The sequence below is a fragment of the Stenotrophomonas humi genome (assembly GCF_001431415.1).
Taxonomy (GTDB): domain Bacteria; phylum Pseudomonadota; class Gammaproteobacteria; order Xanthomonadales; family Xanthomonadaceae; genus Stenotrophomonas; species Stenotrophomonas humi.
Genome location: NZ_LDJI01000024.1, coordinates 1 through 44,233, shown reverse-complemented (window position 1 = coordinate 44,233; position 44,233 = coordinate 1). Strand labels below are relative to the sequence as shown.

Below are 44,233 nucleotides of genomic sequence, written 5' to 3'. Positions count from 1 at the left end.
CTCCCGCTGGCGGGAGAGGGGTTGGGGTGAGGGTTTTTCTGCGGCATCAAAACCACCACGCAGCACCCACGCGTTATCCTGTGCGGCATGAACCAGAACTCATCCCTTTCCGCCATCGGCCTGGTCGGCTTTGATGGCGATGACACGCTCTGGAAGAGCGAGGACTACTACCGGCAGGCCGAGCAGGACTTTGAAGCCATCCTCGGCCATTACATCGACCTGCATGATGCGCAGACCGCACAGCACCTGCTCAAGGTCGAACGCCGCAACCTTGAGATCTTCGGCTACGGCGCCAAGGGCATGACCCTGTCGATGCTGGAAGCGGCCATCGAGCTGACCGGTGAAAAAATCTCCGCCCACGACCTGCACCAGATCATCGAGATCGGCCGCCGCACCCTGCAGCATCCGGTGGAGGTGATCGACGGCGTGCGCGAGGCAGTGGCCGCCATCGCCGCCGACTACCCGGTGGTGCTGATCACCAAGGGCGATCTGTTCCACCAGGAGCAGAAGATCGAACGCTCGGGCCTGCGTGATCTGTTCCCGCGTATCGAGATCGTTTCGGAGAAGGATCAGTCCACCTACGCGCGCGTGCTGGCCGAGTTCAAGCTGCCGGCGGAGCGTTTCGTGATGGTCGGCAACTCGCTGCGCTCGGACATCGAGCCGGTACTGGGCCTGGGCGGTTGGGGCGTGTACACGCCGTATGCCGTCACCTGGGCGCACGAAGCCGAGCACGGCGTGTCCGACGACGCCCCGCGCCTGCACCACGCCGATACCGCGCACCAGTGGCCGGATGCGGTGCGTGCCATTGCCGCACAGGCGGCGGGCAACTGAGGATGGCAGCGGCCACCCGGCATCGCATGGCGCAGTGGCCTGTCCACTGCGCGCTGCTGTTGGGTCTGCTGACAGCCGCGCCGTTTGCCGCACAGGCACAGCAGTCGCCGGCCACCGCACCCGCCGTTGCCGAGTACATGGCGGGCACAGGTGATGCCTGGGTTGACCGGCAACTGGCCGACATCAATGCCTATGCTGCGCGTTACCCAGAAGCCTTCATAGACGAATTGTCGCGGTATGCGGGGGCCCGGCCGGCCTACGTGGAAGCGCTGCTGCGCAACCACGGCTGGAAGCCCGGCGATGTCTACTTCGCCTGTTTCTGGGCGCAAGTGACCGGTACCTCCTGCCGCACGCTGGTACGTGCCCGCAGCGACATGCCCGACGCCGGCTGGAAAGCCGTACTGGACAGCCTGCAGCCGCCGCCGGACAACCTGCATTGGCGCGCGTTGCGCCATGCCATCGTTGCCAGCTACGACCATTGGGACCGGCCGATCACCCTGGATGCGCTGCTCAAGCGCCAGCTGGGGGATCGCGCCCAGCGGGATGCGGCCGCGCGCAGGACGGACAGGTAGGAGCGCCTTCCGGCGCGAAGCCGGTACCGAGACCGCGCCCGGGTTGTCTGCAATTGCAAACCCTTTGCCAGCGGCTGCATTGTCGGCTTCGCGGCCGAGGCTGCTCCTGCGGGTATTGGTCACGCCATCTTTGTTGCCTTGCAGTGGTCGGCGCTGCGCATTCCGGGCGAAAATGGCGGCTCCTTCGATCCAGCGCCAGCGTACTTCGTCATGACCGCCGACCGTTTCGTTTCTTCAGATCACATCCGCAGCCTGTTCTCGCAGGCGATGTCGCATATGTACCGCACCGAAGTGCCGCTGTACGGCACGCTGGTGGAGCTGGTCGGGGAGGTGAACGCCGCGGTGCTGGCCGCGCAGCCGGCGCTGGCCGAGCAGATGCAGCGCAGCGGGGAGCGCGATCGCCTGGACGTGGAGCGCCACGGCGCCATCCGTGTCGGCACCGCACAGGAGCTGGCGACGCTGGGCCGTCTGTTCGCGGTGATGGGCATGCAGCCGGTGGGCTATTACGACCTGTCCGTCGCGGGCGTGCCAGTCCACTCCACCGCGTTCCGCCCGGTGGAGGGTGAGGCGCTCAACCGCAACCCGTTCCGGGTGTTCACCTCGCTGCTGCGTCTTGAACTGATCGAAGACGAGGCCCTGCGTGCGCAGGCGGCGGAGATTCTTTCCCGTCGTGAGATCTTCACCCCCGGCGTGCTGCAGCTCATTGCACAGTGCGAGCGCGAGGGTGGCCTGAGTGAAGACGATGCATGGCGCTTTGTGGTCGAGGCGCTGGAAACCTTCCGGTGGCACAACGAAGCCACCGTGTCGCTGCAGACCTACCACGCGCTGCATGGCGCGCATCGCCTGGTGGCCGATGTGGTCAGCTTCCGTGGCCCGCACATCAACCACCTCACTCCGCGCACGTTGGACATCGATGCCGCACAGGCGCAGATGCAGGTGCGTGGGCTGGCCGCCAAGGCGGTGATCGAAGGTCCGCCGCGTCGTGAATGCCCGATCCTGCTGCGCCAGACCAGCTTCAAGGCGTTGGAGGAAATGGTGCATTTCCCGTCCGATGACGACAACGAAGCGGGGACTCACACCGCGCGGTTTGGCGAGATCGAACAACGCGGCCTGGCGCTGACGCCGAAGGGCCGCGCGCTGTACGACACGCTGCTGGCGCAGGCGCGCGACAGTGGCGGCGCTGGCAGCACCGGCGGCGACTATGTGCAACGCCTGCAGACGGCATTCGAGGATTTTCCGGACGAGCATGGCGTGCTGCGCCGCGAAGGCTTGGGCTACTACCGCTATGCGTTGACCGAGGCCGGCAAGGCGCTGCCGGCGGGCGAGCGTGATCTGCCGGCGGAAGTGCTGATCGAACGCGGCCTGGCAACGGCCGATCCGATCATCTACGAGGATTTCCTGCCGGTCAGCGCTGCGGGAATCTTCCAGTCCAACCTCGGTGGCGGTGAGCAGCGCGCCTACGCCGCACGTGCCAACCGCGATGCATTCGAGCAGGCGTTGGGGGCCAAGGTCAGTGACGAATTCGGCATCTACGCGCAGTTGCAGGACGATTCGCTGGCCAGCCTGCGCGCCTGATACCGGCAGTTTGTTGCCGAAGGGGGGCGGGGCGTTATGCTCCGCCCAACCCTAGGCAAGGAGTTGGCCGATGAAAGTACGCAGTTGCGTGATGGTGCTGGTGGCCGTCGTGGTCGTGACGGCCTGCTCCCAGAAGGTGAAGGACGACGGATACGCGCCCTCGCCAATGTCCCCGCCACGGGCCTCGCCACTGCCACCACCGCCACCGATGGCAAGAATGGCACCAGCACCCAGCCTCAATGCCATCGTCATGACCGGCTCGCTGGCTGTGCCTGGGGCCAATACCGAGGTCTACGAGCGGCCAGCGGACAACCCGGTCAAGCGCACCACCGAGCAGCCGGTCTCCACTTTCTCGGTGGATGTGGACACCGGTAGCTACAGCAATGTGCGGCGCATGCTGGAGAGCGGCGTGCGGCCACCGGCCGATGCGGTGCGTGCCGAGGAATTCATCAACTACTTCGACTACAACTACGCGGTGCCGGCCGACAAGGCCACGCCGTTCCGCGTGCACACCGAACTGGCCAATGCGCCGTGGGACAAGCGCAAGCAGGTGATGATGATCGGCATCAAGGGTTATGAGCAGGCCCAGGCCAGCCTGCCGCCGATGAACCTGGTGTTCCTGATTGATACCTCCGGCTCGATGTACTCGGACGACAAACTGCCGCTGCTCAAGCGCGCCTTCGCGCAGTTGGTGCCGCAGCTGCGCAAGCAGGATCGCGTAGCCATCGTGGCCTACGCGGGTTCAGCCGGACTGGTGCTCGAACCCACCAGTGGGGACCAGCGCGGCAAGATCCTGGCCGCGCTGGAACAGCTGCAGGCGGGGGGAAGCACCAACGGCGGTGCGGGCATCGAACTGGCCTATGCGATGGCCGCGCAATCCTTCATCGAAGGCGGTGCCAACCGCGTCATCCTGGCCACCGACGGTGATTTCAATGTCGGCATTGCCGATCGCGGAGCGCTGGAGACCCTGGTCGGCGACCGCCGCAAGAGCGGCATCGCGCTGACCACGCTGGGCTTTGGCACTGGCAACTACAACGATGCGATGGCCGAGCGCCTGGCCGATGTCGGCAATGGCAACCACGCCTATATCGACAGCCTGTCCGAGGCGCGCCGCGTGCTGGTGCGCGAGATGGGTAGCACCTTGTTCACCATCGCCAGCGACGTGAAGATCCAGGTCGAGTTCAACCCGGCGCGGGTGTCGGAGTACCGCCTGATCGGCTACGAAAACCGTGTGCTCAACAACGAGGATTTCGCCAACGACAAGGTGGATGCCGGCGACATCGGCCCCGGCCATGAAGTCACCGCGTTGTATGAGATCGTCCCGGTTGGCAGCGGTGCCGAGCAGCTGCCTGCATTGCGCTACGGCGACACGCCGGCTGCGGCGAAGGATCATGGCAACGAAGTGGCCGAAGTACGCCTGCGCTACAAGCTGCCGGGGCAGGACCAGAGCGCCTTGATCACCCGCCCGATCCTGGCCAGCAGCCTGCAGGCCACGCCGAGTGAATCGTTGCGCTTTGCATCGGCGGTGGCGGGCTTTGCCGACGCGCTGCGCGGTGGGCAGCGCATGCCGGGTTGGAGCTGGGAACAGATTCTGGCAACGGCGCGGGAGGCGCGTGGGGATGACCCGGAAGGCGAGCGCGCGCAGTTCATCCAGTTGGTGAGCACCGGGCAGGCATTGATTGAGCCCGATGCCACGGTGAGCGGCGCCAGGAACTGAGCACGCGGGCTGGCGGAGCTTGTCGCTGCCGGGTTCTGTTGTGTCTGCTGGCAGGCTGCGCGGGTTCACGAGGGCTTCCTCCACGATCCAATGCGGGCGTCATCGTGGATCACCGCGAGCATGGACGGCGATTCCTTTTGTTTGATGGAGCTGACGGCATGGAGACGAAGGTCCGCAAGGTGCTGGGGTTCACGCTGTTGATGGTGATCGGCGGCATGGTGTCCCTGCCGGCCGCCGCCGAACCCGGGCGGCTGCTCAGCGCCAGGCCAATGAACGATGCGCCGGCGGGGGCGAAGGCGTGGCGCATCCGTTATGAAACCACCGACGTTGACGGCGATCGCACGCAATCCAGTGGCGTGCTGGTGGTGCCGGATGGCGCCGCGCCGCCTGCCGGGCGCGAGGTGGTGGCCTGGGCGCATGGCACGGTCGGCATTGCTTCGTCCTGCACGCCGATCCGCACGCTGGATCAGATTCCCGGCCTGGTCTTCATGCTGGCGCGGGGTTGGGCGGTGGTGGCGACCGACTATCCCGGCCTCGGCACGCGCGGCCCGCACGCCTATCTGGTGGGTGATGCTGCGGCCGCAGCGGTGCTGGATTCAGTGCGAGCAGCGCGCAACTTTGCACAAGCACATGCCGGGCCGCGTTTTGTTGCCTGGGGCCACTCGCAGGGTGCCCATGCCGCGTTGTTCAGTGGGCGTCGCGCCCAGGCCTATGCGCCGGATCTGCAGATGCTGGGCATCGCCGCGGTATCACCGCCAACCGAGCTGGCCGAGAACATGAAGCAGGCTGATGTCACCGTGCGCGCATTGCTCACGGCCTTCACCGCCGAAAGCTGGTCAAAGGTGTATGGCGCCGATATCGCCACCATTGCCGACCGCACCACGCGTGGCGTGATTGAACGTGCCACCAGCGCCTGCGAAGGCGATCGCCTGTCGGCCGGCGCGCTGCTGCGGGTGCTGCGTTTACGCCTGCGGCTGGGCAACCTGGACCTGAGCGGGCACGCGCCCTGGGACGCGCTGATGGCGCGCAATTCGCTGAGTGCGCTGGACGCAGGCGCGCCGCCGCTGCTGATCGTCCAATCCGACGGTGACAAGTTGGTGACCTCGCCGGTGACGCGCGGCTTCTTCGAGCGTAGTTGCCAGCGCGGTGCGGTTGCGCGCTATGTGGCATTGGCCGACACCGGTCACGCCACCACGGCCATCGCGTCGGCCAATGATGCGATTGGATGGATCGCACAGCGCTTCTCCGGCCAGCCAGCCCAGAGTGATTGCCCGGCACGGGACTGATTGCCAACCGCTGCGGTTGCATGGGCCGCAACGCAGCGTTACAACGATCGCCGCGCGGGACGCACCCGCCTCCAGGGAGTGAAGCCATGTCGCTGGCGTTCTACGGTCATCCGTTTTCTTCGTACACGCAGAAAGTGCTGATAGCGCTGTATGAGAACGACATTCCCTTTGAGTTCCGCTGCCTTGGCCCGGAGACGCCGGAACACGCCGCCGAATGGCTGCGGCGGTGGCCGGTAGGCAAGTTCCCGCTGCTGCTGGATGGCGACACCGCGGTGGTGGAAACCAGCATCATCATCGAATACCTGCAGCAGACGCGGCCTGGCGCGGTACGCCTGCTGCCCGATGATGCGCGGCAGGCCCTGGACGCCCGTTTCCTTGACCGCTTCTTCGACCTGCACGTGATGAGCCCGGTGCAGCATGCGGTGGGCGGCGCCTTGAGTGGTGATGCGGACAAGGCACGGGATGCGTTGGCGCATGCTCGCGACAAGCTGGAGCTGGGCTACGCCTGGGCGGAAACCCAGCTGCCCGGGCGCAGCTGGGCCTGCGGTGATGCCTTCACCCTGGCCGATTGCGCGGCCGCGCCGTCGCTGTTTTACGCGGACTGGGTGCACCGCATCGGCGAAGCCTATCCGCTGCTGCGTGCGTACCGTGCGCGGCTGTTGAAGCGGCCATCATTCGCGCGTGCCGTGGAGGAGGCGCGCCCTTATCGACCGCTGTTTCCATTGGGTGCGCCTGACCGCGATTGAGGGGTGCCGCAGCGCGGATCCGGCACGCGCCCGCTGCCGGCGCGCTATTTCGTCAGATCAAGCAGTGGTGCAAAGCCACCATAGATCAGGCGCTTGCCATCAAAGGGCATCGGGTTGGTGGCCGGGTCCATGCGCGGGTCTTCCATCATCTTCTGCATGCCGACGTCGCGCGTGGCCTTGTCGGGCCACTCGATCCAGGAGAACACCACGGTTTCCTCATCGGTGGCCTGCACCGCGCGGAAGAAATCGGTGAGCTGGCCATGCGGCACGTCGTCGCCCCAGCATTCCACCACGCGCAGGGCGCCGAACTCGATGAATACCGCGTCGCCGGTACGCGCATGCGCGAGGAATTTCTCTTTGTTGGCCGTGGGTACGGCGGCAATGAAACCATCAACATAGGACATGGGAAACCTCCGCTGGGGTTGATGGCAGCCGTCACGGCTGCCTTCGAGGCCACGGCCATGGCGGCGCCGGGGCGGCCAATGTCGCCCTTGGGTCGTTGTGAAAGTGTCGAGAAGACGCGAAGGAACGAAGCTGTCTGTGCGGCAGTGCCGATTCATGGTGCGCCCGCGGATTACCATCGGCGCCACGCCCGATCACGCAAGGAGCACGCATGGAAGTATTGATTCCGAATCGGCAGGTCCTGTTGGCAGTAACCTGTCTGTTGAGCCTGGCTGCCTGTGGCGGCGCCGCACCGGCGCCCGCGGCCAGCACCGCACCGCAGGCAGCGCCGGAAACACCGGCCGCGTCTGCACCGGTGACAAGCCCCGGCAGCGTCGTACACACGTCGGTAGCGCCGGCGGCAGCAACACATGCCTGCATGATCGCCGGTGAATTCACGCTCATGGGCAAAACCATCCGCTCACGTGACTGCGTACAGACCACTGCCGCTTCCAGCGAGGCCGACCTGCAACGCATCTGTGGCGGCCTGGCGCAGACCTCGGCGCAGATGGGCGGCAAGGCCGGCGAAGTCACCTACATGGCGGCCTGCCCGGCGCCGTCACAGGGCAGCTGCAAGAAGCTGTTCGGTGGCAAGTTCGACGGCTACTACTACGAGCGCACGCCACAGGACCTGGCGGATCTGCCGGCCAGCTGCACGCAGGGTGGCGGCATCTGGGTGGCAGGCTGAGACCTGCCTCGTGTCGGCTCAGCTGGGCTGTCGTTTGGCCCAGCGGCCACCGTGCTGCAGTTCCACCTCGAACCGTGCCCACTGGCGCAGGTCGTCCGCGGTGGCATGGCCGATGTTGCCGATGCCGTTGCCGGCCACCACGGCATAGACCAGCCGCTGCGCGGTGGGTCCTTCCAGCGCTGGTGTCACGGACACACGGCGCACGCTCCAGGCACGGCCAAGGCGGCCGTTGCTGTAGTAGCGTCCCGGCGCGATCAGCGCCGGATGCAGCGCATCGCGTTCGGCATGCTGCTTGGCCAGCTCCAACAGCTCGGTCAGGTTGTCGTCGGTGATGTCCACGAACGAATTGAGCTGGCTGATGGCAGCGTGGAAATCCTCCTGGGTGAGATCGACGCTGCGCTGTGCCGACGCGACCGGCGCGGTTTGTTGCCGCCGTCTGTGCAGGTGCACCGGGTAGCGGCGCCAGGCAAAACAGGCGTTGAACAGCACCGCTGCGGTCAGGATGGCGGCGACGTTGATCGACACCGGCGTCAGCAGGTACTGGTAACCCAAGGCATGCACGTCAGCACCACCGATCACCGCTGCCAGCGCGGTGGCGCCGCCGGGCGGATGGATGCAGCGCAGGTAATGCATGGCGCCCACTGCCAGGCCCACCGCCAATGCACCGGTCCAGGCCTGGTCCGGCGCCAGTTTCTGGCAGCTCACGCCGATGAAGGCCGAGACCAGGTGCCCGGCCATCACCGACCACGGTTGCGACAGGGCACCATGTGGCACCGCGAACACCAGCACCGCCGAGGCACCCATCGAAGCCAGCAGGATCGCGCCACCTGGCGCGCCGCCGAAGCCATGCGGGAAGCACCAGTGGGTCAGCTGGTAGACCACGGTAATGCCGATCAACGCTCCCAGCGCCGATATCCACTTCTCGCCATGGTTGGTCTGGTTGCGCTCGATGCTCAGCCAGTTGCGCAGCGATTGTGGAAGCGAAGAGAGGGGCTTCATCAGCGTGGGGGGAGGGGAGGGCGCGCTATTCTGCCGCTGATGGGGCCTGCCGTAACGTACTTCTGCTGGCCAATCGCGGCCGCGCTGATGCCGATTCGCTTGTTCGATATGGCGCCGTTGGATAAGCCGCCAGTTGCAGGCGGGGGTCGAGTGCCACGTCCGGCGATGGCTGCGGATGGAGGGGATTGTCGATGTTCCCCGGCCCGCTCATTTCCTGGTAGTTGCTGACTTACGTCTACCTGCTGCCGTTGCTGCCTGACGCTGACACGTGGCATCGTTATCCTGATCATTCAGCACTCGCTGCAGCCGGGAACACAAACTTGCTGATCGAAGCCTTCAACTACAAACATTGGGCAACGCGGCGCACGCTGGCTGCCATCGCGCAGGTGGATGCAGTGGCGTTTCCCGCCACGTTGGCGTTCGTTTGCCAGCAGTTGAACCACCTGCGAATGGTCGAGGAGCTGTTCCGGGCGCGCCTGCTGGGTGAGGTGCCACCGCATGCGGCCACCAACAGCGCGGACGTGCCGACGCTGGAACAGCTGGCGCAGCGGCTTGAGCAGCTGCAGGCCTGGTACGCCGCCTATGTCCTTGCGCTGGATCCGCAGCAGCTGCAGGAAACGGTGACATTCGATTTCGTCGATGGCCGTGGTGGCTGCATGAACCGGCAGGAAATCCTGTTCCATGTCATCAACCACGGTACTTACCACCGTGGCGCCATCGGCCACGCATTGGATCTGGTACAGGTGCCACATCCGGCCGACACGTATACGGTGTTCATCCACGAGGCCGAGCCTGATCGGCGTCCACACGATTGAGAGCCACGATTTTTACGCAGATTTGATAGCGCGGCGGTACCTGCGCCATCGTCGGTTTATGGGCAGCGAGGACATCATTTCCACAGGGACGCGCGGTGTGCGCGGCCATTCTGGAAACCCGATGAAAGCCTTTCAACATTCCCGACGCATGCTGCGTCGCAGCCACCTTCTGCTGATCCTGCTGGCCGCCACCGGCAGTGCTGCTGCCCATGAAGTCAGCGGCAGCGCCGCGCTCACCAGCGACTACATCTGGCGTGGTTCCACCCAAAGCCAGGGCGATGCCGCCGTGCAGGCAGGCTTCAAGATCGCCGGCGAGAGCGGTTTCTATGCCTCGGCATGGGGCTCCAGCGTCGAATTCGCACCCGAAACCCATGCCAGCAGCGAGCTGGATTTCACCGTGGGTTGGGGCCGACAGCTGAGTGAGGACTGGGCACTGGACGCCAACGTACTGCACTACCGCTATCCGTCCACCACGGTCGATCTGAACTGGACCGAGCTCAACACCACGCTGACCTGGAAAGACAACTATTGGCTGTCGCTGGGGTGGTCACCCGAGGCGCTGGGCACCACCCAGGATGGCCTTTACAGCCAACTGGGGGCACGCGTGCCGATGAGTGAGCACCTGCGCATGGAAATGCTGGCCGGCTACTACACACTGCAGGACGCCCCCGGCGGCGGTTATGCACATGGGCAGCTGAGTGCGATCTGGGCGATCACCGCGCCGTTGGAGCTGCGGATCAGCGCGCATGCCACCGACCGCCATGCGCGTGACTTGCTCGGCGATGACTTTGCCGGCAGCCGCTGGGAGGTGGCACTGCAGGGCAGCTTCTGAGTACCGCTCAGCGTTGATGAGCCCGCTTGCATCAATGGCGGCCCGGCGCATTGCGATGCCCGGGCCAACTACCGAGAACCTGAAGGCAACTTGCCATGGGCCAGATCGTTGCGACGTCGCAGCCGCCTCAGGCCAGTGCCTGATCAGGCATGCGTGGCGCGATCGACGAACCGCCGGTGCGGCTTCGTGCATTGCCGTTCTCATTCATCTTTGTCGTCACGCCTGCGGCGCACAAAGCGCCTATGCTGAAAGGACATTGAGTGCTCCTCGCGCTCAGGATGTGACACATGAACTATGAAGAAGCGCGCGCCGACCTGGATGAGCTGGCGCATGAGATGGTCACATCCACGCATACCTGGTCGTATTCGCAACGATTGGACAAGCTTCGGTCCCTCGCAATTCTTACCCGGCGTGCATTGCGGGCCACCTCTGGTTCACCCAACGAACCCGCGCATCGCAGCAGTATCAATTCACTGCTCGATCGGATCGGCGGCATGATGGCGGCGGCAGCGCAGCTTGAAGAGCTACAGGAGAATTACCGGCGCCGCTGATTCCTGGGCGGTTGCTGCAGGGCAGCCATTTGCGGATATGCCGGTGCGGGCCGCCGCACTGGGGCCTTCATCGACGGCAGCTGCCGTACGCGAGCGGGGGCGTCGCGAGCACGCGGGTGAGCCGCTCATGACCGGATGGGCCGGTGCTACTCAATCCGTCACGGGCAACTGTCTAGACTTGTCGTCTGTCCCGTGATGGCAGGCCACGCGCCGCCGTGCATGGGTTTCCCGCTTCGCCTGTTACAGGATGCCGCCCATGAAAACCCTCGGTTATGCCGCTTTCGACACCACCTCGCCACTAGCCCCCTATGCCTTCGAGCGCCGCGAACTGCGTGGCAACGACGTGGCGATGGAAATCCTCTATTGCGGCGTCTGCCATTCAGACCTGCACACCGCCCGCAATGACTGGGGTTGGAGCTATTACCCGATTGTGCCGGGCCATGAAATCGTGGGCCGGGTGATCGAAGTAGGTCCCGACGTCACCCGCTACAGGCTGGGCGACCACGTGGCAGTGGGCTGCATGGTCGACAGCTGCATGGAATGCGACCAGTGCCACAAGGGGGAAGAGCAGCTGTGCCGTGAAGGCAACACCGGCACTTACGCCGGTGCTGACCGCATCACCGGCGAACACACCCATGGGGGATATTCCAAGCATCTGGTGGTGCGCGAGGAGTTCTGCCTGCGCATGCCGGAGGGACTGGATCTGGCCCGCGCCGCGCCGCTGCTGTGCGCCGGCATCACCACCTGGTCACCGCTGCGTACCTGGAACGTCGGCCCGGGCAGTCGCGTTGGCGTGATCGGCCTTGGAGGGTTGGGGCACATGGCGGTCAAGCTGGCGGTGGGGCTGGGCGCCGAAGTCACCGTGCTCAGTCGCAGCCCGGACAAGCAGGCCGACGCACTGGCGCTGGGGGCAGATCGTCTGTTGGTCTCCAGTGATGAGGCGGCGATGAAGCAGGCACGGTCAGCGTTCGATCTGATCATCGACACGGTGCCAGTCAAGCATGCGCTGGGCCCGTATCTGCCGCTGCTGGATGTGGACGGGACCCTGGTGATCGTCGGCCAGGTCGGGCCGATGGACGAGATCAACAGCGTGCCGCTGCTGCTGGGCCGCCGCCGCGTTGCCGGATCGCCGATTGGTGGCATCCGTGAAACCCAGGAAATGCTGGATTTCTGCGCCGAGAAGAACATCCTGCCGGACTGCGAAATGATCCGCATGGAAGAGATCAACCATGCCTACGAGCGCATGGAAAAATCGGACGTTCGCTACCGCTTCGTCATCGACATGGCATCGCTGCCGGCCCAGCCGTAAGCAACCACGGCGGTGTGGCTGCGCCTGCCGGTATGCAGGGCGTTGAGCCCGGATCCGCGGACGGTGGCGTCAATTGCCACCGTCCACGGATCCGGCATCGCGCTGGAAACGGCGTGTTCCGTGCGGCAGCCGTGATCGCGCGAAAGGTGTTATGGCGGCATGGAAACAGGCCAGGGCGAACATGACCAGCGCATCAAAGCCGCTGCTGGCCAGCCATGAGGTCAGCAACAGCATGATGCTCAGCACTGCGATCACATCGAACGCCAGGCGGCTGAAGAAGCCGATACCCAGCAGCGCCAAGAAGTAGAGCGCTGCGGGAAGTGCGAACATCGTGAAGATGGCGCTGATGAACCCCATCATTGATGCCGCTCACTTCTGATCGAACCCGGTGCGGGAATTCCGGCGTCCAGTGTGGCGGAAGCCGGTGCTGCGGTGACGACCTGCAATGCAATCGGCCGGCGCTGGCGCTGCGGTTTGGCCAACGCTTCTTCCGGCAGCTGATCACTTCCACCCCAGAACCCGGCAACAGTGATGGACGGGCGCATCCGCAGCACATTGCGCAGGAAACCGAAGACTTCGTGCGGCCATACGCGCCGACCCATCCGCGTATACCAGCGCATGCCATGGCGTAGTTCCGGATCGGGTTGCAGCAACACCCGCCACAATGCCTTCGGCCGCAGCTGCATCACCGCTTCGATGAACTTGAACCACAGGAACACCCGCCACGGCGGAACACCTCTGGTTTCCAGCACCTGGTGCTTGTAATCCCAGTTGCGCTGATCGCGCTCGATCACACGGCGGTTGGCGACATCGTTGAAGTACGGCGTCCAGCGGTGCGGGGTGACGTACAGCAGCTGGATCTGGTCCGGGTCGTAGCGGAGCAGATGGCGCAGGCTGTTCCAGTAGTCGCGGTCGGTTTCTTCCTCGAAGCCGACCACATAGGTCGCCATCGACAGAATCCCGTGCTGGCGCAGCAGCTGGATCGCGTGGCGGTCTTCCGTGGTGTCGGCACCCTTGCGGATCTTCGCCAGCGTGGCGGCCTCGTAGCTTTCGATGCCGAGCAGGAAGCGGATCACCCCGGCCCGTCGGTAAAGGTGCAGGATGTCGGCATCGCGCACGATGTCACCGGCGCGGGTGGAACCGACCAGGCCAAGTGGTACGTTTTCGGCGATCAGCGCTTTGAGGAAGGCCTTCCATGCCTTGCGCGACCCGGTAGGCAGCTCGTCGGCGAAGTTGATCAACTGCACGCCGTGCTCCCGATGCAGGCGTGCCAGTTCTTTCGCGAGCAACACCGGATCGCGATGGCGCCAGCGTGTCCAGAATCCGCGCTGGCCGCAGTAGCTGCACAGATAGGGACAGCCGCGCGAGAACTGCACCACCACGGCCTTGCGTCCGCCCCAATAGGAGTAGCGGTCGTGGTCAATCAGTTCCCAGCCGATGCGGTAGGCGTCGAGGTCAACGATCATCTTCGCATCGCCGGTGCTGGTGGGCACGTCATCGACACGCAGTGCGATCCCCGCGACGGTGCGCAGGTCATGGCCGGCTGCGTATGCCTGCACCAGCTGCAGGGTGGTGTGCTCACCTTCGCCACGGACGATGCAGTCGATGGCCGGTACACCGCGCAGCACGTCCTGCCAGTGATAGGTGGGGAACACGCCGCCGTAGACGATCCACACGCCGGGCAGGCATCGCTTCAATGCATCGGCGATGCGGATCACCGTGGGATGCGCCGAGCTGGAGCCGGAGTGGCCCATCATCACCACGTCCGGCGCGAAGCGCGCCACTGCCTCGATGATGTGGTGCATCGGCAACGGCCCGATGTCGGCATCGAGCAGCTGCACTTCATGGCCGGCGTCCAGCAACGGGCCACCGATGCTCAACAGACCCAGCGGCGGCAGGTGCTCGCGCGGGATGCGGCTGCCAATGGCGGTATGTGGCGGATTGAGCAGCAGGATGCGCAGCGGAAGCGGCGACGTGTGCATGGTCGAGCCTGTGGGCACGGGGACAGGGCGGTAGAAATACGCCGCGCTGATGAGGCCTTGATGGCTTGAATGTGAAGCAGGGAAGAAACGCCCGGGGCGAGTCATCCCCTCCCGTCGTCGTGGCTCGCATTCATACCTGAACGATGCCGAGCCCAGGCCATTGGCCCGGTTGCCGCTGATGCATGCAGCCAACCCCGGCAAGCGGTAAGGTACCGCCCCTGCAAGCCGCCCGTTACGCGGTGTGATTGATGAACAACGATGTTGATTGATTCCTTCGACCGGGAGCACCTGTGGCACCCGTACAGCGCCCTGGGCAGTCCCGTGCCGGTGCTGAAGGTGGCGCGTGCCGATGGCGTGCTGCTGCAGCTGGAAGACGGCCCGCAGCTGATCGACGGCATGGCCTCATGGTGGTGTGCCATCCACGGCTACAACCATCCGCAGTTGAATCAGGCTGCCATCGAGCAGCTCGGGCGCATGTCGCATGTGATGTTCGGAGGGCTGACCCATGAGCCGGCCATCGCCCTGGGGAAGCTGCTGCTGGAGATCGTGCCCAAGCCGCTGGATGCGATCTTCTATGCCGACTCCGGCTCGGTGTCGGTGGAAGTCGCGTTGAAGATGGCCATCCAGTACCAGGCGGCGCGTGGTGTGCCGCGCAAGAACAACATCGCCACCACGCGCTCGGGCTATCACGGCGATACCTGGAACGCGATGTCGGTCTGCGACCCGGTCAATGGCATGCATGGCTTGTTTGGTACGTCATTGCCATCGCGGTGTTTCGTGCCGGCGCCACAGACGCCCTTCGATGGCGAGTGGGACGCAGCGGATATCGCACCGGTGGAACAGTTGTTCGCCGAGCGTGGTGGAGAACTGGCGGCCTTCATCATCGAGCCCATCGTGCAGGGCGCCGGTGGCATGCGCTTCTACCACCCGCAGTACCTGCGTGAACTGGCACGGTTGTGTCGCGAGCACGATGTGCTGCTGATCTGCGATGAAATCGCCACCGGCTTCGGCCGGAGCGGACGCCTGTTCGGCTGCGAACATGCCGGCGTCACTCCCGACATCATGTGCATCGGCAAGGCGTTGACCGGGGGCTACATGACCCTGGCCGCGACCATCACGCGACGCGAGATCGCCGATGTGATCGCCGCCGGTGAACCGGGTGTGTTCATGCACGGGCCGACCTTCATGGCCAACCCGTTGGCCTGTGCGGTGGCACTGGCGTCGACGCAGTTGCTGCTGTCGCAGGATTGGCAGGGCCGGATTGCGTCGATCGAGAAGACCCTGCATGCGCGTTTGGCGCCTGCACGCGGCTTGCCGCAGGTCGCCGATGTGCGCGTGCTCGGTGCGATCGGCGTGATCGAACTGAAAGCGTCGCTGCGGCTGGATCGCATCCAGCAGCGCATGCTGGAGCAGGGCATCTGGATTCGACCGTTTGGTCGATTGGTGTATGTGATGCCGCCGTACGTGATCAACGATGCGCAGCTGCAGCAGTTGTGCGATGGCATGGTGGCGCTGGTGGCAGGTCTGGAAGAAGAGGATATGCGCGCATGAGCGGGCAGGTGATATTCGTCAGTGGCATCGACACCGAAATCGGCAAGACCGTGGTGACCGGTTGGTTGGCACGGGAATGGGCCGAGCAGGGTGAGCACGTCATCACCCAGAAGCTGGTGCAGACCGGCTGCATCGGTGCGTCCGATGACATCCTGCTGCACCGTCGCATCATGGGCAGCGGCCTGTTCGACGAGGACCGTGATGGCACCACGATGCCGGTGTTGTTCGCGTATCCCGCCTCGCCGCATCTTTCGGCGCGATTGGAGAACCGCACGCTGGATTTCTCCGCCATCGAGCAGGCCACCGCGCGATTGTGCGAGCGCTACGAAAAGGTGCTGCTGGAAGGTGCCGGTGGCCTGATGGTGCCATTGACCGAACAGTTGTTGACGATCGATTACGTCGCACGGCATCGCTGGCCGCTGTTGCTGGTGACGTCCGGGCGCCTGGGCAGCATCAATCACACCTTGTTGTCGTTGGAGGCGATTGCCGCGCGCGGTATCCCCCTGCATGGCGTGGCATGGAACAGCCGTGATGACAGCAGTGATGAAGTGATCGCAGCGGACAGCCGCAACTTCATCCGCGCGCAGGTGCAACGTCAGTTTCCGGATGCACACTGGTACGACGTGCCGCAGATGGATCTGGGTTGACCGGCCTTCCGGCGTCCGGAAGTTGCTCCTGCAGATCAAGGTTCAGGACAAGCCCAATCACTTTTTGGATGTGGGCCATTGCTCCCCATCGGTTCCGTCGGCTATATCTAAGATTCATCCAAGGAAGGGTCGCCATCATGACGTTTGCATTTCCTGCGTATCACGAGGTCACGTTGCCCGGCATCAAGACTGCCGAGGCGGTGGAGGCCGGTATGCGCAGCGCTGGCTGGAGCAATATCCATCGGCAAGGCAGCACCATCAGCTGCAGAGTGGGCTTCAATCTCTGGTCGTTCGGCGAGACCATGGTGATCACCCTGGCGTCGGATCATGCGGTGCTGCGCAGCACCTGCATCCTGCCAACGCAGTGCGTTGATTGGGGCAAGAACCGGCGCAACGTGCAGAAGTTGTTGGCGATGTTGGCCGGCTGATTGCGGTTCGATCCAACCATTGTGAAGGAGGGGAGGGTTGGGGAGGGCAGCTCCCGACTTGCAGTCACTTCTTCAACGCATAAGCCAGCACATGGTCCCCCGCCTTGGTCCCGGTGGAGCCATGCCCCCCGGCCACCAGCAACACCATCTGCTCGCCCTGGCTGTTGAGGTAGGTCATCGGCGTGGCCTGGCCGCCGGCGGGGATGCGCACGTCCCACAGCACCTTGCCGTTGGCCAGGTCATAGGCGCGGAAGTTGTTGTCGGTGGCCGCACTCATGAAGGCCACGCCGCTGGCGGTCAGCAATGGCCCGCCGATTCCCGGAACGCCGATGCGGATTGGCAGTGGCAGCGGTGACAGATCGCGGATGGTGCCGTTGCGGCGCTGGTAGGCGATCTTGCCGGTGCGCAGGTCCGCCGCCGCCACGGTGCCCCACGGTGGAACGTGGCAGGGCACACCCAGCGGCGACATGAAGGGTGTCATCTCCACCGCGTAATCGGCGCCCTTGTTCTCATTGAGGCCGTGCTCGCCCTTGTTCATCTGACGCCCGCTGGCTTCACTCTTCGGTACCAGCCGGGAGACGAAGGCCAGGTAGGTCGGCATGCCGAACATCACCTGCCGCCGGGGGTCCACCGCCACGCCGCCCCAGTTGAAGGTGCCGAAGTTGCCGGGGTAGATGAGGCTGCCCTGCAGGGTTGGCGGCGTGTAGCGGCCGTCATAGCGCAGCGTGCGGAACTGGATGCGGCACAGCATCTGGTCGACCAGGCTGGCGCCCCACATGTCGGCCTCGCGCAGCGGCTTGGGCTCGAAACTCAATGCCGAGTATGGCTGTGTGGCCGAGGTGGTCTGGCCGGGGATGTCCACATGCTGCGAGGCTGGGCGTTCGCCGACCGGCAGCAACGCGCTGCCATCGCGACGGTCCAGCACATACACATCGCCCTGCTTGGTGGGTGCCACCAGTGCTGGCGTGCGGCCCTGTGGCAGGTCCAGGTCAACCAGCGTCGGTTGTGCCGGCGTGTCCATGTCCCACAGGTCGTGGTGCACGAACTGGTGCACCCAGCGCATCTGGCCGGTAGCGAGGTCCAGTGCCACCACCGAAGAGGCGTATCGCTCCTCGGCCGGTGAGCGGTACATGCCCAACTGGTCGGGGGTGCGGTTGCCCATCGGGAAGTACCCCAGCCCCAATGCTTCGTCGGCGCTGGCGACCGCCCAGCTGTTCGGTGAGCTGGCGGTATAGACCTGTGCGGGATCATTCGGATCCAGCGGAGCGGTCTGGGTGGGGTTGCCCGAATCCCAGTTCCACAGCAGCCTGCCGGTATGCACGTCGTAGGCACGGATCACGCCGGACGGTGAATCGACTGCGTAATCGTCGTTGACCGCACCGGCCACGATCACCTTGCCCCCGGCGACCAGTGGCGGTGATGTCGAGTAGTAATAGCCGGGCTGCTTGAACGGCATGTTGTGCAGCAGGTCCAGCACGCCGTTGTTGCCGAAGTCGGCGCAGTGTTGCCCGGTCTGTGCATCCAGCGCATGCAGCTTGGCATCGGCGCTGGGCAGGAACACACGCGAAGTACAGACGCTGGCTGCCGGTGCCGGTGCCGGCGTCACCGGATCGACGAAATACGACAGGCCACGGCAGGTCTGGTGCTGCCGCTGTGGCTGCATGCCCGCGGCCGGATCGAAGCGCCAGCGCTCCTTGCCGGTATCCGCATCCAGGGCGATGGCCAGGCTGTGTGGCGTGCACAGGTACAACGTGTTGCCGATCTTCAGCGGCGTGACTTCATAGGTGGTTTCACCCACGTCTTCGGGCAGGCGCATGTCACCGGTACGCATCTGCCAGGCCAGTTGCAGTTGGCCGACGTTGGCCGGGGTGATCTGTTCCAGCGGCGAGAAGCGCTGGCCGTAGTCACTGCGGCCGTAGGCATGCCACTCGCCCGGAGGCGGCGCGTCATCGCCCAGCGAGGCGTCGGAGTTGACGATGGCCATGGGCAGCTGGCCATCGATTTCGTGCAGGTGCCGTGGCATGCCGGCAAAGGCCACTGCAGCCACCAGCAGGGCACATAGCAGCACCGGCCAGCCGGCCGGGCCGGTATAGCCATGCGGGCTGGAGCGGCGCGATGCCGGCAGGGCGATCAGCAGGCCCAGCAGGGCGGGAACGCCCAGCCGGGTCGCCAGCGGCCACCAGTACAGGCCGGCTTCCCACAACGACCACGCCAGCAGTACCAACAACCACCCGGCGTACAACCAGCTCGCCCAGCGCCGGTGTCGCCACAGCCCCCAGGCCACCGCCAGCAGCAGCACACCACTGAACAGGTAGAACGGGCTGCCCTGCAGGGTCAGCAGCCGCGTACCACCGATGGTCAGGGCAAGCCCGAACAGGGTGGTGAGAAGCAGGGTGAGTATTCGCATGGTGCGCTCCGGCGACCTCGACATTTCCGCCATGGTGCGCCGTTGCCTGTATGCGCGATGTCATCTCGGCGGCGTGCATCCACTCGACGTAGAATCGGCGTTCTGTCCTCCGGGGAACCGCCATGAGCATTCTGGGCTTCATCAAGAAGGAACTGATCGAGATCATCGAATGGACCGATGACTCGCGTGACACGCTGTCCTACCGTTGGCCGGACGACGACCGCCAGATCAAGAACGGCGCGCAGTTGATCGTGCGTGAATCGCAGATGGTGCAGTTCGTGGCCGCCGGGCAGTACGCCGACCTGTTCGGCCCCGGCAAGCACACCCTCAGTACCCAGAACATCCCGGTGCTGTCGACGATCCTGGGCTGGAAGTACGGCTTCGAGTCGCCGTTCAAGTGCGACGTTTACTACCTCAACACGCGCCTGTTCACCGGCAACAAGTGGGGTACGTCGAACCCGGTGATGATGCGCGATGCCGATTTCGGCGTGGTGCGCCTGCGTGCGTTCGGCACCTACGATTTCCGCATTGTCGATCCGCCGAAGTTCCTCAAGGAAGTCGCGGGCACCGACCAGAATTTCCGTCTGGATGAATTCGCCGACACCATGCGTTCGCGCATCGTCAGCGTGTTCACCGAGGCACTGGCCAAGGCCGGTGTGCCGGCGCTGGATGTCGCCACGCGCTACTCGGAACTGGGCGAAGCGCTGCTGCCGATCATCAATCCGGCCATGACCGGCAAGTACGGCATCGAGATCACCAGTTTCATCCTGGAAAACGTGTCGGTGCCGCCGGAAGTGGAGCAGGCCATCGACAAGCGTTCCAGCATGACCGCTATCGGCAATCTCAACGACTACGTCAAATACCAGATGGGTCACGGCATGGGCGAGGGTGGCGAAGGTGCCGCTGCCGCTGCGGTGCCGGCACAGATGGCGATGGGTTTTGGCATGGCCCAGGAAATGATGCGCAGCATGCAGGCCGGTGCTCCGGCGGCAGGCGTCGCGCCGGCCGGCCCGCCGCCCTTGCCGGCTGCCGGTGATGCCGCTGCCACACTCGATGTGCTCACCCCGGAACAGGCGGCGCAGGCGTTGTCGGTGTCGGTGGAAGACGTGATGGCCGCAATCAGCGCTGGCGACCTGAAAGCCCGCAAGATCGGCAACGCCACCCGCATTGCCCGCTCCGCACTTGAAGAGTTCCTGCGCGGCTGATGGGTAAAGTGACGGTGGGCAAGCATCCCTGCCCGGAATGTGGCGGGGATCTGCAATGGAATGCGGCCAAGCAGGCGTTGGCCTGCCCGTACTGCGGCACCATCGTGCCGCTGTCGGAGGCGGCCGAGGGCGTGGGCGATGGCAGTGCCGGCGTGGTCGAGCAGGACCTGCTCGAAGCACTGGCGCGCCTGCAGGCACAGGAAACACAGCCCCCGCCGCTGCCGCCGGAAGATGCCAGGCAGGGCGGTGTGCTGGGCATGCTGCAGAGCATGGCGGCCACCCCGCAGGCGCAGCGCGGTTACGGTGCGCAGCCGCGTGAGGTGCAGTGCCAGAGTTGCCACGCCATCTCGGTGTTCGTGGATGGCAAGGTGGCCGACCGCTGTGAGTTCTGTGGTTCACCTTCGATCATCGCGCATGAATCACTGGGCGATGCGATCACCCCGCAGAGCCTGCTGCCGTTCCGCGTCAGTGATGGCCAGGTGCGCGATGCGATCCGCCGCTGGTACGGCAACCGCTGGTTCGCGCCGAACCGGCTCAAGACCGCCGCGCTGACCGATACGCTCAAGGGCATGTACCTGCCGTACTGGACGTTCGATGCGAACGTTGCCGCGCGCTGGACCGCCGAGGCCGGGTATCACTACTACGTCACCGTGAGTTACCGCGATTCACAGGGAAACACGCAGACCCGGCAGGAGCAGCGCACGCGCTGGGAACCAGCATCCGGTTCGCTGCAGCACTTCTTCGATGACGAGCTGGTGCCCGGTACGGTGGGCGTGCACCCGGAACTGCTGCAGAAGATTGGTAACTTTCCCACCAGCAGCGATCTCAAGCCGTACTCGCCCGAGTTCGTGCGTGGCTGGACGGTGGAGCGTTACCAGGTGGACCTGCGCCAGGCCGCACAGCAGGGCGAAGCACAGATGCAGTCGCAGACGCGCGCGCTGTGTGCCGAGCAGGTGCCCGGCGACACGTATCGCAACCTGCAGGTATACGCGGACTACCGCAACCGCACCTTCAAGCACATCCTGGTACCGGTATGGCTGGTCAGCTACACCTACGGCTCGCGCAGCTTCCAGGTGCTGGGCAACGGCTATACCGGGGAAATTGCCGGCGAACGGCCCTACAGCGCGTGGAAAATCTTCTTCGCGGTGCTGGCGGGTGTGATCGGATTGCTGGTGCTGCTGTACGTGATGGGCATGCTGCAATGACCGGCGCGTTCAGCTGCACGGATTGAATTCCGGTGGGATGGCCCTCATATCCCATAAGTTCGTATGGAAAGAAGAGGGAGGCTCATGGAAGCCAACACGACTGGAAGGGTCCAGTGCAACAAGTGCAAGGCGGTGTATGCGCCGGTAATCAAAGTGCTGGAACGGGTTTGCCCGCAGTGCCTTTCGATGAAGACCGTCGTAATGCAAGCCCGCCATCCGCTCTGCAGCGCCACCGCCGCCGGCTGAAGCACGCAACTACCCGAAAGCACGAGGCCAGGCATTGCCTGGCCTTTTTTGTGGGCGCGTGACTGCGCTTGACGGGCGGCCATGCCGGGTTGCGTGGCAGCGAAGCCTTTGTCGGAATCCGCTCGCCAATACATTGCATCCGTGAAGATTTGGCGCCGTGCCAAGACGTTGGCAATCGCATGTCTATTGATCTGGATCAGGGCGGCACTTGGCAGGCCCTTCGACAATGAGCCAGCTTCAAATGAAAAGATGCAATGAGAAAGTTCTCGAAATTCCTGCTGGTGATGGTGGTTGGCGCGGCCGCTGCGTATGGCATCGCGCGTTCGACGCCGCTGTGGTTCGCACCGCCGCAGCGCGCCACCGTGGATATCAATGATCCGCAGTTGATCCAGCGCGGCGAGTACCTGTCGCGCGTCGCCGATTGCGCCGCCTGCCACACCGCGCCGGGTGGCAAGCCCTATGCAGGTGGCCTGGGCATGCAGACGCCGATGGGCACGATCTATTCGACCAACATCACCCCGGATCGTGCGCAGGGCATCGGCAGCTACAGCTATGCCGATTTCGAGCGTGCGGTGCGGCGCGGTATTCGCGCCGATGGCCAACCGCTGTACCCGGCCATGCCGTATGTGTCTTACATGATCAGCTCCGATGACGAGATCAAGGCGCTTTACGCCTACTTCATGTCGTCGGTGCAGCCGGTTGCACAGGACAACGCCGCATCCACCATTCCGTGGCCGGCGAGCATGCGTTGGCCGTTGTCGTACTGGCAGTTGATGTTCGCGCGGCCGCGCACGCATACGCCTGATCCCGCGCTGGATGCCAGCGCACAGCGCGGCGCCTATCTGGTGGAAGGCTTCGCCCATTGCGGCGCTTGTCATACCCCGCGTGGTCTGGCGTTCCAGGAAAAGGCGCTGGGCGATGACGACAGCCGCCACTTCCTGTCCGGCTCGGTGCTGGAAGGCTGGTATGCAAAAAATCTGCGTGACGAAGGCACCGGTCTGGCGTCATGGAAGGAAGACGAGATCGTGCAGTTCCTGCGCACCGGCCGCACCGACCGTTCCGCTGCATTCGGCGGCATGGCCGACGTCGTGGAGCACAGCACGCAGCACATGACGGCCGAAGACCTGCAGGCGATGGCGCATTACCTCAAGCAACTTCCGCCCCGCGAAGGCCATGCGCAGCAATGGCTGCCCAAGCAGGACCTCACCACCGAGGCGCTGCGCAACGGTGATTACCGCGTGCCCGGTGCGCTGGCTTATTCGGAACATTGCCAGGCCTGCCACCGCGCCGATGGCAAGGGCGCACCACGCATCTACCCGGCGCTGGCGGGCAATTCCATCGTGTTCGCCGACGACCCCAGCTCGCTGATCCAGGTGACGCTGGCCGGCGGTGCCACACCGCATACGCCGCACGACCGCATGGCCTTCACCATGCCCGGCTTCGCGCATGTGTCCAATGGCGAGCTGGCGCAGATCATGACCTTCATCCGCAACGGCTGGGGAAACCGCGCCAGTGCGGTCAGCGCCGACGACATCGCGCGCATGCGCCGCGTGGTGGCCGACAAACCCGTGCATTACCTGCCGGAGGAGGCTGCGCAATGAAGATCAAACTGATGATTGCAGCCGCCGTTATGGCATTGGCCGTCAGTGCCGGCGCGGCAGCCTGGTATGCGCACATGCATCCCAACCTGGACGCCCCCGCGCCGGTGCCGATGGACATCCTCGACAAGCAGGGCACGGTGATCGGCCACTACCTCGCGCCCAGTGCCGAGGAGATTGCCGCACTGGCCAATGCCGAATCGGTGATGCTGGGCCGGCGCCTGCTCAGCGACACCGCGCGGCTGCTGCCGGACAACGTCGGCAACGGCTTGAACTGCAACTCCTGCCATATGGCACAAGGCCGGGTCGCGCTGCGCAACCACTACATCAACACCGGCAGCACCTACCCGCGTTACATGCCGCGCCCCGGCAAGGAGATCGACCTGCCCGAGCGCATCAACGGCTGTTTCGTGCGTTCGATGAACGGTGCCAAGTTGCCGGTGGAGTCGCAGGAAATGCAGGCCATGCTCGCCTACATGCGCTGGCTGGGCACCGGCGTGCCGCAGGGCGCCAAGGTGTCGGGCAAGACCGAAGGGCCGATCGATACCTCGTTGCAGCCAGACATGGCCCGGGGGGAGGTGATCTACGCCGCCCAGTGCGCCAGCTGCCACGGCGACAACGGCGAGGGCATGAAAGATCAGTTCAATGAATACATCTTCCCGCCGCTATGGGGGGATGCCTCGTTCAACATCGGTGCCGGCATGGCCCGTCTGTACAAGGCTGCCGGGTTTGTCAAACACAACATGCCGCTGGGCGTGAAACGCGAGCCGCCGTACGGGCAGGGCGTGATGAGCGACCAGGATGCGGTGGACGTGGCCGAGTACTTCATCAAGAAGCCACGTCCCGATTTCGCGGGCAAGGCCAATGACTGGCCCCGCGACAAGAAGCCCAAGGACGCCCGTTACTGATCGCATAACGCCAGCAAAGCGCTGGCTTCAGGAGAGTAGTGATGCAGTTTGTTTCCCATGGCACGCTGGCCGCCGCACTGGCCATGGCCTGCCTGCCGACGCTGGTCCACGCCGAAGACGGCGCACCGGCCACCAAGGTGTCGGCACAGATTTTCGTCAATGCCAGCCAACTGGATCGCGACGGCGTGGAAACCGCCGACGAAGGCCTGGCGATGGACCTCAAGCGCACCTTCATCACCGTGGATCATCGCTTCAACGAACGCTGGACGGCGCAGGTGACCACCGATGTGCAGTGGCTGCGCAACAGCGACGTCAGCGACCTGTGGCTGCGCCATGCCTACCTGCAGCGCAGCTTCGGCAAGGGCAGCTGGTTGCGGCTGGGTAATGCGCCGACGCCGTGGATCGCACAGGAGTCGGCGCGCGAAGGTTTCCGCTACGTGGATGCCGGCCTGATCGCCCGCACCAAACTGGGCACGCCCGCTGACTACGGCGTGCATGGCCAGTACAGCCGCGGCGATTTCGTCTACGCCGCCTCGGTGGTGACCGGTGGTGGCTTCCAGAAGCCGCGGCTGGGCAACCGTGCCGATGTGGAAGCGCGTGTGGGCTGGACCCCGGCCAAGGGCGTGGAACTGGCGATGGGCGGCTATCGCGGCACCCGCGCACAGGATTCAGGTGACCTGCCGCATGAGCACACCGCGCAGCGCTGGAATACGATGGCCAGCTGGGTGGGTGAGCGCGCGCGCGTGGGCGGGCAGTACTTCAGCGCCCAGGACTGGACCCGCATCACCAAGCCGGGCAGCGACGACCAGCGCGGCTGGTCGGCCTGGAGCAGCTACCAGTTCACCCCGCAGTACGCGGTATTCGCCCGCGTCGATGAAACCCGCATGAGCCTGGACATCGACCCACGCACCCGTGAGCGCTATCAGCAGGTGGGCGTGGAATGGAAACCGAACAAGCACCTGCGCCTGGCCATGGTAGGCAAGCGCGTGGAGCAGGAAACGGCGAAGAAGAAGCTGGAAAGCCACGAAGCCGGCCTGTGGGCGCAGATCGCGTTCTGAAGCAGTTTGAAGCCCTGCTTGAAGCCTTGATTGAAGCCCCTCTCCCGCAAGCGGGAGAGGGGTTGGGGTGAGGGGCGCCTCAATCAGATTTCAGAGGCCGTGAAGACGAACGCGTCACCACGCGCCTTGATGGATAACCCGCAACGTCTCCCTCATCCGGCCCTTCGGGCCACCTTCTCCCGGCGGGAGAAGGAATCAGAAGCAGCCTTCACTCTCCCTGATACTGCTTCTCTTCCACCAGCGCCGAACCCGCTACGCGGTTGATGTCGTTCTTCACCACCACGCGTTCACCGTTGGTGCCGTACACGCCACGCGCCAGGGTGATGAAATCCGCACCGAAGTCCTGTGCCGCTTCCTTGTCACGCAGCCGGTCCTGGATGTCCCACATGCGCTCGTTGATCGCCTTGAGCTGATCCTTGAGCGCACCCAGCGTCGGTCGCGCGGCCTGCTGTTCCAGCCAAAGCGGCCACAGCCCGTCCAGCTCGGTGCGTACGTTGGCCAGTTTGGCCGCATCGGTGATGCGCTCGGCCTTGATTTCGAGGATCGTGATCTTGTCGATCAGTTCGCCAATCGATACCGGGGTCAGGATGGTCTGCACGTTGCTGCTGCCGTTTCTGGGGTGGCGGCAATGATACCGCCCCCGCAACGGCCTGCCTGAGCCAACGGTTGCCGATGTACCGGTGTTGGCACGCAAGCGCAGGCACCGCGCACAATGCCGGCTGTTCATCACAGGGGAGTCGCCGATGTCGATGCGTGCGTGTCTGGGGGTGTTTGTATTGGCTGCCGCCGCGTTCTGCGCCCAAGCGGGCGATGCATCGTCGCTGCAGGGCGCCTGGCAATTGCAGTCCGGGGAGTTCATCAACAAGGAAGGCGAGCCAGTCGCGTACGCCAGCCAGAAACTGGCCGGGACCAAGCTGCTGGCCGACGGCCGCTTTGCCTTCACCACCACCAGCGACGGCAGGTTCTGGGCTGGTGGCTCGGGCACCTATCGCGCCGAAGGTGACCGCTACGTGGAAACGCCGCTGATGGCGTCCTACCCGTTGGAAAACGGCGGCAGCTATGAATTCCGTTACACGCTGGAAGGCGATGTGTGGACGCTGGAACGCTGGGAAGGCGAGCGCCGGGTGGAGCGTGAAGTCTGGAAGCGCGCGTCGACGTCGTAACGAAGTTGCAGGAGCGGCCCAGGCCCCTCCTGCACGCTGGAATTTGTTCATGGCGCGCCCTGCTCCAGCTCCCGCAACTGCTGCTGCGCGCGGGCCAGCGAGCAACCGGACAGGCCATCCAGCAGGCGCTGCAACCCGTGCGTTTCAGGCAGGCGCTTCATCACCCAACGCGCAAACGCGATGCTGCCCATCATCGCCGCCACACCGAAGCCCAACGTGCCGAGGAACCAGCGCGGCGCCATTGCGTAGAGATCCACTCCCAGCCACTGCACGCACAGCCACTGCACCGCCAGCAGCCACAGGCAGAACCAGGGTAGGCCCAATGCCAGCTCGGTGAGTGCAGTGAAGCGCCGCAGCTGCGCCAGCCGCGTCAGCTGTCTGAGCAACGGCACGTTGGCCGTGTCCACGCGCATGGCCAGCATCGCGCGGGTGATCGACACCCAGATCGCGACAATGCCGTAGACGTGGAAGGCCAGGCCGGTCAGCAGCAGCTGCGGCACTTGCCGGTGTTCGATCCAGAAGCCGGCCGCCAACACGGTGACGACGATCCACACCAGCAGCCATACCAGCTGCAAGCCGCTGAACCAGCGCAAGCGCCGACGGATGGCACGCTGGCGTGGTTCACGCCACGCCTGCAGGGCGACAATTTCCAGTTGGTCGATACGCTGTGCCTGTTGCGCCCAGGCGAGCTTGAGTTGTTCCAGTTCCATCGCATCAGCCTCTAGCGTTCGGGGTGGGGTTGGCCTGTTGCCGCAGCTGCTGGCGCAGCCGGTGCAGGCGGGTGGCGGCATTGCTGGCACTGATGCCGAGTACATCGCCGATCTGTTGATGGCTGTAGTCGTCCAGGTGCAGCAGCAACAGCGCACGATCCATCGACGGCAGCGAGTGGATCAGCGCATGCAGCTGGGCCAGCTGCGCGGCATCCTCGACGGTCTCGGCGGGGCTCGCCAGCTGTTCGAGATGGTCGGGCTCGACATCGGCGTGATGACGCTGCCGCAGGCGCCGACCGCGCTGCTGGGAAATGGCTACGTTCAACGCCACGCGGTACAGCCAGGTGCTGAATGCCGCCTTCTCCGGCATGAACGCCGGAAAGGCGCGCCACGCCTGCACGCTGATCTCCTGGATCAGGTCCTGGCGATCGTCGATATCCCGGGTCCAGGCGCGGGACACCTTGAGCACGATGCCCTGATGCTGGGCCAGCAAGCCCGCAAAGCGTTGTTGCAGTCCGGTAGTGGCATCAGCGGCGGTCACGGGAATGTCCATGCATAGGTGATTCGCACCAGTGCGGGGAATATCACAGCCGCGAGCCGGCCGTCTCAGTCGGCCGGCAATACCCGGTTGCGGCCGATGCGCTTGGCTGCATACAGCGCCTGGTCGGCGCGATGCAGCAGGGTATCGATGGGTTCGCCTGCACGGGCCTGGGCTACGCCGCCGCTGAAACGTACCTGCACCCGCTCATCGCCGAACAGGAATGGCCGCTGTGCCAGCGCCAGCTGCAATTGCTGCATCGATTCCAGAGCGGCCACCGCGCTCATGCCCGGCAGCACCACCACGAACTCATCGCCGCCCAGGCGCGCAATATGGTCGCGGCCACGCAGGCGCTGCTGTATTACCGCAACAAGATGGCGAAGTGCCTGATCGCCAGCCGCGTGCCCGTGGCTGTTGTTGGTCTGGCTGAAATGATCCAGATCCAGCATGCAAACGCTCAGTGATGCATCGCTCTTGTTCAATTCCTTCGTCAACAACTCTTCCAGCCCGCGCCGGTTCAGCGCACCGGTCAGTACATCGGTACGCAGCTGGCTGCCGGCGTCTTCCAGTTCGCGTTCCAGTTGCTGCACGCGCTGTTCGGCGGCCCTGGCCTCGGCGCGGGCGTTGGCCAGGTGGTCGCGCGCGCGCGCGGCCTGTGCCTGTACCCGCACGGTGTCCTGCAGCACGTCCTGCAGCAGCTGGTTGAGGTCGGCAATGCTGCGCGCCTGGCGCACGGCGATGGCGTAGCTGGCGACGCGGTCATGGTACTCGCCGGTTTCGGTGGCCATGCCGTCGACCTGGTCGAGGAAGCTGACCATCAACTCCTTCATCGCCTGCTTGGACTCGGTGATGCCCTGCCGCAACAGCCCCTGCCGGTAGATCACTTCGCGCAGGTCGTTGCGGGTCTGCTCCAGCGAGCCGGTGTCCAGTGTGCCGGTCAGCAGTTGCCGCACATTGCGTATCTGACCCTGCAGCCAGCTCTCGCCGTCGAGCAGTTCGGTGATGTTCTCAAGCAGCATGTCGAACAGGCTCAACAGCAGGTCGTGCTGTTCCTGCATGCCGTCGCTGCGTACGCCGACCTGGTGACACAGTTCGCGCAGGTGCTGTGCGACCGGCTCCAGCGCTTGACCGCTACGCCAGCCGCGCAGCTCCTGGCCCATGCGCTGGGCCTGTTGCTCCAGTTCGGGTGAGTGCTGCATGAGAGGGGCAAGGACCGCACCGAGCGTATGCCCGAGCATGTCGCGCAGGCGTTCGGCCTCGCCATTGCCAGCGCCGGGCGGGGCCAGTTCGATGGTGCGGATGTATTTGTCGATCAACTGCCGCAGCAAGCGGCCATAGCGGTCCCAGTCCTGGTCCACATGCGCGCTGTGCAGACGCTGGCCCATGTCGCCCAGTTCACCGGGCAGGGTGCACATGCCCTGGGCGAAGGCATGCAGCAGCGGCTCCGGCGCGTTGCTGCCGATGAACAGGCGTTGCAGCATGGCCATGCCGCCATTGCCTGCGGGTGCCGGTGCCGCTGCTTCCGCCACTACCTGCGGCGCCGCGCGGCGGGACAGGATGCGTCCCAGTCCGGTATGGCCAGAAGGTGGAATGTCGGGGCTGTCGGCCATTGCGCGAAGGTCCGGGCGGAGAGGCGGGCGCGCGGATGCGCGTTCCGGGGCTGGTATCAAGGCTCCATTATCGGCATGGTGAGGGCCGGCTTGAACTGAAATAGAACACAGGAGGGGGCATGCGGGTACTGCTGGCCGGGTCTACCGGATTGGTCGGGACACTGGTATTGCAGCGGTTGTTGGCCGATCCGCGCTGCAGCGCGATCATTGCCCCGACCCGGCGTGCGCTTGGGCAGGCTGCCCCCAAACTGCTGAATCCAGTAATGGACTTTGCGACGCTGCCAGCGGGAGCCGAGGACTGGCAGGTGGATGCGGCCATCTGCGCGCTGGGCTCGACAATGAAGCAGGCCGGTTCGAAGGCGGCATTCCGTCAGGTGGATCACGGCTATCCACTGGCGATCGCGCGGGTGGTGAAGGCCCGAGGGTGCGACGTGTTCGTCCTGAACTCGGCGATGGGCGCCAACGCGCGCTCCCGGTTCTTCTACAACCAGGTGAAGGGGGAGCTGGAGCGCGACCTGCGTGGACTGGGTTTCACCTCACTGACCTTCGTGCGGCCGGGCCTGATAGGCGGCGAGCGGGCCGAACCGCGCGCCGGCGAGCGCTTGGCCAGCTGGGTGCTGGGGGCGTTGGCACCGCTGCTGCCGCGCGCATGGCGGATCAATCCGGCAGCACACATTGCCGATGCACTGGTCGAAGCGGCGTTGAATCCGCCATCGGGTGTGCAGGTCGTTGGATCAGCGCAGCTGGTGTAACAGCGGCATCGGCCGCGAGGCCGCCGAGGTTCGCGCGCCGGTGTTGCCTGCAGTCCGGCGATGCATGATCGCGCCTGCCTGTGAGCCTTGCCAGCTTCGCCGCTGATGCCGCTCCCACTGGCATCAGCTGGGCAGCGACTGCCCGCCATCCACGGCCAGCACCTGCCCGGTGATCCAGCGCGCCGCCGGCGAGCATAGGAACACGGCCGCGCGCGCTACATCCTCAGCCTCGCCGAAGCCGCCAAATGGAATTCTGGCGCGGATCTGCGCATACAGCGCCGGTTCCTCGCTGCGACGCCGGTCCCACAGGCCGCCGGGAAATTCGATGGAACCCGGCGCGATGGCGTTGACGCGGATGCGTTCGTGCGCCAGTTCGGTAGCCAGCGAAGTCGTGTAGTAGTTCAGCGCAGCCTTGGTGGCCGAATAGGCAGCTGCGCGCGGTGTCGGTACCAGGGCATTGATCGAACTGATGTTGAGGATGGCCGGCATCGCGCTGTTGCGCAGGTGTGGCAACGCGGCCCGATTGGTGCGCACCGCCGCCATCAGGTCGATATCGAAACCGGCCTGCCAACTGGCATCGTCGTTGCCATTGCCGTATCCGGACGCGTTGTTGATGACGATGTCGATACCTCCGAGCGCGCTGGCGGCCGTATCTACCCAATGCTGGATCTGCACGGGGTCGGCAAGGTCGCAGGGCTGCGTGTGCACGGCGCCGGCGCCGGCGTCCTTCAGCGTGATGCCGGCCTGCTGCAATACATGCGGATCGCGAGCGCAGATGCCGAGGTGGGCGCCGGCTTCTGCAAAGGCGTGGGCAATTGCCAGGCCGATGCCACGGCTGCCACCGGCAACCAGTACGCGCGCGTCGGTGAGGGAAAGGGAGGGCATCGTTGCAGCTCCAACTGGCAAGAGATGCCGAGCATTATCCGCTCGCTCGCAGGCTTACTCCCAGTTGGTGGGTGCAGGGCCACGCTCGGGATGCTTCATCCGCACGATGCAGAAGCGATGCCCGGTGGGCGCTTCCATCACCCACCAGCGTTTGATGAAGCCGATGCGCTTGGCGCCCAGTGCTTCGAGTCGATTGGCCTCGGCATCGATGTCATCAGCTTCGATATCCAGGTGCACGCGCGACGCATGGCTGACGCGTTGTACTTCGACATGCAGACCGCCGGGTGCGCCGATCAGTTCGGCATACTGCGCGCCGTCGTCCTCGGTGTAGCCCGGCTCGGCGGCCAGCCCCAATGCCGCGCTCCAGAATGAGGCGGCACGGTCGCTGTCGGTGTCCTGGCAATCGATGATGAAACCGGCCAAACGGCTGCGGTGGCTCATGGCGCTGCTCCGGAAGCGGGGAGCTGAAGTCTATTCCCTGCGGGGGGCGCCTGCAGGAGACGCCAGCCGCCATGCAGCCACGCACAATGCGCCATATACCAGCCATTCGGACAAGCGTTGCAGCAACCCGCGCCAGTCATGCAGTGGCGGTGTGCCCATCAGCACGAACAGCAGCAACCAGATAGTTGCCAATGCGATCCAGAACAGGCGGGTGGGGAGTTTGATGTGTGGCGTGGCAGCCAGCAGCACCAAGCCAAGTGTGGTGCCCAGGTAAGTGAATACGCCCAGTAGATTGTGCACTGCCTGCGACAGGCTACCCTCCAGCGGGCAGCCCAGATCACAGGGGGCCAGGGCTGAGCCTATCCACGCCAAGGGCTCGCACATCAGCAACCAGTAACCGACACGGCTGGCGCCGGACACTGGCACGTGTGCGGCCATCGCACCCAGCAACAGCGCGGCCAGCGCTCCCACCGGTATGAAGCCACCCATGCTGATCAGGACGGCATGGGCGCTATCGGTCGCGCCCAGCTCGCTGATGTACTGCGACATCGCCGAATAGCCCGGTTTCAATGCCGCACCGCCGAACAGCATGAAGGCATAGACGACCACGAACAGCAGGATGAGCCAGCGTGGGTTGCGCATGGCGGGCGCGTCAGTACGGTGCGGCGGACAGGAACAACTCGACCTTGCCGCACGAAGGGCAGGTGTACAGATCGAATTCTTCGCGATGCACGAACAGCTCGCCGAGGTCGCCGGGCAGGAACGGCATTGTCGGGGCGCCCTCATGGAACCGGCGGCGACCGATGAACGCCATCGTCGCGCCGGGACAACGCAGGCATTCCATCTGCCGGGGTGAAGGGCCGCTGTGCGGCTGTTGGCCTGCCTCGGGGACGGCGGGCGAGCCATCGGCATGTGTACTGCAACGCCAGCACTGACGCGCTTCGGCGCCGTTGCGTTCACCACATCGCGTACAGATCCAAGCGTCCATCGGCGTCACCCACTCATGTCCATTGCCGGCCGGCGCATGGTAACGCCGGCCGTTGCAAATGGCCGTGACAGGAGGGTGCTGCCGAAGCTGGAACGCCCGGTCGCGTCCGCGGGCGGCCTATCAGCCGATGGGAGGGGCCTGCAGTTCGGCGAACAGCACGTTCTGTGCCTTGCGGGCCATCGAGCGCGGCACGCTGGCAACGAAGTTGCCACCGCTCAGTGCCATGTCACCCTTGATGATCAGGCCGTTGATGCGGGTGTAACTGCGGAAGGTGTAGCGATTGCCGTCACGGCTTACTTCCAGGAACATCGGTGACGTCAGGAACCCCTTGCCCTTGCGATACCGCTGCGTCTGGCCGGATGTGTCGTCCAGGAAATAGCCGTTGCTCTGTGCCCACGCGGCGACCTTGCCCAGCACATCCTCATCGCTGGTCAGCGTGGTCTGGTCGAACGGTCGGCCGCTGTTCTTGGCCATCAACGCCATCACATTCAACGCACCCAGGCCGATAACCGCGCCGACCACCATCCCTGTCACCATCCCCATGCGTACTTCCTGTGTGTTGTGTTGTGAAGCGCGCAAGCATGACAGCGGAATTGTTCAATCACGATGAACCGTGCGTACCGATGCTCCTGAAAGTGATCCAGTCGACATAAAAAAAAGCCCGCATTGCTGCGGGCTTTGCTGTTGCTTCAGAACACCGGGATCAATGCATCAGTGCCAGATCGTCGATCAGCGCGCGCAGGAAGCGGGCGGCTTCGCCACCGGTGCAGGCGCGATGATCGAAGGTGACCGACAGCGGGATGACCTTGTGCGTTTCCACACCACCCATCACCGGGGTGAGCTGGAAGCGGGCACGACCGGCGGCGACGATCGCCACACATGGCGGTACCACGACCGGCGTGGCGTAGCGGCCGGCGAACATGCCGAAGTTGGACAGCGAGATGGTGTAACCGCTCAACTCGGAGGAAGCGATGGAGCGGTCCTCGACCTGCTGGCGCAGACGATTGATGCCTTCGCGTACGCCACGTGCGTCGAGCATGTCGGCATTGCGCAGGGCCGGGACGAACAGGCCGTCGTCGGTATCCACGGCGATGCCGATATCGACCTGCGCGTGCAGGGTGCGGGTGAGGTTTTCACCGTCGAACCAGGCGTTCATGGCCGGCACGGTCTGGCAGGCGACGACGATGGCACGCACCAGGCGCGAGGTCATGTCATTGCCCGGTGCCCAGGCATGGATGTCGGCGTCATCGGTCAGCGTGGTCGGCACGACCTTGCTGTGCGCATCGGCCATCACCCGCGCCATGTTGCGGCGCACGCCCTTGAGCGGTTCCGGCTGGCCCTTGGCGACCACGCCCGGAGGTGCGGTGCGCATCGGCTTGCCGGCGGCGGAAAGCGGGGTGCGGGCGGCTTCGGTACGTGCGGCCGGTGCCGGAGCGACAGCTGCCTGTGCGGCCTGCGGTGCTGCTGCCGGTGCAGTGCCGACCTTTGCGGTACCGGCTTCGGCGGCCTGCTTCACATCATTCATCGTTACCGCGCCGTCGGCGCCGGTGGCGCGCACGCGGCTCAGGTCGACGCCGAGCTTGCGGGCCATCGCACGCACTGCCGGCATCGCCTTGACGCCACCGACGGCGACGGCCTGTTCGGTGTGCACGGCATTGGAGCTGACCATCGCGCCGACTACGGTGCCTTCGTCGGCACGTTCGGCCGCAGCAGCCGGTGCCTGCGTTGCGGCAGGTGCAGGTGCCGCAGCGGCCGGTGCCGGGGCGCCGTGATGATGGCCGGTGTCCTGGCCTTCGGCACGCTGCGGCAGGTTCGGGTCGATCTCGAAATGCGCCAGCATGTGGCCGGTCACCACGATGTCACCCGGTGCGCCAGCCAGCTTCAGCACCTTGCCGGAGAACGGCGAGGGTACTTCCACCACGGCCTTGGCGGTCTCCATCGACACCAGTGGCTCGTCCAGCTTGATCACATCGCCTTCCTTGACGAACCATTCCACGATGGTGGCGTCCGGCAGGCCTTCGCCCAGGTCGGGCAGGTTGAAGCTTTTGGTCTGGCTCATGTGCAGTTCTCTTCCAGCAATTCAAGTTCGCGTGCCGGTACCCAGCCCTGCGCGCCATCGGCGCGTTCGGACCACCACCAGCCGCCATGTTCGTGATGCAGCCGTACCTGTTCGCCGCGGTCCACATCCAGTTCCCGTGCACTGTAATCGCGCAAGGCTTCGGCGCGACCATCATCCAATGGTTGCAGCCATGCCACGGGCGCCCAGCCGGCGCTGCCTTCGTCGGTTTTCACCCAGGCGAAGGCAGGCCATTCTTCATCGCGCACGCCGAGCTCAACGATCTGCCCGGCGTGGAACTTCAGTGGATTTGGATATTGGCTGCGGTGGCTGCCATGCAGGCGTGCCAGCATGTCAGCCCGCCGCTACCGCACGTTTGGCCGCAGCCACGATCCGCTCAACGCTCGGCAGGTACTTCATTTCCAGGCGGAACAGCGGGATGTGGGTGTCGTAGCCGGTGACGCGCTCGACCGGGGCCAACAGGTCGTACATCGATTCCTCGGCCAGGCGGGCGGCGATCTCGGCACCGAAACCGGCGGTCTTGGGCGCTTCCTGCACGATCACGCATCGGCCTGTCTTGGCCACCGACTCGGCGATGGTGGCGAAGTCGAGCGGACGCAGCGTGGCCACGTCGATGACTTCGGCACTGATGCCTTCGCCGGCCAGCTTGTCGGCCGCTTCCAGTGCTTCCTTCACCTGCGCGCCCCAGGTCACCAGGGTCACGTCGGTGCCATCACGCAGCACGAAGCACACGTCCAGCGGCAGTGCTTCGCCGTCGTTGGCGACCACTTCCTTGTACTGGCGATAGATGCGCTTGGGCTCCATGTAGATCACCGGATCCGGTTCGCGGATCGCGGCCAGCAACAGGCCGTAGGCGCGCTGCGGGCTGGACGGCAACACCACGCGCAGGCCCGGCACGTTGGTGAAGATGGCTTCGTTGGCTTCGCTGTGGTGCTCCGGCGCACGGATGCCACCACCCCACGGCACGCGCAGCACCATCGGGCAATGCAGGCGGCCACGGGTACGGTTACGCAGGCGTGCGGCGTGGCAGATGATGTGGTCGACCATCGGATAGACGAAGCCGTCGAACTGGGCTTCGGCAATCGGCTTCATGCCCTGTGCGGCCAGGCCGACGGTGAGGCCGGCGATGGTGGTTTCATCCAGCGGGGTGTCGAGCACGCGCTGCGAACCGAACTGCTGCTGCAGGCCGGCGGTGGCACGGAACACGCCGCCGTTGACGCCCACGTCCTCGCCCAGCACCAGCACCGAGGGATCGTGTTCCATTTCCCATGCCAGCGCCTGGGTGACGGCTTCGATAAGGGTGATGGGAGTGGCGGTCATGGTGGGTTCTCCGCTGTTGCTCGCCGCGCTGTGGGCGGTGCCGTGGTCATGGCTGACCGAAGTGCCGGAAACGGCGCGCTTGATGTCATCCATGGCGCTGCTCCAGGGCGATGGCTGCAGCACGCTGGGCCAGCAGGTCCGGCGGCGGATCGGCGTAGAGGAAATCGAACATCGCTTCGACCGGCTGCACCGGGCAGTTGAGGTAGGCGTTGACCTCCTCGTCCACGCGGGTGCCGCACTCGGTGATCCAGTTCTTCTCTTCTTCCTCGCTCCACACGCCGGCGGCGGTGAGGTACTTGCGCAAACGGATCAACGGCTCGTTCAACCAGGCTGCCTTCACTTCGGCATCGTCGCGGTAGCGGCGCGCGTCGTCGGCAGTGGTGTGGTCGGACAGGCGGTAGGTCAGGAACTCCAGTACCGTGCCACCTTCGCCGGACAGCGCGCGGGTACGCGCCTGTTCCATCGCGGCGAGCACGGCGATCAGGTCGTTGCCGTCCACCTGCAGGCAGAACAGGCCGCCGGCCAGGCCCTTCTGGGCCAGGGTTTCAGCGCCGGTCTGGGCCGAACGTGGCACCGAGATGGCCCAGCCGTTGTTGACGATGCACAGGATCAGCGGGAGCTTGTAGGCACCGGCGGAGTTGAGCGCCGCGTAGAAATCGGTCTTGGAGCTGCCGCCGTCACCGCAGACGGTCACGGCCACCTGCGGCATGCCGCGCAGCTTGAACGACAGCGCCGAGCCGGCCGCATGCAGGCACTGGGTCGAGATCGGCACGCAGATCGGGAAGTCACGCACGGCATCGCTGTCGCGGTCGTAGTCGCTGCCGCGCTCATCGCCACCCCAGTACATCAGCACGTCACGCGGGCGCACGCCACGCATGAACATGGCACCGTACTCGCGGTAGCTGGGAGCGAACACGTCACCGCTCTTCATCGACGCGCCGATGCCGACGTGGGCCGCTTCGTGGCCCAGGCAGGAGGCGAAGGTGCCGAGCTTGCCGGTGCGCTGCAGTGCCACGGCCTTGGTGTCGAACACCCGGGTGGCAAGCATCTGCCGGAACATCGGCAGCAGTGTGCGCGGGTCGCGCAGCGACTCGGGGAGGTCATTGCGTACCAGGTTGCCGTCGGCATCCAGGTACTGCAGGTATTCAATTTGGAACTGGGCGGAAACCGTCATTGCATCAACACCTTGAACAGATGGTTTCAAATGATAGGAATTGCACATGGTAAGGACTCAGTCCGAAAAAGCCGTCCTGCGCCGCAGCACGAATGACCGCGCAAACGTCGGCTTGGTTCCATGGGCCACGTGCCGGCTGAGCAAACACAACGTATTCAGTCAGATTGGGCGCGGCCGGTGCATTGTCGCGCCGGTCGCCGATGCAAGTGTTCTGATTCTGTTTGCGCGGAGGCGGGGGTGTGCTGGGGGGCTTGGATCGGGTTCCTGGGCGGTGGCAGGGGAAGTCTGCAGACCGGAGGTTTCAGCTTTTGCTCCCTCCCTTGCGCAACCGCAGCGGGGGCTGGGCGCCGAGTGCAGGCTGCCGAGCCAGGCTCGGCAAGGGGGCCTTCCCGGTAAAACCCCCGGCGGAGCATGGCTTTGCTGTGCATATCCGGTTCCCGTGCCGGCATCGGCCTGCGTTACGCTTTGCGCCCCGCGCAGATGGCAAGGCCGATGACCGTAGAAAAAAACCAGCGTGAGCTCGAAGCAGGTATCCACACCGACCTGCAGGGCCGACTCACCTACGGCGGCTATCTGCGCCTGGACCAGCTGCTGTCCGCGCAGCAGCCGTTGTCCAACCCGCCGCACCACGATGAGATGTTGTTCATCATCCAGCACCAGACCTCGGAGCTGTGGCTGAAGCTGCTGGCCCACGAGCTGCGTGCGGCCAAGGCCCACCTGCAGCGCGATGAAGTCTGGCAATGCCGCAAGGTGTTGGCGCGCAGCAAGCAGGTGCTGCGCCTGCTGACCGAACAATGGGCGGTGCTGGAAACCCTCACCCCCTCCGAGTACATGGGTTTCCGCGATGTGCTGGGGCCGTCGTCCGGCTTCCAGTCGCTGCAGTACCGCTACATCGAGTTCCTGCTGGGCAACAAGAACGCGGACATGCTCAACGTGTTCGCCCACGACCCGGCCGGACAGGCGCAGCTGCGCGAGGTGCTGGAGGCACCGAGCCTGTACGAGGAGTTCCTGGCCTACCTGTCGCGCTTCGGCCACCCCATCCCGGCCACGTATGAAGGCCACGACTGGACCCAGCCGCACGTCAGCGACCCGGCATTGCGGCAGGTGTTCGAGAACATCTACCAGGACACCGACCGCTACTGGCGCGAGTACTCGCTGTGCGAGGACATGGTGGACCTGGAAACCCAGTTCCAGCTGTGGCGCTTCCGCCACATGCGCACCGTGATGCGGGTGATCGGCTTCAAGCGCGGTACCGGTGGCTCCAGCGGCGTGGGCTTCCTGCGACAGGCGCTGGAGCTGACCTTCTTCCCGGAGTTGTTCGAGGTGCGCACCAGCATCCGCGCCGATCCAGAAGCACCAGCGGGATACTGATAATCAAACGTATTCAGTAAGTTATGAAATGCAATGTCCGCTTTTGCGGCATTGCAGCATCGCATTTGACGGATGCGTGGCCGATTGCGTGTCGATTTGACGTGAAGCCGACGCTTCTGTGATCCTCGCCCGTCGCGCCGGTTCCGGCCGACTTCTTCGTATTTGCCTATTTGCTTTCAGGGGACACCCGCATGAGCGCTGCCGCGCCGAATTCCGCATCAACCCCGGCGCCCGTGCCGGAGTTCAAGACCACCCTCGGTCACCCGCGTCCCTTGTGGATGCTGTTCATGACCGAGTTCTGGGAACGCTTCGCGTTCTACGGCATCCGCTGGGCGCTGGTGCTGTACATCGTGTCGCAGTTCTATGGCGGCAACGCCTCGGGCGAGGAATCGGCCAGCCACACCTACGGTGCCTACCTGGCGCTGGTATATGCGGGTGCGATTTTTGGTGGCTATGCCGCCGACCGGATCATCGGTTACCAGCGCTCGATCCTGATGGGCGCGGTGATCATGGCCGCTGGTCTGTTCATGATCGCCATTCCCAACCAGCAGGTGTTCAACCTGGGCCTGGCCACGATCATCGTGGGCAACGGCCTGTTCAAGCCGAACATCTCCACGATGGTAGGCAAGCTGTACAAGCTGGATGATGAGCGCCGCGATTCGGGCTTCACCATCTTCTACATGGGCATCAACATGGGTGCGATGATCTCGCCGATCCTCACCCAGATCCTGGCGCAGAAGGTGTTCGGCACCGATGCGATGCCGGCCTACAAGATGGTGTTCATCGCCTCGGGCGTGGGCATGCTGGTGAGCCTGCTGTGGTTCCAGCTTGAGCGTCGCCACCTCAAGGGCATCGGTGCAGCGCTGCCGGACAAGCAGGGCAGTGGTCCGGTGATCAAGACCGCCATCGCCTGCCTGGTTGCCATCCCGGTGATGTACGGCCTGCTCAATGCCGGTGCCAACGTGCTGCAGGTGATCCTGACGGTGATGTTTGTCGGCCTGGGCGTCATGCTGCTGATCGAAGGCATCCGCGAAGGCAAGGTCGCGCGCAACCGCGTGATCGCGATGCTGATCATCTTCACTTTCAACGTGCTGTTCTGGATGTTCTTCGAGCAGGCCGGCAGCTCGTTCACCTTCCTGGCCGACCGCATCGTCGACCGCCAGTTCGGTGACTGGACCTTCCCGACCGCGTGGTTCCAGTCGGTCAACTCGGTGGCCATCATCACCCTGGCACCGGTCCTGGCGTGGCTGTGGGTGCGCCTGGGCAAGGCCAATCCGTCGATCCCGCGCAAGTTCGGCCTGGGCCTGATCTTCAATGGCCTGGCATTCCTGCTGCTGATGTTCGCCCTGTCCAGCCTGCTCGATCCGGGCACCAACAAGATCCCGTTCTGGACCCTGTTCGCGGTGTACTGGATCCAGTCCATCGGTGAGCTGTGCCTGTCGCCGATCGGTCTGTCGATGGTGACCAAGCTGGCGCCGGTGCGTCTGGTTGGCTTCGCGATGGGCGGCTGGTTCCTGTCCACCGGCATCGGCAACAACCTGGCGGGCCTGTTCGCCGGCCACGTCAGCGGCGCCGGTGGCATGACCGTACAGTCGGCCCACTCCGGTTACACGATGGGCTTCTGGATCCTGATTGGCGGCGGCGTGCTGCTGTTCCTGATCGCCCCGCTGGTGCAGAAGCTCATGCATGGCGTGAAGTGAGGAAGCAATGATGAAGATTCTGTTTGGCGCGATTCCCCTGTTGCTCACCGTGGCACTGGCCGGCTGCAACCCGCCGCCAGCGCCAGCGCCGGAAAAGGTGCAACCGCTGGATACCTCCGAACAGAAGGCGCCGGTGGCTGACACCAGCCAGCCGGTGGCATCAGGCAATACCCCCACTGCGGCGGACATCGCCGCAGTGGCCGGGCTCAATGCGCAGTTCGATCCGGCCCGCGACCCGGTCGCCGACCTGGAAACGGCCAAGGTCGAGGCGCAGCGCGGCGGCAAGCGGATCATGCTGGACGTGGGTGGCGAGTGGTGCTCGTGGTGCCATCTGCTGGATGCCTTCATGGAAGGCGATTCGGAGATCCGCCGTTTCCGCGATGCCAACTATGTGTGGATGAAGGTCAACTACAGCGAGGACAACGAGAACAAGGCGTTCCTGTCCCGTTTCCCGGAGATCAAGGGCTACCCGCATCTGTTCGTGCTGGATGGCGAGGGCCAGCTGCTGCACTCGCAGTTCACCGGTGAGCTGGAGAAGGGCAAGGGGTACGACCGTGCCAAGTTCTTCGCCTTCCTCAAGCAATGGGCACCACCGGCGAAGTAAGCCGGCAGTTCTGGAATAGACAACGGCGCCTTGGGGCGCCGTTGTTGTATGCGGCTTCGCCCTCCTCCCTTTGCCCACGTCAAAAGGGAGGCAGCGGCATCAACCTTTATTTCCGCGCTCCCCGGCCGCTAACGATTCAATCCTTCTGCATCCGGCCAAGGTCGTTTCTCTCCATGCAGCCAGCTGCCAGTACCGATTCAAGTACCGCTGAATCTCGCGCGCACGACCCTGCCGGCGTCAGCCTGCCGACGGTGGATGAGTTGCTGGACGATGCTCCCGCAACCGACGACGCATTGCCCGCGCAGCCGCACTCGCGCCTGCCGCAGGCTGCAGTGCCGCCCAACATCATGTTGCAGGCGGCAGTGACGCGATTGGTGGAGCAGAAGGAGCAGGTCGACCAGTTGGCACGCAACGGCCTGCTGGCCGGGTTGCTGCCAACGGAATGGAGCACGTCGCCGGGCAATGAGTTGCGCGCCTTCATCGCCTCGGTGGTGCCGTTTGCCTCGGATAGCGCGCGTGGTGAAACCATCGCTGCGCGGGTGCCGCTCAAATTCCTGCTGGGGCATTCGCAGCGCTGGGGCAAGCACGACGTCGCCGAGCCGAAATCGTTGGCCGCGTATCTGGGCAGTGATGATCGTTCGGTTCCGGGCAATGCCGATCTGGCCGAGGTGATGCTGCTCTCGCCGCTTGGGTTGGCGTGGGCGCATGCCGGGCGCGGGAGGGTGGGCTTTCTGCGCGCAATGGGGGCGGACACCCTGGCCGCGCGCGTCACCGCATTGCCGTATCCGGCGGCAGAACAACTTGCGCTGTATCTGGCTGATTGTGATGGCATGACGCACGTCTGGTGCGTGCTCGACAAGCGCAGGTTGCGCGCGTTGCCAGTGCCGTCACTGACGCTGCCACTGTTGTCCGCCTATGGTGTGGGTGCGCCAGAGCCATGGCCGTCGAACTGGCCAGAGCCTGCCGAAGTTGGCGCCGAGTTGGCTCGGCTGCGCAGCGGCAAGTCCGTTGTCGAGGTGGATCTGGTCAAGCTGGTGGACAAAATCGGACGTGACCGGGCCGGCGAGGCCTGGAGCGGCGCCAGCCTGATGCAGCTGCACACCTGGGTGCCGCGCTGGCGTTTCTTCCTGACCTCGTTCATCGGCCTGCCCGCCGCTCTGCTGCTTATCGCGGCATTGGCCTTGCCCGGTCAGATCGAAGCCGCTGCCGTTGCCGCCGCACTGGGCTTTGCCGGTGGCGCCATCGCCGCACTTGCGGCGCCGTGGATCTACGCGCGACGCAAGCACCTGAGCTGAGCCACGTGCATGCCGCAGTGCCGAGTCATGCTCGGCGGGCTCGCCGCCGGCCATGCCCCAGGCGGAGCTTGGCTCCGCTCTACAGATGCTGCTCGCCGGCTCTCGCGACAAGCACCGCTGCTGTCGAGGTCAGCCTTCCGCCATGCGCGACAGACCCGCTTCGGCCAGCCGCGTGATCAGGCGCTCCAGCACCTGTTCCTCTTCCTCGGTCAGCACCGACATCAGGCGGCGGTCCATCTCGATGACCATCGGCGCGATGGTCTCGTAGACCTCGAACCCGGCCGCCGACAGCGCCAGCACCGAGCGACGGCGGTCGTCCCCGTGCGTCTCGCGTTTGATGAAGCCTCGCTCCAGCAGGCGCGCCACCGCGCGGCTGACGGCCACCTTGTCCATTGCCGTGCGCTCGGACACTTCGCTGGCCGAGGAGCCCGGGTACAGCGCCAGGATGGTGATTACCCGCCATTCGGGAATGGCCAGGCCATAGCGCTCACCATAGAGCCGGGCGATGTTGCCGCTGACCCGGTTGGACAGGACGCTGATGCGGTAGGGCAGGAATTGCTCCAGATCCAACAGGACATTTGAGGCCCGGATGCTGGTGGACTTGCTGTAGTCGGAAGAACTCATGCTGCAGTGCACCTTGATGGTGGTTTCATGTGAAACTATAACCTTCGACACTGATCCGCAAATCTGCGCGGATCTCCCTGTTTTCCTGTCGCCGCCCCTTGGGCGACGGTCACGCTCCCGGAGGCAACCCATGAACACCGAAACCCACTCTGCAACCCACGCACCCAACCTGGGTATGCAGGTCACCACCTTCGAAAACCCGATGGGTATTGATGGTTTTGAGTTCGTCGAGTTCGCAGCACCGGCCGGACAGGCCGCCCAGCTGCACGCGTACTTCCGGAACATGGGATTCACTGCGGTACTTCGCCACCGGCAGCGTGCTATTACCGTCTACCGTCAAGGCGGCGTCAACTTCCTCGTGAACGAGGAGCCGGACTCCTTCGCCGCCGACTTCGCCGCCAAGCATGGTCCCAGTGCCTGCGGCTTCGCCATCCGCTTCCAGAAGCCGGCCGCCGAAGTGCTGGCGGCTGCGCTGGGCAACGGTGCCGAGGAAGTGACCCTGCTGGCCGATACCCGCGCGGTGCCGGCCCCTGTGATCAAGGGCATCGGCGACTGCATGCTGTATCTGGTTGACCGCTACGGCGACAAGGGCAGCATCTACGACGCCGACTACGTGCCGGTCGAAGGCGCCGATCAGAATCCGAAGGGCTTCGGTCTGACCTTCATCGACCACCTGACCCACAACCTCTACCTGGGCAACATGCAGCAGTGGTCGGACTACTACGAGCGTCTGTTCAACTTCCGCGAGATCCGCTACTTCGACATCAAGGGTGCCAAGACCGGCCTGGTGTCCAAGGCGATGACCGCGCCGGACGGCATCGTGCGCATCCCGCTCAATGAGTCGTCCGATCCGAAGAGCCAGATCAACGAGTACCTGGACGCGTACAAGGGCGAGGGCATCCAGCACATCGCCTGCTTCACCGACAACATCTACGACACCGTCGAAGCGATGCGCGAGCACGGCATTGAATTCCTGGACACGCCGGACAGCTACTTCGACGTGGTCGACCTGCGCATCCCGGACAACGGTGAGGACGTGCCGCGCCTGCGCAAGAACAAGATCCTGATCGACGCCGACCCGGAAACCAAACAGCGCAAGCTGCTGCAGATCTTCACCCAGAACTGCATCGGCCCGATCTTCTTTGAGATCATCCAGCGCAAGGGCAACGAAGGTTTCGGCGAAGGCAACTTCCAGGCGCTGTTCGAGAGCATCGAGCGCGACCAGATGAAGCGTGGCGTGCTGTAAACAATCGGCGTGAAGCCCAGTCTGAAGCCCCTCCCCCGCGCGCGGGAGAGGGGTTGGGGTGAGGGCAACACGCATCGAAGCACGTAGCATCACCGCAACCGATCCACCCTCACCCCAACCCCTCTCCCGCGTGCGGGA

Annotated in this window: 46 protein-coding genes; 26 read left to right on the top strand and 20 right to left on the bottom strand. The window is 64.8% G+C overall.

Annotated elements, in window-relative coordinates:
• Positions 1-87 precede the first annotated feature (87 nt).
• The 3 genes from ABB26_RS12730 to hglS all read left to right on the top strand — a co-directional run bounded on the left by ABB26_RS12730 (position 88) and on the right by hglS (position 2,978).
• Positions 88-831 (top strand): HAD family hydrolase, encoded by a 744-nt coding sequence (locus tag ABB26_RS12730; protein ID WP_057634715.1) that lies wholly within the window; start codon positions 88-90, stop codon positions 829-831.
• A gap of 2 nt (positions 832-833) precedes the next feature.
• Positions 834-1,403 (top strand): hypothetical protein, encoded by a 570-nt coding sequence (locus ABB26_RS12725; RefSeq protein ID WP_245626217.1) that lies wholly within the window; start codon positions 834-836, stop codon positions 1,401-1,403.
• Positions 1,404-1,613: 210 nt separating this feature from the next.
• A complete protein-coding gene (gene hglS / locus ABB26_RS12720; protein WP_057634724.1) occupies positions 1,614-2,978 on the top strand; it encodes a 2-oxoadipate dioxygenase/decarboxylase HglS in 1,365 nt (454 codons plus the stop codon).
• A 51-nt stretch (positions 2,979-3,029) separates the two neighbouring features.
• On the opposite strand, the gene ABB26_RS19310 is transcribed toward hglS, so the two are convergent.
• Complete coding sequence (locus ABB26_RS19310; RefSeq protein ID WP_057634713.1) at positions 3,030-3,230, bottom strand: hypothetical protein; 201 nt, start codon at positions 3,228-3,230, stop codon at positions 3,030-3,032.
• On the opposite strand from ABB26_RS19310, the gene ABB26_RS12710 reads away from it, so the two are divergent.
• The 3 genes from ABB26_RS12710 (at position 3,196) to ABB26_RS12700 (ending at position 6,727) form a co-directional block, all read left to right on the top strand.
• Complete coding sequence (locus ABB26_RS12710) at positions 3,196-4,695, top strand: vWA domain-containing protein (RefSeq protein ID WP_245626216.1); 1,500 nt, start codon at positions 3,196-3,198, stop codon at positions 4,693-4,695. The genes ABB26_RS19310 and ABB26_RS12710 overlap by 35 nt on opposite strands.
• 158 nt (positions 4,696-4,853) lie before the next feature.
• On the top strand, positions 4,854-5,981 hold the full coding sequence (locus ABB26_RS12705; protein WP_057634710.1) for an alpha/beta fold hydrolase: 1,128 nt from the start codon (positions 4,854-4,856) through the stop codon (positions 5,979-5,981).
• Positions 5,982-6,067: 86 nt separating this feature from the next.
• Positions 6,068-6,727: a glutathione S-transferase family protein gene (locus tag ABB26_RS12700; RefSeq protein ID WP_057634709.1), complete on the top strand. Its 660-nt coding sequence runs from the start codon at positions 6,068-6,070 to the stop codon at positions 6,725-6,727.
• Positions 6,728-6,771: 44 nt separating this feature from the next.
• Here the strand turns inward: ABB26_RS12700 and ABB26_RS12695 are convergent, their stop codons facing one another.
• Positions 6,772-7,131, bottom strand: a complete 360-nt coding sequence (locus ABB26_RS12695; protein WP_057634706.1) for a DUF1428 domain-containing protein — start codon at positions 7,129-7,131, stop codon at positions 6,772-6,774.
• 209 nt (positions 7,132-7,340) lie between these two features.
• On the opposite strand from ABB26_RS12695, the gene ABB26_RS12690 reads away from it, so the two are divergent.
• Positions 7,341-7,856, top strand: a complete 516-nt coding sequence (locus tag ABB26_RS12690; protein WP_057634705.1) for a hypothetical protein — start codon at positions 7,341-7,343, stop codon at positions 7,854-7,856.
• 18 nt (positions 7,857-7,874) lie between these two features.
• On the opposite strand, the gene ABB26_RS12685 is transcribed toward ABB26_RS12690, so the two are convergent.
• The gene (locus tag ABB26_RS12685; RefSeq protein WP_057634702.1) at positions 7,875-8,855 is read right to left on the bottom strand and encodes an HPP family protein; all 981 of its coding nucleotides are present in this window, start codon (positions 8,853-8,855) and stop codon (positions 7,875-7,877) included.
• 320 nt (positions 8,856-9,175) lie between these two features.
• Between ABB26_RS12685 and ABB26_RS12680 the strand changes: the two genes are divergently transcribed.
• The 4 genes from ABB26_RS12680 (at position 9,176) to ABB26_RS12665 (ending at position 12,362) form a co-directional block, all read left to right on the top strand.
• Positions 9,176-9,670 (top strand): DinB family protein, encoded by a 495-nt coding sequence (locus tag ABB26_RS12680; RefSeq protein WP_057634721.1) that lies wholly within the window; start codon positions 9,176-9,178, stop codon positions 9,668-9,670.
• Between the two features lie 121 nt (positions 9,671-9,791).
• A complete protein-coding gene (locus ABB26_RS12675; protein ID WP_245626215.1) occupies positions 9,792-10,502 on the top strand; it encodes a TorF family putative porin in 711 nt (236 codons plus the stop codon).
• 287 nt (positions 10,503-10,789) lie between these two features.
• Positions 10,790-11,053, top strand: a complete 264-nt coding sequence (locus ABB26_RS12670; protein WP_057634699.1) for a hypothetical protein — start codon at positions 10,790-10,792, stop codon at positions 11,051-11,053.
• 256 nt (positions 11,054-11,309) lie between these two features.
• Positions 11,310-12,362 carry an NAD(P)-dependent alcohol dehydrogenase gene (locus ABB26_RS12665; protein WP_057634696.1) on the top strand — a complete coding sequence of 351 codons (1,053 nt, stop codon included), beginning with the start codon at positions 11,310-11,312 and terminating at the stop codon, positions 12,360-12,362.
• A 69-nt stretch (positions 12,363-12,431) separates the two neighbouring features.
• Here the strand turns inward: ABB26_RS12665 and ABB26_RS12660 are convergent, their stop codons facing one another.
• Both ABB26_RS12660 and bchE read right to left on the bottom strand, forming a co-directional pair.
• The gene (locus ABB26_RS12660; protein WP_152982670.1) at positions 12,432-12,719 is read right to left on the bottom strand and encodes a hypothetical protein; all 288 of its coding nucleotides are present in this window, start codon (positions 12,717-12,719) and stop codon (positions 12,432-12,434) included.
• Positions 12,719-14,344 (bottom strand): magnesium-protoporphyrin IX monomethyl ester anaerobic oxidative cyclase, encoded by a 1,626-nt coding sequence (bchE, locus tag ABB26_RS12655; protein ID WP_211261966.1) that lies wholly within the window; start codon positions 14,342-14,344, stop codon positions 12,719-12,721. Before bchE ends, ABB26_RS12660 begins: the two co-directional genes overlap by 1 nt.
• 258 nt (positions 14,345-14,602) lie before the next feature.
• Between bchE and bioA the strand changes: the two genes are divergently transcribed.
• From bioA to ABB26_RS12640, 3 genes are all read left to right on the top strand, one after another.
• The gene (bioA, locus tag ABB26_RS12650; protein WP_057634692.1) at positions 14,603-15,895 is read left to right on the top strand and encodes an adenosylmethionine--8-amino-7-oxononanoate transaminase; all 1,293 of its coding nucleotides are present in this window, start codon (positions 14,603-14,605) and stop codon (positions 15,893-15,895) included.
• Entirely contained in the window at positions 15,892-16,542 is a 651-nt protein-coding gene (bioD, locus tag ABB26_RS12645) for a dethiobiotin synthase (protein WP_057634690.1), read from the top strand. Before bioA ends, bioD begins: the two co-directional genes overlap by 4 nt.
• 137 nt (positions 16,543-16,679) lie before the next feature.
• Positions 16,680-16,970, top strand: a complete 291-nt coding sequence (locus tag ABB26_RS12640) for a hypothetical protein (protein WP_057634688.1) — start codon at positions 16,680-16,682, stop codon at positions 16,968-16,970.
• Between the two features lie 64 nt (positions 16,971-17,034).
• Here the strand turns inward: ABB26_RS12640 and ABB26_RS12635 are convergent, their stop codons facing one another.
• Positions 17,035-19,377 (bottom strand): membrane-bound PQQ-dependent dehydrogenase, glucose/quinate/shikimate family, encoded by a 2,343-nt coding sequence (locus ABB26_RS12635; protein WP_057634720.1) that lies wholly within the window; start codon positions 19,375-19,377, stop codon positions 17,035-17,037.
• 122 nt (positions 19,378-19,499) lie between these two features.
• Between ABB26_RS12635 and ABB26_RS12630 the strand changes: the two genes are divergently transcribed.
• The 5 genes from ABB26_RS12630 (at position 19,500) to ABB26_RS12605 (ending at position 25,597) form a co-directional block, all read left to right on the top strand.
• Positions 19,500-20,582, top strand: coding sequence for an SPFH and helix-turn-helix domain-containing protein (locus ABB26_RS12630; RefSeq protein ID WP_057634687.1), 1,083 nt, complete (start codon positions 19,500-19,502; stop codon positions 20,580-20,582).
• Positions 20,582-21,787 (top strand): TFIIB-type zinc ribbon-containing protein, encoded by a 1,206-nt coding sequence (locus ABB26_RS12625; RefSeq protein WP_057634685.1) that lies wholly within the window; start codon positions 20,582-20,584, stop codon positions 21,785-21,787. The genes ABB26_RS12630 and ABB26_RS12625 overlap by 1 nt, the downstream gene beginning before the upstream one ends.
• 500 nt (positions 21,788-22,287) lie before the next feature.
• On the top strand, positions 22,288-23,634 hold the full coding sequence (locus ABB26_RS12615) for a c-type cytochrome (protein WP_057634681.1): 1,347 nt from the start codon (positions 22,288-22,290) through the stop codon (positions 23,632-23,634).
• Positions 23,631-24,539 carry a c-type cytochrome gene (locus tag ABB26_RS12610; RefSeq protein ID WP_057634679.1) on the top strand — a complete coding sequence of 303 codons (909 nt, stop codon included), beginning with the start codon at positions 23,631-23,633 and terminating at the stop codon, positions 24,537-24,539. The genes ABB26_RS12615 and ABB26_RS12610 overlap by 4 nt, the downstream gene beginning before the upstream one ends.
• A 41-nt stretch (positions 24,540-24,580) precedes the next feature.
• Positions 24,581-25,597 (top strand): OprO/OprP family phosphate-selective porin, encoded by a 1,017-nt coding sequence (locus ABB26_RS12605; RefSeq protein ID WP_245626214.1) that lies wholly within the window; start codon positions 24,581-24,583, stop codon positions 25,595-25,597.
• A gap of 208 nt (positions 25,598-25,805) precedes the next feature.
• Here the strand turns inward: ABB26_RS12605 and ABB26_RS12600 are convergent, their stop codons facing one another.
• Positions 25,806-26,195, bottom strand: coding sequence for a DUF6165 family protein (locus tag ABB26_RS12600; protein ID WP_057634676.1), 390 nt, complete (start codon positions 26,193-26,195; stop codon positions 25,806-25,808).
• A 145-nt stretch (positions 26,196-26,340) separates the two neighbouring features.
• Here ABB26_RS12600 and ABB26_RS12595 point away from each other — a divergent pair, with 145 nt between their 5' ends.
• Positions 26,341-26,760: a hypothetical protein gene (locus ABB26_RS12595; RefSeq protein WP_057634674.1), complete on the top strand. Its 420-nt coding sequence runs from the start codon at positions 26,341-26,343 to the stop codon at positions 26,758-26,760.
• A 47-nt stretch (positions 26,761-26,807) separates the two neighbouring features.
• Here ABB26_RS12595 and ABB26_RS12590 read toward each other — a convergent pair whose 3' ends face one another.
• The 3 genes from ABB26_RS12590 to ABB26_RS12580 are packed head-to-tail and all read right to left on the bottom strand — an operon-like array spanning position 26,808 to position 29,618.
• On the bottom strand, positions 26,808-27,470 hold the full coding sequence (locus tag ABB26_RS12590) for a hypothetical protein (RefSeq protein WP_057634672.1): 663 nt from the start codon (positions 27,468-27,470) through the stop codon (positions 26,808-26,810).
• Positions 27,471-27,474: 4 nt separating this feature from the next.
• Positions 27,475-28,023 carry an RNA polymerase sigma factor gene (locus ABB26_RS12585; RefSeq protein ID WP_057634671.1) on the bottom strand — a complete coding sequence of 183 codons (549 nt, stop codon included), beginning with the start codon at positions 28,021-28,023 and terminating at the stop codon, positions 27,475-27,477.
• A gap of 53 nt (positions 28,024-28,076) precedes the next feature.
• Positions 28,077-29,618 (bottom strand): GGDEF domain-containing protein, encoded by a 1,542-nt coding sequence (locus ABB26_RS12580; RefSeq protein ID WP_057634669.1) that lies wholly within the window; start codon positions 29,616-29,618, stop codon positions 28,077-28,079.
• A 119-nt stretch (positions 29,619-29,737) separates the two neighbouring features.
• Between ABB26_RS12580 and ABB26_RS12575 the strand changes: the two genes are divergently transcribed.
• The gene (locus tag ABB26_RS12575) at positions 29,738-30,370 is read left to right on the top strand and encodes a Rossmann-fold NAD(P)-binding domain-containing protein (protein ID WP_057634667.1); all 633 of its coding nucleotides are present in this window, start codon (positions 29,738-29,740) and stop codon (positions 30,368-30,370) included.
• 123 nt (positions 30,371-30,493) lie between these two features.
• Here the strand turns inward: ABB26_RS12575 and ABB26_RS12570 are convergent, their stop codons facing one another.
• The 9 genes from ABB26_RS12570 to pdhA all read right to left on the bottom strand — a co-directional run bounded on the left by ABB26_RS12570 (position 30,494) and on the right by pdhA (position 37,255).
• A complete protein-coding gene (locus ABB26_RS12570; protein ID WP_057634665.1) occupies positions 30,494-31,255 on the bottom strand; it encodes an SDR family NAD(P)-dependent oxidoreductase in 762 nt (253 codons plus the stop codon).
• A gap of 54 nt (positions 31,256-31,309) precedes the next feature.
• Positions 31,310-31,696, bottom strand: a complete 387-nt coding sequence (locus tag ABB26_RS12565) for a VOC family protein (protein WP_057634664.1) — start codon at positions 31,694-31,696, stop codon at positions 31,310-31,312.
• A gap of 30 nt (positions 31,697-31,726) precedes the next feature.
• On the bottom strand, positions 31,727-32,338 hold the full coding sequence (locus ABB26_RS12560; RefSeq protein ID WP_057634662.1) for a DUF998 domain-containing protein: 612 nt from the start codon (positions 32,336-32,338) through the stop codon (positions 31,727-31,729).
• 10 nt (positions 32,339-32,348) lie between these two features.
• Positions 32,349-32,684 (bottom strand): hypothetical protein, encoded by a 336-nt coding sequence (locus ABB26_RS19305; RefSeq protein ID WP_057634660.1) that lies wholly within the window; start codon positions 32,682-32,684, stop codon positions 32,349-32,351.
• A gap of 120 nt (positions 32,685-32,804) precedes the next feature.
• Entirely contained in the window at positions 32,805-33,227 is a 423-nt protein-coding gene (locus tag ABB26_RS12550) for a hypothetical protein (protein WP_152982669.1), read from the bottom strand.
• A 160-nt stretch (positions 33,228-33,387) separates the two neighbouring features.
• Entirely contained in the window at positions 33,388-34,743 is a 1,356-nt protein-coding gene (locus tag ABB26_RS12545; protein ID WP_057634653.1) for a dihydrolipoamide acetyltransferase family protein, read from the bottom strand.
• Positions 34,740-35,093: an SH3 domain-containing protein gene (locus tag ABB26_RS12540; protein WP_057634651.1), complete on the bottom strand. Its 354-nt coding sequence runs from the start codon at positions 35,091-35,093 to the stop codon at positions 34,740-34,742. The genes ABB26_RS12545 and ABB26_RS12540 overlap by 4 nt, the downstream gene beginning before the upstream one ends.
• Position 35,094: 1 nt before the next feature.
• Entirely contained in the window at positions 35,095-36,174 is a 1,080-nt protein-coding gene (locus tag ABB26_RS12535) for an alpha-ketoacid dehydrogenase subunit beta (protein ID WP_057634646.1), read from the bottom strand.
• Positions 36,167-37,255: a pyruvate dehydrogenase (acetyl-transferring) E1 component subunit alpha gene (gene pdhA / locus ABB26_RS12530; RefSeq protein WP_057634644.1), complete on the bottom strand. Its 1,089-nt coding sequence runs from the start codon at positions 37,253-37,255 to the stop codon at positions 36,167-36,169. The genes ABB26_RS12535 and pdhA overlap by 8 nt, the downstream gene beginning before the upstream one ends.
• Before the next feature lie 492 nt (positions 37,256-37,747).
• On the opposite strand from pdhA, the gene ABB26_RS12525 reads away from it, so the two are divergent.
• The 4 genes from ABB26_RS12525 (at position 37,748) to ABB26_RS12510 (ending at position 42,225) form a co-directional block, all read left to right on the top strand.
• On the top strand, positions 37,748-38,626 hold the full coding sequence (locus ABB26_RS12525) for a tryptophan 2,3-dioxygenase (RefSeq protein WP_057634718.1): 879 nt from the start codon (positions 37,748-37,750) through the stop codon (positions 38,624-38,626).
• Positions 38,627-38,817: 191 nt separating this feature from the next.
• Positions 38,818-40,326 carry a peptide MFS transporter gene (locus ABB26_RS12520; protein WP_057634643.1) on the top strand — a complete coding sequence of 503 codons (1,509 nt, stop codon included), beginning with the start codon at positions 38,818-38,820 and terminating at the stop codon, positions 40,324-40,326.
• Positions 40,327-40,333: 7 nt separating this feature from the next.
• The gene (locus tag ABB26_RS12515; RefSeq protein ID WP_152982668.1) at positions 40,334-40,930 is read left to right on the top strand and encodes a thioredoxin family protein; all 597 of its coding nucleotides are present in this window, start codon (positions 40,334-40,336) and stop codon (positions 40,928-40,930) included.
• A gap of 173 nt (positions 40,931-41,103) precedes the next feature.
• Positions 41,104-42,225, top strand: coding sequence for a hypothetical protein (locus ABB26_RS12510; protein WP_057634641.1), 1,122 nt, complete (start codon positions 41,104-41,106; stop codon positions 42,223-42,225).
• A 129-nt stretch (positions 42,226-42,354) separates the two neighbouring features.
• On the opposite strand, the gene ABB26_RS12505 is transcribed toward ABB26_RS12510, so the two are convergent.
• Positions 42,355-42,849 carry a MarR family winged helix-turn-helix transcriptional regulator gene (locus ABB26_RS12505; RefSeq protein WP_057634639.1) on the bottom strand — a complete coding sequence of 165 codons (495 nt, stop codon included), beginning with the start codon at positions 42,847-42,849 and terminating at the stop codon, positions 42,355-42,357.
• Between the two features lie 175 nt (positions 42,850-43,024).
• Here ABB26_RS12505 and hppD point away from each other — a divergent pair, with 175 nt between their 5' ends.
• Entirely contained in the window at positions 43,025-44,095 is a 1,071-nt protein-coding gene (gene hppD, locus ABB26_RS12500; protein ID WP_152982671.1) for a 4-hydroxyphenylpyruvate dioxygenase, read from the top strand.
• The last annotated feature ends 138 nt before the right edge of the window (positions 44,096-44,233 follow it).

Excerpts from the sequence above, each read along its gene's own strand:
- ABB26_RS12730 (WP_057634715.1), top strand. The coding sequence starts at position 88 with ATGAACCAGAACTCATCCCTTTCCGCCATCGGCCTGGTCGGCTTTGAT.
- ABB26_RS12725 (WP_245626217.1), top strand. The coding sequence starts at position 834 with ATGGCAGCGGCCACCCGGCATCGCATGGCGCAGTGGCCTGTCCACTGC.
- hglS (WP_057634724.1), top strand. The coding sequence starts at position 1,614 with ATGACCGCCGACCGTTTCGTTTCTTCAGATCACATCCGCAGCCTGTTC.
- ABB26_RS12710 (WP_245626216.1), top strand. The coding sequence starts at position 3,196 with ATGGCACCAGCACCCAGCCTCAATGCCATCGTCATGACCGGCTCGCTG.
- ABB26_RS19310 (WP_057634713.1), bottom strand. The coding sequence starts at position 3,230 with ATGACGATGGCATTGAGGCTGGGTGCTGGTGCCATTCTTGCCATCGGT.
- ABB26_RS12705 (WP_057634710.1), top strand. The coding sequence starts at position 4,854 with ATGGAGACGAAGGTCCGCAAGGTGCTGGGGTTCACGCTGTTGATGGTG.
- ABB26_RS12700 (WP_057634709.1), top strand. The coding sequence starts at position 6,068 with ATGTCGCTGGCGTTCTACGGTCATCCGTTTTCTTCGTACACGCAGAAA.
- ABB26_RS12695 (WP_057634706.1), bottom strand. The coding sequence starts at position 7,131 with ATGTCCTATGTTGATGGTTTCATTGCCGCCGTACCCACGGCCAACAAA.
- ABB26_RS12690 (WP_057634705.1), top strand. The coding sequence starts at position 7,341 with ATGGAAGTATTGATTCCGAATCGGCAGGTCCTGTTGGCAGTAACCTGT.
- ABB26_RS12685 (WP_057634702.1), bottom strand. The coding sequence starts at position 8,855 with ATGAAGCCCCTCTCTTCGCTTCCACAATCGCTGCGCAACTGGCTGAGC.
- ABB26_RS12675 (WP_245626215.1), top strand. The coding sequence starts at position 9,792 with ATGAAAGCCTTTCAACATTCCCGACGCATGCTGCGTCGCAGCCACCTT.
- ABB26_RS12670 (WP_057634699.1), top strand. The coding sequence starts at position 10,790 with ATGAACTATGAAGAAGCGCGCGCCGACCTGGATGAGCTGGCGCATGAG.
- ABB26_RS12665 (WP_057634696.1), top strand. The coding sequence starts at position 11,310 with ATGAAAACCCTCGGTTATGCCGCTTTCGACACCACCTCGCCACTAGCC.
- ABB26_RS12660 (WP_152982670.1), bottom strand. The coding sequence starts at position 12,719 with ATGGGGTTCATCAGCGCCATCTTCACGATGTTCGCACTTCCCGCAGCG.
- bchE (WP_211261966.1), bottom strand. The coding sequence starts at position 14,344 with ATGCACACGTCGCCGCTTCCGCTGCGCATCCTGCTGCTCAATCCGCCA.
- bioA (WP_057634692.1), top strand. The coding sequence starts at position 14,603 with ATGTTGATTGATTCCTTCGACCGGGAGCACCTGTGGCACCCGTACAGC.
- bioD (WP_057634690.1), top strand. The coding sequence starts at position 15,892 with ATGAGCGGGCAGGTGATATTCGTCAGTGGCATCGACACCGAAATCGGC.
- ABB26_RS12640 (WP_057634688.1), top strand. The coding sequence starts at position 16,680 with ATGACGTTTGCATTTCCTGCGTATCACGAGGTCACGTTGCCCGGCATC.
- ABB26_RS12635 (WP_057634720.1), bottom strand. The coding sequence starts at position 19,377 with ATGCGAATACTCACCCTGCTTCTCACCACCCTGTTCGGGCTTGCCCTG.
- ABB26_RS12630 (WP_057634687.1), top strand. The coding sequence starts at position 19,500 with ATGAGCATTCTGGGCTTCATCAAGAAGGAACTGATCGAGATCATCGAA.
- ABB26_RS12625 (WP_057634685.1), top strand. The coding sequence starts at position 20,582 with ATGGGTAAAGTGACGGTGGGCAAGCATCCCTGCCCGGAATGTGGCGGG.
- ABB26_RS12615 (WP_057634681.1), top strand. The coding sequence starts at position 22,288 with ATGAGAAAGTTCTCGAAATTCCTGCTGGTGATGGTGGTTGGCGCGGCC.
- ABB26_RS12610 (WP_057634679.1), top strand. The coding sequence starts at position 23,631 with ATGAAGATCAAACTGATGATTGCAGCCGCCGTTATGGCATTGGCCGTC.
- ABB26_RS12605 (WP_245626214.1), top strand. The coding sequence starts at position 24,581 with ATGCAGTTTGTTTCCCATGGCACGCTGGCCGCCGCACTGGCCATGGCC.
- ABB26_RS12595 (WP_057634674.1), top strand. The coding sequence starts at position 26,341 with ATGTCGATGCGTGCGTGTCTGGGGGTGTTTGTATTGGCTGCCGCCGCG.
- ABB26_RS12590 (WP_057634672.1), bottom strand. The coding sequence starts at position 27,470 with ATGGAACTGGAACAACTCAAGCTCGCCTGGGCGCAACAGGCACAGCGT.
- ABB26_RS12585 (WP_057634671.1), bottom strand. The coding sequence starts at position 28,023 with ATGGACATTCCCGTGACCGCCGCTGATGCCACTACCGGACTGCAACAA.
- ABB26_RS12580 (WP_057634669.1), bottom strand. The coding sequence starts at position 29,618 with ATGGCCGACAGCCCCGACATTCCACCTTCTGGCCATACCGGACTGGGA.
- ABB26_RS12575 (WP_057634667.1), top strand. The coding sequence starts at position 29,738 with ATGCGGGTACTGCTGGCCGGGTCTACCGGATTGGTCGGGACACTGGTA.
- ABB26_RS12570 (WP_057634665.1), bottom strand. The coding sequence starts at position 31,255 with ATGCCCTCCCTTTCCCTCACCGACGCGCGCGTACTGGTTGCCGGTGGC.
- ABB26_RS12565 (WP_057634664.1), bottom strand. The coding sequence starts at position 31,696 with ATGAGCCACCGCAGCCGTTTGGCCGGTTTCATCATCGATTGCCAGGAC.
- ABB26_RS12560 (WP_057634662.1), bottom strand. The coding sequence starts at position 32,338 with ATGCGCAACCCACGCTGGCTCATCCTGCTGTTCGTGGTCGTCTATGCC.
- ABB26_RS19305 (WP_057634660.1), bottom strand. The coding sequence starts at position 32,684 with ATGGACGCTTGGATCTGTACGCGATGTGGTGAACGCAACGGCGCCGAA.
- ABB26_RS12550 (WP_152982669.1), bottom strand. The coding sequence starts at position 33,227 with ATGGGGATGGTGACAGGGATGGTGGTCGGCGCGGTTATCGGCCTGGGT.
- ABB26_RS12545 (WP_057634653.1), bottom strand. The coding sequence starts at position 34,743 with ATGAGCCAGACCAAAAGCTTCAACCTGCCCGACCTGGGCGAAGGCCTG.
- ABB26_RS12540 (WP_057634651.1), bottom strand. The coding sequence starts at position 35,093 with ATGCTGGCACGCCTGCATGGCAGCCACCGCAGCCAATATCCAAATCCA.
- ABB26_RS12535 (WP_057634646.1), bottom strand. The coding sequence starts at position 36,174 with ATGGATGACATCAAGCGCGCCGTTTCCGGCACTTCGGTCAGCCATGAC.
- pdhA (WP_057634644.1), bottom strand. The coding sequence starts at position 37,255 with ATGACGGTTTCCGCCCAGTTCCAAATTGAATACCTGCAGTACCTGGAT.
- ABB26_RS12525 (WP_057634718.1), top strand. The coding sequence starts at position 37,748 with ATGACCGTAGAAAAAAACCAGCGTGAGCTCGAAGCAGGTATCCACACC.
- ABB26_RS12520 (WP_057634643.1), top strand. The coding sequence starts at position 38,818 with ATGAGCGCTGCCGCGCCGAATTCCGCATCAACCCCGGCGCCCGTGCCG.
- ABB26_RS12515 (WP_152982668.1), top strand. The coding sequence starts at position 40,334 with ATGATGAAGATTCTGTTTGGCGCGATTCCCCTGTTGCTCACCGTGGCA.
- ABB26_RS12510 (WP_057634641.1), top strand. The coding sequence starts at position 41,104 with ATGCAGCCAGCTGCCAGTACCGATTCAAGTACCGCTGAATCTCGCGCG.
- ABB26_RS12505 (WP_057634639.1), bottom strand. The coding sequence starts at position 42,849 with ATGAGTTCTTCCGACTACAGCAAGTCCACCAGCATCCGGGCCTCAAAT.
- hppD (WP_152982671.1), top strand. The coding sequence starts at position 43,025 with ATGCAGGTCACCACCTTCGAAAACCCGATGGGTATTGATGGTTTTGAG.